This window comes from Streptomyces sp. NPDC056479, from assembly GCF_042795335.1.
Classification (GTDB): Bacteria; Actinomycetota; Actinomycetes; order Streptomycetales; family Streptomycetaceae; genus Streptomyces.
Genome location: NZ_JBHTRZ010000016.1, coordinates 1 through 56,456, shown reverse-complemented (window position 1 = coordinate 56,456; position 56,456 = coordinate 1). Strand labels below are relative to the sequence as shown.

The window sequence follows — 56,456 nt, the reverse complement described above, 5'->3', positions numbered from 1 at the left end:
CGGCTGGGCCGCCGGTCTGCTGATCCTGCTCGCCCTGCCGTGGTTCGAGCCGCTGATCGCCCGCTGCGAGACCCTGATCCTCGATCTGCGCGACCGCCGGCGCGCACGCCGGGCCATTTCCGTTCCGGTGGCACCCACCCCGGTCGAGGCCCCGGTGCTGCTCAAGCCGCTGGCCACGGCCGGTGACGAGGAGGCCGCAGCGCGCGAGGCGACCACCGCGGCCCGTTCCGCCCGGCCGACTACGTACCACCTGGGGCCCGGCTCGCACACGGCCCGCGTGGAGCGCGCACCGGTCACCCCGGCCGGCAAGCGCCGCCCGCCGCACACGGAGCGCGCCACCCGCGGAGGGGCCCCCACAGCCCGCCCCCTGACGGGCGGCTGACCACCACATACCGCGGGTCCGGTACACACGACCACCCGTATGGCGCAGGCCCCGGTCCCTTTCTGGGAACCGGGGCCTTCGTCGTGTGTCAGCCCTTCCAGGCCCTCGCCACCTGGCCGTCCTTCACCTCGAAGTTCAGGCGACCGCTGCGGTATTCCATGGTGATGATCGCCCCCGGCGGCAGTGAACGCACCGTCGACCACCCACGGTCACGGGCGAGTCGCTCGGCCCTGTCGGCGTCGAGACCGACATACGCGTCCGGGTTGTCCTGGGGTTCCGCGGGGGGTTTCGGAATGGGTGCCATGCGGCCAACGCTAGGGCCTCGCGCGGGGATCGGGCCAGAGCCGACCGGGATCCTTTATAGCGGCCATCCGGGTCACACATCCCTCTCCGGTCACGCTTTTGTCACAGAATCACGACACGCGTTTCGGTCACTTCGACATCGACGGACAGTCACACGGACGAGGGATTCTCTGAGCCTTCCGCAGGCATTCGATCGTAATTCCGCGTGTCGCGCCGACGGGCCCGACGGCCCGGCGCAAAAGTTCCCGAGAAACTGCCTCCGGACTCCTTTTCCCCTCGATTCCGCGCGGGCCACGGGAGCCGGTGCCACACAGGAAGTACATGGTTCCACCACAGAACCTCCGTACGCCCTCTGTCGGAGCGCCGCCGACGCGAGCATCATGGCGTGAGCTCGCGTCGGCGCGTGCGACGCGGGCTTCAGCGGGCCCGGGACGCGACGAGCGAAGGGGCGAGCGAGCGATGGGGACGCAGACCGCACAGGCGACGGCACGGCCCATGCGGAGCAAGCCGCCCGGCGGCCGCGTGGTCGTCGACTGGCTGACCACCACCGACCACAAGAAGATCGGCCATCTCTACCTGATCACGTCGTTCGGGTTCTTTCTGGCCGGCGGTGTCATGGCCCTGCTGATGCGGGCCGAGCTGGCCCGGCCCGGGATGCAGATCCTGAGCAACGAGCAGTTCAATCAGCTGTTCACCATGCACGGCACGATCATGCTGCTGCTGTTCGCGACCCCGACCTTCGCGGGCTTCGCCAACGAGCTGATGCCGCTGCAGATCGGCGCTCCGGACGTGGCCTTCCCACGGCTGAACATGTTCTCGTACTGGCTGTTCCTGTTCGGCGGGCTGATCGTGATGGGCTCGCTGATCGTGCCGGACGGGCCGGCCGCCTACGGCTGGTTCGCCTACGCGCCGCTCAACAGCCTGGAGCGCTCCCCCGGCGTCGGCCCCGACCTGTGGATCATGGGTCTGGCGCTGGCCGGGTTCGGCACGATCCTCGGCGCGGTCAACTTCATCACCACGATCATCGGGATGCGCGCCCCCGGCATGACGATGTTCCGGATGCCGATCTTCGTGTGGAACACCCTGTTCACGTCGATCCTGATCCTGATGGCGTTCCCGGTGCTGGCGGCCGCGCTGCTGGTGCTGGAGGCGGACCGCCGGTTCGGCTCGGTGGTGTTCGAGGCGGCCAACGGCGGGGCGTTGCTGTGGCAGCACCTGTTCTGGTTCTTCGGTCATCCCGAGGTCTACATCATCGCGCTGCCGTTCTTCGGCATCATCACGGAGATCATCCCGGTCTTCAGCCGCAAGCCGATCTTCGGCTATCTGACGCTGATCGGGGCGACGATGGCGATCACCGGTCTGTCGATCGTGGTGTGGGCGCACCACATGTTCGTCACGGGCGCGGTGCTGCTGCCCTTCTTCTCGTTCATGAGCTTCCTGATCGCGGTGCCGACGGGCGTGAAGTTCTTCAACTGGACCGGAACCATGATCAAGGGCTCGCTGTCCTTCGAGACGCCGATGCTGTGGGCGACGGGCTTCCTGGTGACGTTCCTGTTCGGCGGTCTGACCGGGGTGATCCTGGCCTCCCCGCCGATGGACTTCCATGTCTCCGACTCGTACTTCGTCGTGGCCCACTTCCACTACGTCGTCTTCGGCACGGTCGTCTTCGCGATCTTCGCCGGCTTCCACTTCTGGTGGCCCAAGTTCACCGGGAAGATGCTCGACGAACGGCTCGGCAAGATCCACTTCTGGACACTGTTCATCGGCTTCCACACCACGTTCCTGGTGCAGCACTGGCTGGGCGCGGAGGGCATGCCCCGCCGGTACGCCGACTATCTCGCCGCCGATGGCTTCACCGCGCTGAACACGGTCTCGACGATCGGCGCGTTCCTGCTCGGCCTGTCGACGCTGCCGTTCCTCTACAACGTCTGGAAGACCGCCAAGTACGGCAAGAAGGTCGAGGTCGACGACCCCTGGGGCTACGGCCGCTCCCTGGAGTGGGCGACCTCCTGCCCGCCCCCGCGGCACAACTTCACGACGCTGCCGAAGATCCGCTCCGAGTCCCCGGCGTTCGATCTGCACCACCCGGACCACGCTCTGGAGGCTCCGCAGCCCGAGCCAAAGAGCGAGCAAGCCGGCCGTGAGCCGTCCTGATCGCCTCCATGAGCTCGGCCGGCTCCAGGACCTCGAACTCGAAGCCCATCAGCATCACATGGATCACCATCACATCGAGGCTTCCGGCGCCCGTGCGCAGCAGGCAGCTGCCGGGCCCCTCCGCCTCCAGCTGCCCGGCCGAGGGCGAGACGCTCCCGGCCGCCACCTCCAGGGGCACCAGCAGCCGGATGACGGCCTGCGCGGCGTACGCGCGCGTGGAGACGCCCCTGGAGACGTACGCGGCGAGGTCCTCGGCGGGCGGCGTGCGCGGGGCGAAGCGAGGGCCGTGCGGCGGTTTGGGGGTGACGCGGTCGACGCGGAACGTCCGCCAGTCGTCGCGGTCGAGGTCCCAGGCGACCAGGTACCAGCGGCGCTCGCTGCACACCAGACGGTGCGGTTCGACGCTACGGCGGGTGGGGGCGCCCTCGTGGTCGCGGTACTCGAACCGCAGGCGCTCGGAGTCCCGGCAGAGGTTGGCGAGCTCGGTGAGGACGGCCGGGTCGACGGCTGAGGGCTCCGGGCCGCGCAGCATCGGCACGGTGAAGGCGTTCAGGGCGCCGACGCGGCGGCGCAGCCGGTTCGGCAGGACCTGCTCCAGCTTGGCGAGGGCCCGCACCGACGTCTCGCCGATGCCCTCGATGCCCTGGCCCGCGGCGGTGCGCAGACCGACGGCGACGGCGACCGCCTCGTCGTCGTCCAGCAGCAGGGGCGGCAACTCGGCGCCGGCGCCCAGTTGGTAGCCGCCGCCGGTACCGGGGCTGGCGTTGACCGGGTAGCCGAGTTCGCGCAGTCGGTCGACATCACGGCGCACGGTGCGCGGGGTCACGCCCAGGCGGTCGGCCAGTTCGGCGCCGGACCAGTCCCGGTGGGCCTGGAGCAGGGAGAGCAGCCGCAGCAACCGGGCGGATGTGTCCAACATGATCTGAGTCTGCCAGTCGCCTAAAGAGCCGGGTGTGCGGGCCTTGCGGGCGGGTGCGGGTCCGGCGGGGCCGATCGCGCGGTTCCCCGCGCCCCTAAGGGCGTCCCCCTGAAGGGGGTTTCCTCGTGGCGGCACTCGACGCTGAGGTTGCCGCCCCGGGTCTCGTACGGGACTCGGGACGCTGAGGGATGCACGTCCATGGCGCCCGGCACGAGGCGGTCCGGGTGCTCGTCCCTGACGCTGGCGTAAGCGTCCCAGTGGCCCTCGGGCAACGGGACGCTGCTGGGGAGGGCGGCGCGCAGGCGGCCGGCCGTGGCCGGGGTCAGGGGCAGGGTGACCTCCTCGTCGCCCTCGCGGTGGCGCAGCACGAGATTGGCCGCCAGGGCGGATCCGACGGCCGTGACGTCGAAGGTCAGCCCGCCGGCCGAATCCGCGATGCAGTCGGCGCGCAGGGGTGCGGTCTGCGGCACGGGCGTCATGCGCTGCGGTTCCTCCCTCGGCTCTCGGCTCTGTCGGTTGGACCGGCGATGCGGCCTTTTGGTTGCGCCTCAGGGCTGGTACGACAGCTGCGGCACCTCGAAGCACGTGTCGTTCATGTCCGTCTGGGAGACCCAGCCCCGGTCGTCCTCCCAGCGGGCCACCGACAGACAGGTCCGGCGGTTCTTCGGCGGCTCGGGCAGCCGCTCGAACGTGACGGGGAGCAGCAGGCCGTCGGCGGTGTACCCCCGGCTGCGGTTCATGTGGTCGTCGACGCACGCGCGCGTGACGCCCTGTCCGGCGCAGGCCTTCGCCGCGTCCGTGAACCACCCCGCCGCCGCCCAGCCCTCCAGCTGCCACTGGGAGTGCGTCGGGAGGCCCTGCGTGGCGTCCCTGAACTCCCGTACGGCGTCCTGGCCGGTGTCCTCGTAGTTGCGGGACGAGCCGGTCGCCCACAGGGCGTTGCGGCAGCGCGGGGAGTCCTTGTAGTCCTCAGCGACGGTGGACGTCCAGTTCTGTACGTTCGTGACCTTGGCGGTGACCTCGGCGCCGACGTCGTCCATCGCCGCGCACAGCCGGGCGTTGCCGTGGGTGTCGATGGCGTCGAAGACGAGGTCCGCGCCCTGCTCCTTCAGGTCGGCCGCCGCCGCGCGGAAGTTGGGCAGTACGAAGTCGACCTGCTCGGTGACCACCTTGTAGCCCTCGGCCTTCAGCCCCCGCTCGACGAGGCGGGCGTAGGCGGCGGACGCGGGCTGGTTGTACGAGACGACGGCGGCCGTGCGGGCACCGTGCTCGCGCTTGAAGTAGCGGTAGACCTCGGTGCCGCCGTACTGCCTGCCGCCCCAGCCGGTGGTGCCGTCGCGGGGCGCGAGGCTGCCGTAGATGCCGTACAGGTGCGGCCAGGTGTCGTAGGCGGCCCCGATCGGCTGGCCGCCGATGTCGGGCACGCGCGCGCGTGAGACGCGTGAGGCGCCCGCGTAGTCCAGGGCGGTGGTGGCGACCAGCGCGACGACCTTGTCCTCGTCGATCAGCTCGTGCACGCACTCGTTGTTGCCGACACCGCTGCCGCCGTCGTCGCACAGGCGCACCTCGACGCGGCGGCCGTCGATGCCGCCGCGCGCGTTGAGGCGGTCGAAGTACGCCTTGGCGCCGTCGCGCGGGCCGGTGAAGGCGTTGCCGCCGACGGGGCTGGTGGCGCTGGTGATGACGCCGACGCGGATCGGGGTGCGGTCCGCGGGCGGTTCGGCGGTCGTGCCCCGGTCGCGGTGCTCGAAGTCGCTCTCGGGCAACCGGCTGCCGCACGCCGTACTCAGAGCCAGTACCAGCACGGCTATCGCCGCCTCAGCACCCCGGGATCGGCGACCCATTGCCGCTCAACTGGACCAGCGCGCACAGGGTCTTGGCGGACACCTTCCAGGTGCCGTCCTGTTCGACGGCGGTTCCGGAGGCGTTCGGGAGGGCGGTCGCGCCCTTGAGGGTGAGGTCGTAGGTCACGTTCGCCTCGGTCGGCGAGGTGAACTCGATCTTGGAGACCTGCGCCTGGACCTGTCCGCCGCGCTCGTCACCGCTGAACCCCTCGAGGACGGGCGCCATCCGGTCGCCGTTCTCCAGGACGGTCTGCTTGTCCTCCAGGGCCGTCTTCGGGTCGAAGAACTTCTGCCAGTTCTGCTTGATCTCCGTCTCGGCCGCCCCGGCGTCCGCGGGAGCCGTCGCGGCCGGCGACTGCTCGGTCCGCTCGACGGTCGGGGTCGGCGGTGCCTCGTTGCCGCCGCCTCCCTCGTCGTCGCTGCAGGCCACGAGGGCCGGGGCGAGAACGAGGAGCAGGGCGGCCGCCAGCACCGTCCCCCGCCCCCTGTGCGTGACGTGCCGCCTGAGGTCGCTCCCGAGCACCATCTGGCTCACCACCGGGTGTCGATCCGGGCCGTGTGCGCCCGGTGCTTTCAGGGTCAGCTTGCAGGAGGCATAGTGCAAGCCATTGGCTGACATGGACAGGCACATGCGCAGAAAGCCGATGTGCGTGCGCGCGAACCCGACGTGTGGGAGCCGGCGATGCGGACAACCCGACTGCGGACCGTGCACCCCGTCCTGTGGGCCGGCTGGGCCGCGCTCGCCGCCGGCGCGGTGCTCTGCGTCATCGGGTGGTACGGCGTCTCCGGCGAGCGGTTCGCCGAGCGGCAGCTGCCGTATCTCGCGTCCTGCACGGTCCCCGGCGCCGCGCTGATCATCTCCGGGGCGGTGCTGCTGACCCATGGCAGGAGCGCGCTCGCCGCCGCGCGCGTGGAGGAGCTGTACGGCCTTCTGGTGGCCGCCGAGGCCGCCGACGCCGAGGACTCCGGGCAGCCGGCCGTGGCGCCCCTGGCGGTCAGCGGGGACCTGCTGATGGTGCCCGGCGGCACCCTCTGGCACCGGGCGGACTGCCCGCTGGTCTCCGGGAAGGTGGAGGCCGTCCCGGTCGACGCGAAGCTGGTGAGAAGCGGCGAGCTGGGCCCGTGCCCGATCTGTGAGCCCGCCCAGGCGGACGACTGATGTCCTCCCTGACGTACGACCTCACGCTGGCCGGCCTCTCGGTCGGCAGCGCGGCCGCGCTCACCGGGATCGGTCTGGTCGTGACATACCGCGCGACGGGCGTGCTGAACTTCGCGCACGGGGCGATCGCGATGGTGTGCGCGTATGTGCTGCGCCAGTGCGTGGTGGAGTGGGGCTGGCCGCTGTGGGCGGGCGCGACGGTGACCTTGCTGGTCCTCGCGCCGGCCGTCGGGATGGCGCTGGAACGGTTCGTCTTCCGGCCCCTGTCGGTCCTCGGCGGGGACCCGGCGCAGACCCTGGTGGCGTCCATCGGGGTGTTCGTGCTGCTGGTGGGCGGGGCGGCGCTGCTGTGGGGCCAGGGTGCGCGGGACGACGCGCCGGAGCTGGTGTCGGCGGACCCCTGGGGCCAGCTGGCGGTGGCGCTGCTGCTGGCGGCCGGGGTGGGCGCGGTGATCCGCTGGACCCGTTTCGGCCGGGAACTGCGTGCCGTGGTCGACGACCGGCGGCTGGCGGTCCTCGGGGGCATCGACGCGGACCGGGTCTCGGCGGCGGGCTGGGCGTTCGGCTCGTTCACGGCGGGTCTGACGGGCGTACTGCTGGCGCCGTACGTGCGCCTGGACCCGTACGGCATGCCGCTGCTGGTCATGGAGGTGGTCGCGGTCGCGGTGGCCGCCCGCATGCGCAGCCTTCCGATCGCGGTGCTGGCGGCGCTGACGATCGGGGTCGCCCAGAGCCAGCTGACGCGGCTGCACCCGTCGGGCTGGGGCGCGCCCCTGCTCCAGGCCGTCAGCACGAACCTCTTCGTCGTCGCCCTGCTGATCGCGGCCCTGGTCCTGCCCCGCGTCGGCACCCGGGACGCCCTCCCCCGCACGGCCACCGCGCGCGTGCCGACCCCTCCGGGCGCCTGGATCGTGGCGGTCGTCCTCTTTCTGCTGCCTTTGGGCTTCGCGGGCTCGGACCTGCATACGTCGGTGCAGGTGCCGGCGCTGGGCGTGGTGCTGCTCTCCCTGGTCGTCGTCACGGGCCGCGGCGGCCAGATCTCGCTCGGGCAGGCGGCGTACGCGGGCCTGGGCGCCCTGTTCACGGCCCTGCTGGCGGCGGGCCGCTTCCCGGGCCTGCCCCGGCTGCCGGAGCTCGCGGCACTGGCGTCGGCGGTCGTCCTGGTCGCTCCCTTGGGTCTCCTCACGGGCTGGCCGGCGATCGGCCGCCGCGGCCTGGCGCTCGCGCTGGCCACCTTCGCGGTCGGCGTCGGCGTGAGCCGCTTCGTCTTCGCCCAGCCGTACGCGATCTCGGGGCTGTCCCTGGGCCGCCCGGCGGGCTTCGAGGGCGACCGCGCGTATTACGTCCTGGAGCTCTGTCTGCTGGCGGCCGCCCTGCTGACGACCTGGCTGCTGCGCCGGGGCCGTACGGGCCGGGCCCTGGCCGCGATGCGGGACCACGAGTCCGGGGCGTCGGCGGCGGGCGTCCCGGTGCCCTCGCTCAAGCTCCTGGCCTTCGTCTCGGGCGCCGCCCTGGCCGCCCTCGGCGGCGGCATGCTCGGCATGGGCCTGCGCGCCTTCGACCCGGCCGCGTACGACCCGGTGCGCGGCCTCCTCTGGTTCGCCGCGGTGGTGGTCCTGGGCGCCGACAGCACCCTGGGCGCCCTCGCCGCCGCGGCCCTCCTGGTCGGCCTCGACGCGGGCGCCCGGGGTGGTGTGGCGGCGGCCCTGATCGGCGTGCTTGCGGTGCTGGTGGGGCGGTTCCCCGGGGGACCGTACGAGGCGGTGCGGGCGGCGACGGGGAGGCTGCGGCTGCGGGACGGGCCGGCGCTCACGGATCTGGGGGCGCGGGTGCGAAGGCGGCTTCGTCCGGCGGAGCGAGGCCCCGTGCCCCGGCCGGCTCCGGCGGGGGTGACCGCGTCGGGTCTCGCGGAGGGGGCCGGACGGGACGAGAAGGGCGAGGCCGGCAGGGCGCCCTCGCACCGCGACCACGATCGGGTACGCCCATGGTCGGTGGGCGAGGCCCTCGTCACGATGCACCACGTCCAGGCCCGCTACGGCAGTTTCACCGCCCTCGACGACGTCACCCTCACCGTCCCGCCCGGCCGGGTCACCGCGATCGTCGGCCCCAACGGGGCGGGAAAGAGCACCCTGTTCCACTGTCTGGCCGGCACCCACCGCCCCGCACAGGGGCAAGTCCGGCTCGGCGCCCGCGACATCACCCGCCTGCCCGCCCACGCCCGCACCCGTCTCGGCATCGCCCGCACCTTCCAGCAGCTGGCCGTCTTCCCCTCGTTGACCGTGGCCGAGAACGTCCGCGTGGGCGCCGAACAGGGCCGCCTGCAGGACCCGTCGGCGGTGGAGCGGTCCTTGCGGCTCCTGGGCCTGGACGGCCCCGTACGCTCCCTGCCCGCCGCCGGTCTCCCCACCGGCACGCTCCGGCGTGTCGAGTTGGCCCGGGCGCTCGCGGGCGGCCCCCGTGTCCTGCTGCTCGACGAACCGGCCGCGGGTCTCGACACGGCGGAAGTCATCGCCCTGGCCCGGGTCCTGAAGGCCCTGGCCGCGGACGGCATGGCGCTGCTCGTCGTCGAGCACGACCTCGACCTGGTGGCCGGCCTCGCCGACACCGTGCACGTCATGGCGGCGGGCCGCGTCGTCGCCTCCGGTCCACCCGAGCGCGTACTCGACGCGTCAGGCGCTCAGGAGACCCCGGCATGACCACGATCTCGCTGCGCCGCGCGCGCGTGCGCTACGGCCCGCTGGAAGCACTCCACGGCATCACGGTCGCGGCCCACGGCCCCGGCCTGACGGTACTGCTGGGCCGCAACGGGTCCGGCCGTACGACGGCCCTGCGCGCCCTGGCCGGAGCGGTGCGGCTGTCGGCCGGCGCGGTGGTGTGGGACGGCGCCGACGTGACCGCCGTGCCCGCCCACGAGCGGGCGCGGCGCGGGCTGTGCCTGGTCCCGGAGCGGCAGGCGGTGTTCGGCTCCCTCACCGTGCGCGAGAACCTCGAACTCGCGGCCCCGTCGTACGACGTCGCCCTCGACGCCTACCCGCGCCTGGGGGGTCTCCTGGCACGCCGGGCCGGCACGCTGTCCGGCGGTGAGCAGCGGATGCTCGCCCTCTCCCGTGCCCTGCTGGCACGCGCGCGTGTCGTGCTCGTGGACGAGCCCGCGCAGGGCATGTCGCCCGCTGTGGCGGCCCGTACGTACGAGTTGCTGAGCGGACTGGACGCGTGCGTGATCGTCGCCGAGCAACGACTGCCGCCCGTCCTGCGGGGCCGGGCGGCACTCGTTCACGAACTGCGGCGTGGCGCGGTCGTGTTCAGCGGAGAGGCGGGCGAGTACGAGCTCCGGACAGCGGCGGGGCCAACCGGGTCGTCTTCCTCGGCATGAGCAGCAGCGCGCCGTTCAGCCTGGGCTTGGTGGACTGGGGCCGCTTGGGCTTCTCCCACGTCATGCGGCCCTTGAGCCCGTAGCGCCTGGAGCAGTGCGGCCAGGCCCCCCAGCCCTGCACGGCCACCACCTTCCGGGCGATGTCGATCTGCTGCTTGCGGGTGGCGAGATCCGCGCGGGGGGCGTACTTCCGCCCGCCGAAGCCGACCCAGGTCGGCTGGGAGAACTGAAGCCCCCCAAAGTGCCCGTTGCCGGTGTTGATGCGCCAATTGCCGCCGCTCTCGCACTTGGCGACACAGCCCCAGGGCCAATGGTGTTTGGCACAGGACAGGGACGCCGGTTTGGGCGGCGGTCCGGACATATGTTCCACATGCGCCACCTGGGGCGCGTGCATGGCGTACGCGTGCGACGGGCCCGGGGCGACGGAGGTCAACAGGGCGGCGGCGACGGCGATCGTGAGCGGTGCGTATTTCATATGAGCACGCTAGGCAGCTCTTTGCCGTCGGCCTGCGCGGCGCGTCCGACGGCCGCGGGGGCCCCACCCGGTCGGCGGACCGGGCGGGGCTTCTGGAGCCGGCTTCAGAGTTCGAGGCGCAGCCCGGGGACGATCAGATCGGGATCGCCGCCGATGACGGACTTGTTGGCGGCGTAGAGCTGCCGCCAGGTGGTCCCGTGCCGGGCGGCGATGCCGCTCAGCGTGTCGCCCGCACGGACGGTGTAGTCACCACGGGACGAGTCGCGGGTCGTGTGCTCCGAGGAACGCTCCGGCGTCTGCGACGGAGTGGACGGAGCCGGGGCCGCCTTGGCGGTGGACGGAGCCGCCTTGACGGCGGGGGCCTTGGAACCGGTGGCGGGAGCGGCGGGTGCGCCGCCGTTCGCCCCGGCCCGGGCCGAACAGGTCGGCCACGCGCCCCATCCCTGGGCGCGCTGGACCTTGGTGGCCACAGCGATCTGCTGGGCCCTGGTGGCCTGGTCCGCCGTCGGCGCGTAGGCCGTACCGCCGTACGCGCGCCAGGTGGAGGCGGAGAACTGAAGTCCGCCGTAGTAGCCGTTGCCGGTGTTGATGTGCCAGTTGCCGCCGCTCTCGCACTGGGCGATGCGGTCCCACACTCCACTGTCCGCCGCTGCGGCGTTGCCGGTCGCGGCCAGCAGTCCGAGCGGGGCGAGCAGTGCCGCCCCGGCGAGGACCACCGTCGTACGGGTCTGGCTCCGGCTCGAAGCCTTCGCCGTCTTCCGAGCGTTGTCGTGAGTGTAATCGGCACATTCGGACATGTAGATCCCTCTCCAAGGACCCGGGGTCCCCCAAGGCGGAACGCGACTTGACACGCCATCGGGCGCCCAGATCGCGCTCGCCCCGTCCGCCGGAAGGTCGTTCTGCAAGCTGGCTGGTGCGGTCGGCGGACGTACCCGAGCGGTGCTCGTTGCACACGGCGGAGGAATGTAGGGACAGGGGCCGAGAGGTATCAACCAACTCCTTGTCATTCCAGGCCAGTTCGCCGTTACCGTCGGTATCGGCGATTTTCGGCCACCCACTTCATTCGCTGATTTCAGGATTTATCAGTCACAGGTCCTGACGATCTGTGATATACCCCACGCAACCAACTTCCTTGGGATTCCCACGACTTGACGGAGAGTGGGCGATTCCGCACGCGAGGTGACAGTGCGCGTCGGATGGTTCGATTCCGTTCGCCGTGGTGCGTGACTCCCGCCACAGATCGTCCGTTGTCTTCTTCATGAGCCCGGGACCCGCCCGGATCACGGGCCGGGAGCCACCCGGCCCCACCACGCACCACATCCCGAGGAGCCACCCGTGCCGCGCATGCTCGACGTCAGCGACGAGGTACGTGCCGAGATCGGCGACGAGGAAGCCGACCGGCTGCTCGCCGGAGACAACGCCCCCGGCAGTTACGACTGCACGTCCTGCCGCACCCCGGGCGACTCCGAACAGGAGCGCACCAGCACCGTCCTGTTCATCGGGGACGAGACCGCCGTCCTCGCCTTCGCCCACTCCACCTGTCTTCCCTCGCAGGTCGTCCAGGTCACCGAGGAGCAGCTGAAGGGCGCCGTGAAGTCCATCACCGGCGACACGGTCGACCTGGAGCCGGACAACATCGTGCCGGAGCAGGCCGTGCTCGGCGTGACCAGCGGACTGGTGCTGATCGCCGGGGAGTTGCACCCCGCCCTGGTCGTCGAGCCGACCGGGCCCATCGTGCGCCCCGGGGCGATCGGCGCCGGTGACGACTTCCTGCCGCTGCTCATCGAACAGGGGTTCATGCCGCGGACGGAGCTGGCCGATGTACCGCCGGTGCTGCACGGCTGGTCCGTGCTGCTGGCGATGGGCCAGCTGCACGCGGTTCTGCAGCCGGGCTCGAACGGCGGGCAGCCGGTCGCGTGGTGGCAGGCGCATCAACCGCTGCTGGTGACGGACGGGTGGCGGGCCGCGGCGAACAAGCACCAGCAGGTACTGATGTTCGCCGCACCGGTGGGTTCCATCGGACGCCAGCCCCGGGAGGACCTGCTGCGGGACGCGCTGGACAAGGCTGCGGCGAACGGCAAGTTGGTCGCCGCGGCGCTGCCGCTCGCGGGGACCTGACGGCGCCTGCTCCGCGGGGACTGCGCGTCGTGCGACGGCTGCGGGCGACGACTGCGGGTCAGGAACGGCCCCTCGCGCCCACGCCGCGGAGCCGCAGTTCAGGCAGCCCCGCGCCCCTTTGGGGCGTTACCCAGCCGCATCCCTTCCGGTGCCGGGTCGTTTGGACATACGTGCATGCATACGACGTTCCCCGCCATCAGGGCGGTCCCTCGCCCACGCCTATCTACGACGCGCTCTACGCCGAGTACGTCAAGTCCTTCCGTTCGCTGCCGGGTGATCGCAGCGGTGAGGAGGAGCTCGGGTTCGTCGCCTTCGGGAGCATCCAGCGCGGTACGGGCCCGTACGGCGGCCACCGTCCGGGGTCGTTCAGCAGCTCGTACAGCGCCTACAGCGCGGGGGCGCACAGCGCCCGCCACAACGGCTCTCAGCAGCCGCAGTGGCAGCGCGTCGGGCACATCGGCCCGCAGGGATCGGGCATGCACCATGTCCCCGCCGCGCTGCCACCGGCGCGCAGAGGCTGAACACCACGCGTGAGGGCGGCCCGTCATCGGGCCGCCCTCACGTCGTGCCTGCTACTTCCTCTTGCTGCTACTTCTTCTTGCTGCGCTTCTCGCGCACCCGCACCGAGATATGGATCGGCGTCCCCTCGAAGCCGAACTCCTCGCGCAGCCGGCGCTCGATGAAGCGCCGGTAGCCCGCCTCGATGAATCCGGACGCGAACAGCACGAACCGCGGGGGCTTGGTGCCCGCCTGGGTGCCGAACAGGATGCGCGGCTGCTTGCCTCCGCGGATCGGGTGCGGGTGGGAGGCGACCAGCTCGCCGAGGAACGCGTTCAGCCGGCCGGTCGGGACCCGGGTCTCCCAGCCCGCGAGGGCCGCCTCGATCGCCGGGACCAGCTTCTCCATGTGCCGCCCGGTGCGCGCCGAGACATTCACCCGGGGCGCCCACGCGACCTGGCCGAACTCGGTCTCGATCTCCCGCTCCAGGTAGTAGCGGCGCTCCTCGTCGAGGTTGTCCCACTTGTTGTAGGCGATCACCATCGCGCGGCCCGCCTCCACGGCCATGCTGACGATGCGCTGGTCCTGCACCGAGATGCTGTCGGCGGCGTCGATCAGGACGACGGCGACCTCGGCCTTCTCTACGGCGGCCGCGGTGCGCAGCGAGGCGTAGTAGTCGGCGCCCTGCTGGAGGTGGACGCGCTTGCGGATGCCCGCCGTGTCGACGAACTTCCAGGTCACGCCGCCCAGTTCGATGAGCTCGTCGACGGGGTCACGGGTGGTGCCGGCCATTTCGTTGACGACGACGCGTTCCTGACCGGCCACCTTGTTCAGCAGGGAGGACTTGCCGACGTTCGGGCGGCCGATCAGGGCGATACGGCGCGGTCCGCCGATGCCGCCCCCGCCGAAGGCCTCGCGCGGCGCCTCCGGCAGTGCCTCCAGGACGGCGTCCAGCATGTCGCCGGTGCCACGGCCGTGCAGGGCCGAGACCGGGTGCGGCTCGCCGAGGCCGAGGGACCACAGGTACGAGGCGTCCGCCTCGCCGCTGGGGCCGTCCACCTTGTTGGCGCACAGCACCACGGGCTTGCCGGCCTTGCGCAGCAGTCGTACGACGGCCTCGTCGGTGTCGGTCGCGCCGACCTTGGCGTCGACGACGAACACGACGGCGTCGGCGGCCTCGATCGCGAACTCGGCCTGCGCGGCCACGGAGGCGTCGATGCCGAAGACGTCCTGCTCCCAGCCGCCGGTGTCGACGACCTTGAAGCGGCGGCCCGCCCACTCGGCCTCGTAGGTCACGCGGTCACGGGTGACGCCGGGCTTGTCCTCGACGACGGCCTCGCGGCGGCGGATGATCCGGTTGACGAGAGTCGACTTGCCGACGTTCGGCCGCCCGACGACGGCGAGCACGGGCAGCGGGCCGTGGCCGGCCGCCTCGATGGCACCCTCGACGTCCTCGAGGTCGAAGCCCTCTTCCGCGGCGAGCTCCATGAACTCCGCGTACTCGGCATCGCCAAGCTCTCCGTGGTCGTGCTCTTCGCGCGAGCCCTCGGAGTGGATGTGGTCGTTCATGAAGTCCGTACCTCGTCGTTCATCGTGGTGATCGGTGGAACATCCGGGTTTCTCCCGGCTGATCCACTACTCAGTGTCGCCTAGCGGCCGGTCAGCCGCTTGGAGATTTCCAGGTGCTCGGTGAGCTGCTTCTGGATGTGCTCGGTCGCCTCGTCCAGCGCCGTGCGCGTACGCCGGCCGCTGCCGTCGCCCGCCTCGAAGGGGTCGCCGAAGACGACGTCGACGCGGTGTCGCAGCGGGGGCAGCGCCTTTATCAACCGTCCCGGCTTCTCGGAACTTCCCATCACGGCGACCGGGACGATCGGCGCGCCGCCGCGTACCGCGAAGTAGGCGAGCCCGGCCCGCAGCGAGGCGAAGTCGCCCTCGCCTCGGGTGCCCTCGGGGAATATCCCCAGCACACCGCCGTGCGACAGCACGTCGAGCGCCTGTGTGATGGCCGTGCGGTCGGCCGCGTGACGGTCCACCTTCAGCTGGCCGATGCGGGTCAGGAAGGGGTCGAGCGGGCCGACGAACGCTTCCTTCTTGATCAGGAAGTGCACGGGCCGGGGCGACACGCCCATCACCATCGGCCCGTCGATGTTGTGGCTGTGGTTCACGGCGTAGATGACCGGACCGGCCGCGGGCACCTTCCAGGCACCCAGGACCCGCGGGCGCCACAGCCCGTACATCAGGCCGACGCCGATGCGCCGCCCGACGTCGGCACCCCGCTCGGACGCATGGCTCACTTCGCTGCTCGCTTCTCCTCGACGAGGGTGACGACGCACTCGATGACCTGCTGCAGCGTGAGCGCGGTGGTGTCCACCTCGACCGCGTCGTCCGCCTTGGCGAGCGGCGAGGTCTTGCGGCTGGAGTCGGCCGCGTCGCGCTTGATCAGGGCCTCGCGGGTGGCGTTGACGTCGGCACCCTTCAGCTCACCGCTGCGACGGGCGGCGCGGGCCTCCGGCGAGGCGGTGAGGAAGATCTTCAGGTCGGCGTCGGGCAGCACGGTCGTACCGATGTCGCGGCCCTCGACGACGATGCCGTACTCGGCGGAGGTGGCCAGCGAGCGCTGCAGCTCGGTGATCCGCTCACGCACCTCCGGCACCGCGCTGACCGCGCTGACCTTGGAGGTGACCTCCTGAGTGCGGATCGGGGCGGACACGTCGGTGCCGTCGACGCTGATCGTCGGGTCGGCCGGGTCGGTGCCGGAGATGATGTCGGGCTTGCCGGCGACGGCGGCGATCGCGGTGGGGTCCTCGATGTCGATCCCGTTGCTCACCATCCACCAGGTGATCGCCCGGTACTGGGCGCCGGTGTCGAGGTAGCTCAGCCCGAGCTGCGCGGCGACGGCCTTCGACGTGCTCGACTTGCCCGTGCCGGAGGGGCCGTCGATGGCGACAATCACGGGCTTGGCGGCACCGTTTTCCACGGGAGGACACCTTCCTGGTGCGGTGTGTCGGGATGGGCGGGGCGCGAATGTGCCCCGCACAAGGTTACTGGGTGCGCGTCACTCGTCCGGCCGCCCGCTCCTCAGCGCCCTACTGCCGGATCGCCCAGCCCCGCTCCCGCAGCGACGCGGACAGAACCGGCGCCGCCTTGGGCTCCACCATCAGCTGGACCAGACCGGCCTGCTGTCCCGTCGCGTGCTCGATCCGCACGTCCTCGATGTTGACCCCGGCCCGGCCGGCGTCCGCGAAGATCCGCGCCAGCTGGCCGGGCTGGTCGTCGATGAGCACGGCGACGACCTCGTAGACCCGCGGGGCGGCCCCGTGCTTGCCGGGTACCCGCACCTGGCCGGCGTTGCCGCGCCGCAGCACGTCCTCGATCCCGGCCGTGCCCTCGACCCGCTTGGCCTCGTCGGACGACTGGAGCGCACGCAGCGCCCGCACCGTCTCCTCCAGATCGCCGGCGACGTCCGTGAGCAGGTCGGCGACCGGCCCCGGGTTCGCGGAGAGGATGTCGATCCACATCCCCGGATCCGAGGCGGCGATCCGGGTCACGTCCCGAATGCCCTGGCCGCACAGCCGTACGGCCGCCTCCTCGGCGCTCTGCAGGCGCGCGGCGACCATGCTGGACATCAGATGGGGCATGTGGGACACCAGGGCGACCGCGCGGTCGTGGGCGTCGGCGTCCATCACCACCGGCACGGCACGGCAGTGCGAGACCAGCTCCAGGGCGAGGTTCAGCACCTCGGTGTCCGTGTCGCGGGTGGGGGTGAGCACCCAGGGCCGGCCCTCGAAGAGGTCGCCGGTGGCGGCCAGCGGGCCGGACTTCTCGCGGCCCGACATGGGGTGCGTACCGATGTACGACGACAGGTCGAGCCCGAGCGCCTCCAGCTCACGGCGCGGCCCGCCCTTGACGCTGGCCACGTCGAGGTAGCCGCGGGCCACCCCCCGGCGCACGGCGTCGGCGAGCACCCCGGCCACATGCGCGGGCGGGGCGGCGACGATCGCGAGGTCGACGGGCCCGTCGGGGACCTCGTCGGTGCCGGCGCCGAGCGCGGCCGCCGTACGGGCCTGCCCGGGGTCGTGGTCGGCGAGGTGCACGACGACGCCACGCTGGGACAGGGCGAGCGCGGCGGACGTACCGATGAGGCCGGTGCCGATGACGAGTGCGGTTCTCACTGGGCGATGTCCTTGCGCAGGGCGGCCGCGGCACCGAGATAGACGTGCGCGATGTCGGCGCGGGGCCGGTCGGACTCGATGTGCGCGAGGACACGTACCACGCGCGGCATGGCGCCCGCGATGTCGAGTTCCTGGGCGCAGATCAGCGGTACGTCGACGATGCCGAGCTTGCGGGCCGCGGCCGCCGGGAAGTCGCTGTGCAGATCGGGCGTGGCCGTGAACCAGATGCTGATCAGGTCGTCCGCGGTGAGGTCGTTGCGCTCCAGGATCGCGGTGAGCAGGGCTACGACCTGCTCGTCCATGTGGCCGGCTTCGTCCCGCTCCAGTTGGACGGCCCCCCGGACCGCTCGTACCGCCACGGCGCTGCTCCTTGCTGATGTACGGATCGGCTCTTGGACGGTCCAGCCTAGTCAGCCGGTGTGCGGCGGACGCACGTCGCCCGCACGCTGAGACGGCCGGACCCCGCGCGGTCGGCTTCGGGCCCGCGCTGGGCTACCAGGCGTACGAAATGCACGTTTTCCCGCACTCTGTCCTGAGTTGCTTCTTCTTTGATGGTTTCAGTGCAAAGATGCTGTTGCTCCGCTCGGAGCGCATTCCCGGCTGGCTGGTGCCGATCGTCGGAGGGCCGGTTCTCACCGCTCTCACGATCATCTGGCTGACCTCCGCCCCCTGGTTCTTCCGCACTTTCGGAGTCACGACATGACCAATGGTCCGACGCGGCGCACGATCCTCATCGCCACGGGCGCGGCGGGCGCGGCGGCGCTCGTCGCGGGCTGCGGCGATTCCGACGGCGACGGCGACTCGACCTCGACCCCCGCCACCTCCCCCGGCAAGGACGGCCAGACCGGCGAGGAGGGCAAGGAGCTGGCCACCACGTCCGACATCCCGGTGGGCGGCGGCACGATCTTCAAGGACGAGAAGGTGGTGGTGACCCAGCCGCAGCAGGGCGAGTTCAAGGCCTTCTCCGCCATCTGCACGCATCAGCAGTGCACGGTCGGCAGTGTCTCGGACGGGACGATCAACTGCCCCTGTCACGGCAGCAAGTTCAACATCACGGACGGCGCGGTGGAGAACCCTCCGGCCACCCGGCCGCTGCCCGCGAAGCAGATCACCGTGGAGGGAAATTCGATCCGCCTGGTGTGATCGGCCGCGTACGCTCCGGGGCATGCACGCCGAGACCCTGGTACGCGACCACATGATCTACGCCTGTGTGATGGGCTCGCGCGCCTTCGGTCTGGCGACGGACGGCAGCGACACCGACCGCCGGGGCGTGTTCCTCGCCCCCACGCCCCTCTTCTGGCGCTTCGACAAGCCGCCGACGCATGTCGACGGCCCGCTTCCGGAGCAGTTCAGCTGGGAGCTGGAGCGCTTCTGCGAGCTGGCCCTGCGCGCCAACCCGAACATCCTGGAGTGCCTGCACTCCCCGCTCGTGGAGCACATCGACACCACCGGCCGCGAGCTGGTCGCCCTGCGCGAGGCGTTCCTGTCCCGCCGGGCCCACGAGACGTTCACCCGCTACGCGCTGGGCCAGCGCAAGAAGCTGGAGGCCGACATCCGCCTCCACGGCGCCCCGCGCTGGAAGCACGCGATGCACCTCCTGCGCCTCCTCGCGAGCGCCCGGGACCTGCTGCGCACCGGTCGCCTGACCATCGACGTGGGCGACCGGCGCGAGTCGCTGCTGGAGGTCAAGCGGGGCGAGGTGCCGTGGCCGGAGGTGGAGTCCTGGATGACCCGTCTGGCGAGCGAGGCGGAGGAGGCCGTCGACCGCGGCCCGCTTCCCGCCGAGCCGGACCGCCGCCGGGTCGAGGACTTCCTGATCCGGGTCCGCCGCGCCTCAGCTCTCCAGCCGGATCCGTACGACGAAGGCGTGCAGGGCGTCATGGACGGCCGGGGCGTCGGGCAGCGCTGAGGCCGCCTGCGCCTCGTCCAGCACGGCGTGCAGCCGCTCCACGTCCGCCGCCACGCGCGCGTGCCCGACGTCGGCGTCCCCGTGCTCCCGCTCCGCCTTCGCCGCGATCAGCTCCGGCAGATAGCGCGGGGCGTCGACCTCCCCGATCAACGTCGGCAGATGCGGCTGCACCTCACCGCTGCGCATGAGGTGGATGCCGGTGAGCAGGACCCGGAAGGTGTAGAGCAGCGGCTTGAGCTCCCCGGTCTTCTCGAACAGCCGCCACTGCGTGGTCGCGAACCCCCGGTAGTGGTGGGCGTGGTGAGCGGTGAGCACGCCGGGCGCCAGCTCGGCCAGCTCCCGGTGCGCGTCCGTGGTGTGCACGACGAGCGGCGACAGCAGCTGCTCCAGCACATAGCCGTTGCGGCGCAGCATCAGCCGTACGAACTTGCGCAGGTCGTGCGTGACCAGGTCCATCTCGACGCCGTCCCGTACCCACATCCGCGACCGGGTCTCCTGCGGCTCCCGCAGCCCGACGAGGTCGGCGGCCGGCAGCAGGTGGACGCCGCGCAGGTCCACGTCCGAGTCCCGCGACGGGAAGCCGTACAGGTGCGCGCCGGAGACGGTCGCGAACAGAACCGGGTCGGGCTGCTCGGCGACGACGGGCGCGAGGTCGATGTCCAGGGCGTCGATCATCGGTCAAGCGTCCCAGAGCGCTCCGAGCGTCAGCAGGTCCCCCCGGTACTCGATGCGGTCCGCCCACTCGGTCGGCCAGGCGTCCGCGCCCAGGTACGCGCCCGCGAACGCCCCGGTCAGACAGGCGATCGAGTCCGAGTCGCCGGCCGTGCAGGCGGCCCGCCGCAGGGCCGTCAGCGGCTCGTCGACGAACCACAGGAAGCACAGCAGCCCGGTCGCCATCGCCTCTTCCGCGATCCAGCCCTCGCCCGTCGACAGGCAGGGGTCGGTCTCGGGCGAGACGGCGCCCACGGCCTGCTGGAGGCGGTCCAGGATCTCCAGGCACTCGTCCCAGCCGCGCGCGATGAAGTGCTCGGCGGAAGGATCCTGGCTCCGGGTCCACAGATCGCCCAGCCAGCGCTCGTGGTAGCGGGTGCGGTTCTCATAGGCGTACGACCGCAGCAGCCCGACCAGTCCGGTCGGTTCGGCGCCCTGCGCAAGCAGCCGTACGGCGTGCGCGGTCAGGTCGGACGCGGCGAGTGCCGTCGGGTGCCCGTGGGTGAGCGCGGACTGCAACTGGGCGGCACCCGCGCGCTGTTCGTCGCTGAGGCCGGGGACGAGCCCGACCGGTGCGACGCGCATGTTGGCGCCGCAGCCCTTGGAGCCGATCTGACTCGCGTCCTGCCAGAGCCTGCTCTCGTCCTTCAGCAGATCGCAGGCGACCAGGCAGGTACGGCCCGGCGCGCGGTTGTTCTCCGGTGACCGGTACCAGTCCACGAACTCCTCGCGCACCGGCCGCTCCAGCCGCTTCGGTCCGAGCAGGCCCCGGTCCATCGCCGTCCGCAGTCCCTTCCCCAACGCCAGCGTCATCTGCGTGTCGTCGGTGACGATCGCCGGCGTCGGCAGTTCCATCTCGCGCCACGGGCCGCACTTGGCCAGGATCGACGGCACATCGTTGAACTCGGTCGGAAAGCCGAGCGCGTCGCCGAGGGCGATGCCGAGCAGGGAGCCGGTGGCGGCGCGCTTGCGGACGGTGGTCGTGGTCATGCGGGGCGTCCTTCCGGGGTGGGCCGCAGCAGGGGCGGGTGGAGGGCGGCGGCGGTGCCGGCGCGGTACAGCGCGGCCGGTTTGCCGCGGCCGCCGGTGAGCCGGGCGGCGCCGGGGGCGGGCTCGACGAAGCCCGGCGTGGCGAGCACCTTGCGGCGGAAGTTGGGCCGGTCGAGGGCGGTGCCCCATACCGTCTCGTAGACCTGCTGGAGCTCGCCGAGCGTGAACTCGGACGGGCAGAAGGCCGTGGCGAGACAGGTGTACTCGAGCTTGGCGCCGACGCGGTCATGGGCGTCGGCCAGGATCCGGTCGTGGTCGAAGGCGAGCGGGCCCGCCTTGTCGTACGGCACCCAGCGCGCCTGCGCGGCGTCGCTGCCGCCGTGCGGTTCGGGCGGGTGGGGCAGCAGCGCGGTGAAGGCGACCGTCACGACCCGCATCCGGGGGTCGCGGTCGGGCTCGCTGTAGGTCCGCAACTGCTCCAGGTGCAGCCCTGACACGTCCGACAGGCCGGTCTCCTCGGCGAGTTCGCGCCGGGCGGCCGTCTCCGCCGACTCGTCGGGCTGCACGAAGCCGCCGGGCAGCGCCCAGTGCCCCTGGTACGGCTGCTGTCCGCGCTCGACGAGCAGGACGTGCAGGACGCCGTCGAGGATCGTGAGGACGGCGAGGTCGGCGGTGACGGCGAAGGGTTCATGGGCGTACTTGTCGTAGTCCACGCGAACCCACCCCCTTAATAGTCAGTACGACTATAAAGAGGGCGAGCGGTCACCGCAACCCCCTGCCTACGTACGACCGCGGGAGGGCGCGTACGCCGCCACCGCAGCCCCCACGGCCGCCGCGCCCGCGCTCACCCACAGCGCCGCGCCGGCTCCGTCGATGAATGCCTCCGGCGAGCCGTAGCCGCCGTACGTCGTGAACACGGCCGCGGCGACGGCCACCCCGAAGACCCCGCCCAGTTCGCGCAGCGCGTTGTTGACGCCGGCCGCGACGCCCGCGTCGCCCAGCGGTACGGACGAGGTCACGGCGTTGGCCACGCTCGGGAACACCATGGAGATGCCGACGCCCGCGACGATCAGCGGGACGATGAGCCGGCCGTATCCGACGCCGGGTTCGAGCTGCCAGGCCAGCAGGGCGAGACCCGTCGCCTGGAGCACCAGGCCGCCCAGCATGAACGGCCGGTTGCCGAACCGGTCGGCGAGCGCCCCGGCGATCGGAGCGACCAGCAGTGGCGTCGCGTTCCAGACCAGGATCCGCACGCCCGCCTCCAGCGGGGAGTAGCCGAGGCCGAGCTGGAAGAGCTGCGTGATCATGAACAGGGCGCCGAGCAGGGAGGCGAACAGGAGGAAGGCGCAGGCGTTGGCGGTCGAGAAGCCGCGCCGCCGGAAGTGGGACAGCGGCAGCATCGGGTGGCGGGCACCGTTGCGCTCCCAGCCCAGGAAGGCCGCGACGAACGCGATCCCGACCGCCAGCGCGGTCAGCACCTCGGCGCTTGCCCACCCGGCCTCGGGCGCCCGCACCGGCGCCCAGGCCAGACCCGTCAGGCCCACGGCCGCCAACACCAGCCCGACGAGGTCGAGTTGGGGGCGGGTGCCGTAGCTCTCGTGCAGCTTGCGGGCGGCGAGGGGGATCATGGCGAGCCCGATGGGCACGTTCAGCCAGAAGATCCACTGCCAGGACAGCCCTTCGGTGACGGCGCCGCCCAGCACCGGCCCGGCGGCCACGCCGAGTCCGGTGACCCCGCCCCACATCCCGATGGCGACGCCCCGCTTCTCGGCCGGGAACGCCTCGCTGATCAGGGTCAGCGTGAGCGGCAGCAGTACGGCGGCCCCGGCGCCCTGGATCACCCGCGCGCCGATGAGCTGTCCCGGGCCCTGGGCGAGGGCGGCGGCGGCCGAGGCGAGCGTGAAGACGGCGAGGCCCACGACGTACATCCGCCGCCGTCCGAACCGGTCGCCGAGCGCGGCGCCGGTCAGGGTGAGACAGGCGAAGACGAGGTTGTAGGCGTTGATCGTCCACTCGAGCTCGGACAGGCTCGCCCCGAAGTCGGCCCGGAGTGCCGGAAGCGCGGTGGCGACGACCACGACGTCGAGGGAGCACAGCAGCGCGCCGAGCCCGGCCAGGGCGACGGTCCACCCGCGGCGTGTCGGCGCCTGTTCGGGTGGTGGTGTGCGGAGGGGGGCCTTCAGGGTCTCGGTCATGACGATGCCTTCCGTGAGATCACGACGGGTCACTCACGGAAGGCAGACCGGGCTCACTCCGGAAAGGAATCGCGCCGGCCCAGGAAGGCCAGCAGCCGGACGTCGGCACGCGCGCGTGGCGGCACGAGGACCGGTGTGCCGAACCGCACCCCGCGGTCCTCGTCGGCGACCACACAGCGGGCGACGCTCAGCAGCTCGGCCGCGAGCGCGGCCGGGATGGGCCGGGGCCGGCCGCAGGCCTGGGCGACATCCCATCCGTGCACGGCGATCTCCACCGCCCCCACGGCTCCCATCACCCGAACGTCCAGCGGCCGTTCGCCCACGGACACCGACCGAGGCGGCCCGGCGGCCCAGGCGCCGAGCAGCGCGCACGCGCGCGTGCGGAAGCCACAGGCCCGGTCGGCACGCGGGAGCAACCCGATCCGCCCGCCCGTCAGCCCCTCGTACAGCGCGTCCAGCGAGTCGTCGAGATGCGCGAGCAGCTCCCCGAGGTCCCACTCGGCGCAGGGCGTCCGCCGGCCCATGCTCGCGGCCCGGACCTCGGCGACGCTGCCCAGCGCATAGGCGAGCGAACGCTCCAGCAGTTCCCCGGAGTTCACGGCAACTCCTTCGGCAGCCCGAACCGGCCCAGCACGTCCGGATCGAGGAAGGCGGTGATCCGGGCCACCGAGCCCGCCGCCACGGTCAGCACCTGCAGGGAGTGCCCGCGGAAGACCCCGTCCGCCCCGCGTACGTACATCGCGACGGCCGGCTGCCCGTTCGCGCGCGTGCGCAGCATCCGCAGGGTGCCCTTCTCGTGCACCCGCGCGTGCAGGAACCGCAGCACGTCCTTCTTGCCGCTGTACCACTCCAGGTAGGGCGGCATCTCCAGCTCGACGCCGTCCTGGAGGAGGCCGATCAGCGCGTCCAGGTCGGCGTTCTCGAACGCGGCGACGTACCGGTCGAGCACCTCACGGTCGGCGGCACCCGCCGGCTCCTCGACGAGGTCCTCGTCCGGCGCCACCTCGTCGAGGCGGGCACGCGCGCGTTGCAGGCTGCTTTTCACGGCCGCCGTGGAGGTGCCGAGCAGCGCGGCCACCTCCGGCGCCCGCCACGCCAGCACGTCCCGCAGGATCAGCACGGCACGCTGTCGCGCGGACAGCTGCTGGAGGGCCGCGACCAGCGCGAGGCGCAGACTCCCCCGGGCGGCGACGACGCTCGCCGGGTCGACCAGTGCGTCTGGCAGCGGCTGGAGCCACGGGACGTCGCCCGCAGAGGCCCTCAGCGGCTCCTCAGGCGCCTCTGCGGGCCCGCCGAGCCCCGAGGGCAGCGGACGGCGCGCACGGCCCTCCAGCGCCGTCAGACACGTGTTGGTGGCGATCCGGTGCAGCCAGGTCCGCAGGGACGCCCGGCCCTCGTACCCGTCGTAGGACCGCCAGGCCCGCAGATACGTCTCCTGCACCAGATCCTCGGCCTCGTCGACCGACCCCAGCATCCGGTAGCAGTGCGCGAGCAGCTCGCGCCGGTACGGATCGGTCAGCCGTACGAACTCGTCGCGGTCCACAGTGGTCGCACTCATCCCCGCTCCCTCCGTCAGCAGTACAGACCGGCGGAGCGGCGAAAACGAATCGGCCGGCCCCGGAGCAATCCAGGACCGGCCGGCGCAGGAGGCGACCTACAGATCGACGACCTACAGATCGACTTCCTTCATCAGCATCCCGACCTCGGTGTTCGACAGCCGTCGCAGCCAGCCCGACTTCTGGTCGCCGAGCGTGATCGGACCGAAGGCGACCCGCACCAGCTTGTCGACCGGGAAGCCCGCCTCGGCGAGCATGCGGCGGACGATGTGCTTGCGGCCCTCGTGGAGGGTCACCTCGACCAGGTAGTTCTTGCCGGTCTGCTCGACGACCCGGAAGTGGTCCGCGCGCGCGTAGCCGTCCTCCAGCTGGATGCCGTCCTTGAGCTGCTTGCCCAGGTCCCGCGGGATCGGGCCGACGATGTGCGCGAGGTAGACCTTCTTCACGCCGTACTTGGGGTGGGTCAGCCGGTGCGCCAGCTCGCCGTGGTTGGTGAGCAGGATGACGCCCTCGGTCTCGGTGTCGAGCCGGCCGACGTGGAAGAGCCGGGTCTCACGGTTGGTGACGTAGTCCCCGAGGCACTGGCGGCCCTCGGTGTCCTCCATGGTGGACACCACGCCCGCCGGCTTGTTGAGCGAGAAGAACTGGTACGACTGCGTCGCGACCGTCAGGCCGTCGACCCTGACCTCGTCCTTCTCCGGGTCGACGCGCTTGCCCTGCTCCAGGACGATCTCGCCGTTGACCTCGACCCGCGCCTGCTCGATCAGCTCCTCGCACGCCCGCCGGGAGCCGTAGCCCGCCCGCGCGAGGACCTTCTGCAGCCGCTCGCCCTCCTGCTCGGCGCCCGGGAAGGTCTTGGGCAGCTTGACGTCCTTCTTGCCCGCGTACCGCTCCCGGTTGCGCTCCTCGGCCCGCGCGTCGTACTCGCGGGAGCTCGCCGGAGCCGTGCGGCCGCGCCCGGTGCCCTGGCCCTGCTTGGGGCCGCCCTTGGCGCCGCCCCGCGCCGAGGCGCCGCGCCCCGACTTCGGGCCGTCCTGGGTGCCGCCGGGGCCCACGTCGTAGCGCCGCTCCTCCGGGCGCGGCCTCTTCGGCCGGCCGCCCTGCTTGTCGTCGCGGTTGTTACCGGCGCCACGGTAGTTACCGCGGCCCCCGCTGCTTCCGCCGCGGCCGCCGCTGTTGCCACCACGGCTCCCGCCGTTGTTTCCGCTGCTGTTCCTGCCGCTGCTGCTTCGCATCAAAATTCCGTCTGGTCGTCTGCGTCGTCGATGCCCCGTGGTACCGGGGCGCCCGGACCGTCATCGGGAGCGTCCGGGTCGAACGACGGAACCCCTTCCTGGGTCTCGGCCTCGATCGCCTCCGCCTCCGGGAGGAAGGGCGCGAGCTCCGGGAGCTCGTCCAGACCGCGCAGGCCCATCCGCTCCAGGAAGTAGTTCGTCGTCCTGTACAGGATCGCACCTGTTTCGGGTTCCGTGCCCGCCTCCTCGATGAGCCCGCGCTGGAGGAGGGTGCGCATGACGCCGTCGCAGTTCACTCCGCGCACGGCGGAGACCCGGCTGCGGCTGACCGGCTGGCGGTACGCGACCACGGCCAGCGTCTCCAGGGCGGCCTGGGTGAGGCGGGCGGTCTGGCCGTCCAGGACGAGGCGCTCCACGGCGGCCGCGTACTCGGGGCGGGTGTAGAAACGCCAGCCGCCCGCGACGAACCGCAGCTCGAAGCCGCGCCCCTGCATGACGTAGTCGTCGGCCAGCTCCCGCAGGGCAGCGGCGATCTGCCGGCGCGGCCGCTCCAGGAGCTTGGCGAGGTGCGCCTCGGTCGCCGGCTCGTCCACGACCATGAGCATCGCCTCCAGGGCGGGCTTGAGGTCGAGGTCCGCGACGCCGCGCAGCCCGGCCGGAAGCTCGGTGGTCTCCTCACTCACGTCTTCTTCTCCTCCTTGGGCGGCTCGGGCGGCCGGTCGAACTCGTCGGTCACCGTCGGCGTCTCGTCCCCGTCCCCGCCGGTCCAGCGCACGAGCAGCTCCCCGAGCGCGGTCTCCTGGTCGAGGGCCACGGCCTTCTCCCGGTACAGCTCCAGCAGTGCCAGGAAGCGCGCCACGACGGTGAGTGTGTCGTCGGTGTCCTCGATGAGGGAGCGGAAGCTGGCCTCGCCGAGTTCCCTCAGCCGCGCGACGACGATCCCGGCCTGCTCCTGCACGCTCACCAGCGGCGCGTGGATGTGATCGACGTAGACCTGCGGTTTGGGTTTGGGCTGCATCGCCTTGACCGCGAGCTTGGCGAATCCTTCCGCCCCGATGCTGATGACGACCTCGGGCAGCAGATCGGCGTGGTGCGGTTCGAGCCCGACGGTCCGCGGATAGCGCCGGGCCTCGTCGTCGAGCCGCCGGCTGAAGATGTCGGCGATCTGCTTGTACGCCCGGTACTGCAGCAACCGCGCGAACAGCAGGTCCCGCGCCTCCAGCAACGCGAGGTCGGCCTCGTCCTCCACCTCGGCGGAGGGCAGCAGCCGGGCCGCCTTGAGGTCGAGCAGGGTCGCCGCGACCACCAGGAACTCGGTCGTCTCGTCGAGATCCCAGTCCGGCCCCATCGCCCGGATGTGCGCCATGAACTCGTCGGTCACCTTGGACAGGGCGACCTCGGTGACGTCGAGCTTGTGCTTGGAGATCAGCTGGAGGAGCAGATCGAAGGGACCCTCGAAGTTGGAGAGACGAACCTTGAAGACACCGTCGCCGGGTCCTTCGGCCACGGATACGCCGGGCGCGGGCTCGGCGGCGAGGGCTTCGGGTACCGGATCCGGTGCGAGGGCAGCGACTTCGAGCGCCGGGTCGGGCTCGGTGACGAGGACATGGGCTGCCGGCTCGGACTCGGCGACGGGGGCTTCGACCGCCGGATCCGGTGCGGGGGCAGCCACTTCGAGCGCCGGGTCGGGCTCGGTGACGACGACATGGCCTCCCGGCCCGGGCTCGTGACCGGGGACCTTGAAGTCTGGATCCGGCTCGGCCACAGGGAGTTCGGGTACCGGGGCAGGCCTAGCCGCGGGGACCTCATGTGCCGGGGCAGGCCTAGCGGCGGGGACCTCATGTGCCGGGACGAGCTCGCTCGCGGCGGCTTCGGGAGCCGGGGCCAGCCCGGCCGCCCGGACCTCGCGCGCCCGCTCAAGCTCGCCCGCAGGGGCTCCAGGCGCCGTAGCAGGCTGAGCCGCGTGGAGCTCGCCAGCCGGCTCAAGCTCGGCTGCGGGAGTTTCAGGAGCCGGGGCCAGCCCGGCCGTCCGGACCTCATGCACCGGCTCAGGCTCCCCCGCGAGTCCCTCATGGGCCCGCTCAAGCTCGGCCGCAGGTGCTTGGGGAACCCTCTCGGCCTCGGGGACCTGGTACATCGGCTCAAGCCCGGCCGCATGGACCTCGTATGCCGGCTCGGCCTCGGCCGCACGCACCTCGCGGCCCGGCTCAGGCCCGATGTCCCCATGTTCCGGCTCCGAGGCGGCGATCTCCCGCTCCACCGGATCCGGAGCCGCCGCAGGAACCGGCGCGGCGCCCGGACCGCGTCCCAGCGCACGCCGACGGCCGCCGGAGGCACCGGCGCGGGGGGCTGGAACGTCGTTCGAGGTCATAGCCCCCGCAGGCTACCGTTACCGCCCGCGAAGCCGTCGTACCAGGATGCTGGCGTCTCCGCGGCTCTCCAGATCCGCGAGGACCACGGCCACCGCCTCGCGGACGATCCGCCCGCGGTCGACGGCCAGCCCGTGTTCACCGCGGAGCACCAGACGGGCGTGCTCCAGGTCCATGAGCTCCTCGGCGGAGACGTACACGGTGATCTTCTCGTCGTGCCGTTCGCGACCGCTGGGCCGGCGCGAGGGCGACCGTCCGCGCTTGCGCGGCGCTGCGGCGGCAGCGTCCGCACCGGCGGCAGAACCTTCCTGCGCCCCCTGACGTCGCGAGGAGCGCTCCGCGGCAGCGGACCGGCTGCGCGACTCGCCCGCGTCGGCGGACTCGGCGTCGGCCGCCACATGCTCCGCGCCGTCGCCGTCACCGCCCTGCGCAGGCACCGACTGCGGCGCGTCCTCCGCGGCTGCGGCCGCGTCGCTCTCTCCCGCGGGAGCCGGCACCCGGGCCTCGCCGTTGACCGGGCGCCGGGGAGTGGACGGCTGGAGCGCCGTACCCCCTGTCGTGCGGAACAGTTCGTCGGCCCCCGGCAGACTCACTCGGCGTGACACCGGGCGAGCACCTCCCTGGCGAGCTGGCGATAGGCGGCGGCACCGACGGAGTTGGAGGCGTAGGTGGTGATCGGCTCACCGGCGACCGTGGTCTCCGGGAAGCGGACCGTGCGCCCGATGACCGTGTGGTAGACGTGGTCGTCGAACGCCTCGACCACACGGGCCAGGACCTCACGGCTGTGGACCGTACGCGAGTCGTACATCGTGGCCAGGATCCCGTCGAGCTCCAGCTCCGGGTTGAGCCGCTCCTGGACCTTCTCGATGGTCTCGGTCAGCAGCGCCACACCACGCAGCGCGAAGAACTCGCACTCCAGCGGCACGATCACCTTGTGCGCGGCCGTCAGCGCGTTGACCGTGAGCAGGCCGAGCGAGGGCTGACAGTCGATCACGATGAAGTCGTAGTCGGGCAGCAGCGGCTTCAGGGCGCGCTGCAGCGTCGACTCGCGCGCGACCTCGCTCACCAACTGGACCTCGGCGGCGGACAGGTCGATGTTGCTCGGGAGCAGGTCCATGTTGGGGACCGCTGTCTTCAGGAGCACCTCGTCGGCCGACATGCCCCGCTCCATGAGCAGGTTGTAGACGGTGAGGTCGAGCTCCATCGGGTTGACGCCGAGACCGACCGAGAGCGCGCCCTGGGGGTCGAAGTCGACGAGCAGGACCCGGCGCCCGTATTCCGCGAGCGCGGCACCCAGGTTGATGGTCGACGTCGTCTTGCCGACGCCGCCCTTCTGGTTGCACATCGCGATGATCTTCGCGGGGCCGTGGTCGGTCAGCGGACCCGGGATCGGGAAGTACGGCAGCGGGCGCCCGGTCGGGCCGATGCGCTCACGGCGCTGCCGGGCAGCGTCGGGCGCGAGCGTGGCCGCGTACTCGGGGTCGGGCTCGTACTCCGCGTCGGGGTCGTAGAAGTGCCCGTCGGGCAGTTCGTCGTAGGCGGCGAGTTGGTTGTGGGGCGCGCCACTTCCGTCGCCGGCCATGGCGTTCACGTGATGGCCATCCATGCTCTGGTGTGCTGTCTGAGTCACCCCGGTGATCTGGTGACCCTGATGGGCTGCGAAGGTGCGCACCGCGACGGAGCCGACAGCCTCGAATCCCGCGGGACCCTGGCCCCGTACCGGCATTCCTGGTTGACCACCCCCGGGAGAAAATGTCGACTCATTCACAAGTCGTCTTACCTCCTTGGTGACCAGGAAACTTCTAGACAGGTCAGCGTTGCACCATGCTGACGGTTGGCGACTCTATGGCGTGTCGGTGGTCCGCAGCAACACAATCCGCCGGACCGAGCAGATGTGTCGACAATGAAACATCCCGCTGTCAAGGGCGTACGGCCGTCGCACAGCAGGTTTCAGGGGTGTGCGAATCGGTCGAAGGGTTGCGTTCGAGGCGAGTTGGCCGAGAGTCGCAAAGTGACCATACACACATCCGGCCGGACCTTTTCGGGCAAGGTCCGGCCGGGTGCGTACGGTTGACGACTCGTGTTGACGTATCGCCTTTACCAGAAAGTGACTTAGTCGAGCGGCTCAGCCGAGCAGCGCCGCGAGCTCCACGTGCTCCAGGCCGTGCGCCTCCGCGACCTCCCGGTAAACCACCTTGCCGTCATGCGTGTTGAGGCCCTTGGCCAGCGCGGCGTCACGGCGCAGCGCCTCGGCCCAGCCCTTGTTCGCGAGCTCGACGATGTACGGCAGCGTGGCGTTGGTGAGCGCGTAGGTCGAGGTGTTGGGCACCGCGCCGGGCATGTTGGCGACGCAGTAGAAGACCGAGTTGTGGACCGGGAAGGTCGGCTCGGCGTGGGTCGTCGGACGGGAGTCCTCGAAGCAGCCGCCCTGGTCGATCGCGATGTCGACAAGGACACTCCCCGGCTTCATCCGGGAGACCAGCTCGTTGGTGACCAGCTTCGGGGCCTTGGCGCCCGGGATGAGCACGGCACCGATGACGAGGTCGGCCTCCAGGCAGGCCTTCGTCAGCTCCAGGGTGTTGGAGACGACGGTCTGGATCTTCGTGCCGAAGATCTTGTCCGCCTCCTTGAGCTTGTTGATGTCCTTGTCGAGCAGGGTCACGTGGAAGCCCATGCCGATGGCGATCTGCGCGGCGTTCCAGCCGGAGACGCCGCCGCCGATGACCACGGCCCGGCCGGCGAGCACGCCGGGGACACCGCCGGGCAGCACGCCGCGCCCGCCGTTGGCGCGCATCAGGTGGTAGGCGCCGACCTGCGGGGCGAGGCGGCCCGCGACCTCGGACATGGGGGCCAGCAGCGGCAGGGCGCGGGAGGGCAGCTCGACCGTCTCGTAGGCGATCGCCGTGGTGCCGGACTCGATGAGCGCGTCCGTGCACTCCTTGGAGGCGGCCAGGTGCAGATAGGTGAAGAGCGTCTGGTCCTTGCGGAGGCGGTGGTACTCCTCGGCGATGGGCTCCTTGACCTTCAGCAGCAGGTCGGCCGTGGCCCACACCTCATCGGCGGTCTGCAGGATCTGGGCGCCTGCGGCGATGTACTCGCTGTCCGGGATCGACGAGCCGACACCGGCGTTCTGCTCGATGACGACCTGGTGGCCGTGGCGCACCAGCTCGAGCACGCCGGCGGGGGTGATGGCCACCCGGAACTCGTTGTTCTTGACCTCGCGGGGGATGCCGACCTTCACGTCGATCACGGTCCTTGGCTCAGAGGGTGTGGGTCATTACAAGACATACCCAGGCATGCAGGGCACACCAGGAGACACCGCAGGAGAAGGTGCGGCAGAGCCAGTCTAATGAAGGCGTTCTCGCTGTCTAGCCTTTCATTGCATCAATCTTCGACGGATGCACTACGGATTTCGCAGGCGTTAGGCCGTTCTTCCAGCTGGAATGCCTCCTGCAGGGGCTCCGACTCGGCCGCATCGGACTCCTCGGGCTCCTCTCCCAGCATCCGCTCGGCCGCGCCCCGGTGCAGCTGCGCCGCCGCGGGATCGCCCAGGTGGTCCAGGGTGTCGGCGAGCCGCAGATACAGGGCGCCCTGGAGCCGCGGGTCCTCGGCACGCCGCGCCCAGTCCACCGCCTCCTGGCAGGTGCGCAGCGACTCCTCGGGCCGCCCGGCGTACTCCTGGACCCGGGCCAGCTCGCTCAACGCCCGCGCGTGACCCGCGACATCGCCGTTCTTGCGGTGCCCGGCGACCGAGGCCCGCCAGTTCCGCAGTGCCTCGCCGTACCGGCCCGCATAGGTGTGCGCCTCGGCGATACGGCCGTACAGCCGGGCGGCGTCCTCCCGCTCGGCCCGGGCCAGCCGCTGGGCGAGCGCGCGGCCGAACCAGTCGGCGGCCCGGTCGTAGTCCCCGAGCTCCAGATGGGCACCACCTACGGATTCCATCGCGCGGCCGGTCGCATACGGGTCGTTTCCTTCCCGTCCGGCGTCCAGCGCGGCCCGAAAACGCACCAGCGCCTCGCGCGCACGCCCGGTCCGTGCGTCGAGATCGCCCAGGTTCAGCAGGGCCGCGGCCTTCTCGCGGGGCAGGTTCCGGCGGTCGGCCACATCGAGGACCAGACCGTGGATGTCGTACAGCTCGGGGGCGGCTGCCTGGGTGCCGAAGTGCGCGACCATCGCCCTGACCAGCTGGGACATCAGACGTCTGGCGAGGGTGTCCAGCTCCCCGTCGTCGACCGCGGCACGGGCCGAGGCCAGCAGGGCGGGCCTGCGGATGCTCAGCCAGTCGGCGGCCGCGCGGGGGTTGGGGAAGCGCAGGGCGCGGGGCATGCCGAGGAGCTTCTGCCGGGTCTCGGGGCTGTCGGTCTCGGTGATCGCCCGGCAGGACTGCAGCAGCCGTACCGTCCGCTCCAGCATCCGCGCGCGGGCGAGCTGGAGCTCGCCGGGGCGGTCCTGGGTCTCGGTGAGGGCCTTGAGGTACGGGTGCAGACAGGCCGGGACCACGTACTGCGGCAGCGGTGAGTCGACGGGGTGCAGCAGTCCGAGCGCGACGAAGTCGTCCAGGGTGGTGTGGGCGCTGTCCACCGAGGAGCCGGCGAGCGCGGAGGCGGTGTGCGGGTCGACGAGGCCGCCGGGGGCGAGGGAGAGCAGCCGCAGTATGCGGGCGGCCGGGGTCGGCAGGCCGGAGTGGACGAGGTGGAAGACGCGGCTGAGCGGTGTGCCCTCCTCGCCCTCGGCACGCAGGTGCTTGGCCAGGTCGGCGACGGCGGCCTTGGGCCGGGCCGCGAGCCAGCCGCCGGCCAGCGTCAGCGCGGCGGGCTGGCCCTGGCACACCTCGACGAGGCCCTCGGCGGCGCGTGGATCGACGGTGATGCGGACCGAGCCGGCGTGCCGGGACAGCAGCTCCACGGCCGACTTGGTGTCCAGGCCGCCGAGGGTGCAGGGCCGCACGTCCGAGATCCCGGTCAGCGGACCGCCGGAGACGGCGACCGCCAGGCACTCGGGCGCATCCGGCAGCAGGGCGTCGACCTGCTCGGCCTCGGCCGCGTCATCGAGCAGCAGCAGGACCCGGCGGTCGGCGAGGGCCTCGCGCAGGGCCGCCGTGAGATCGTCCGCGGCGGCGCCGGGCGGGGTCGGCCGGTCCAGGGCGGTGAGCAGTTCACGGGCGGCGCGTTCGACGGGGACGGGGGTGCCGTCGGGTTCGCTCAGGCGGGCACGCAGCACGCCGTCGGCGTAACGGTCCGCCACCTGCCGTACCAGCTCCTCGGCCAGCGCCGTGCGCCCCGAGCCGGGGCGGCCCGCGATGAGCAGTACGCGCGCGCGTGGCGCCTTGCGGCCGGAGAGGGTGTCCAGGCCCGCGCGCTCGATGTCGGCGCGCAGCTCCTTCAACTCGCGGGTGCGGCCCAGGAATTGGCTCCCGGCGGACTTCCGTGCCGACACCTGCACGCCGCCTGTGTCCACCACCTGATCCGTCACGGGCCACGCTCCCGTCCCACGCACGCGCAAGCCCGCCGGGACTCCGGTTCGGGCGTATTCAGAGCCTAGTTCACGCTCTGCTACGTTCCGGGTGGAGCGTGGCGGGCACGGCGAGGACGTCCCTCGATCGGATCAGCCGATCTTCACACCACGAACGGACCGCGTCCGCCCGGATCCCGATGCCGGAATCGCTCAGGTCTCGAAGGGCCGTGCGGCCCACGGCGCGTCGGCCGGACGGAGCGCGTCGAGGCCGTCGCCGCCCCGCGCCGCGACCAGCGACAGCACGCCCACGACAAGGCAGTTGTTGTGCACCTCGCCCGCGAGCACCCCGCGGACCAACTCGTCGACCGGCACCCGCGCGTGCTCCATGTCGGCCTCCTCGTCCTCCACCTCGAAGCGGTCGCCCTCTGCCTCGGACAGATCGCGGGCGAGAAAGATCCGCACGGCCTCGTCGCAGCCGCCGGGGGTGGTGTAGACGTCGGTCAGCACCCGCCAGTCCTCGGCCTTGACGTGGGCCTCCTCGTACAGCTCGCGCTGCGCGGCGTGCAGCGGGTTCTCGCCGGGGATGTCGAGCAGGCCGGCCGGGATCTCCCACAGCTTCTGCCGCACGGGGTGGCGGTACTGCTTGATGAGCAGGACACGGTCCTCACCGTCGAGGGCGAGGACGGCCACGGAGCCGGGGTGGACCTGGTAGTCGCGTCGCACCACCGAGCCGCCGGGCATGACCACGTCGTCCGTGCGGACGGAGGTCTTGTTGCCCACGAAGGGAGTGTCCGTCGCCCGGATCTCCCACTCCTCGGGGGTGTCCTTGATCGTCATGCCCTGCCCTTCCACACGCTTTCAAAAAGACCCGCCAAAAAAAACCGGGGTGCCAACCTTTGAAGGTTTGCACCCCGGCCACCGTACAACTCTCGTGTTACTTCGAATTCTTCCGTTCGACCGAGGCCTTCACCAGGCCGGCGAACAGCGGGTGCGGGCGCGTCGGGCGCGAGCGCAGCTCGGGGTGCGCCTGCGTGGCCACCAGGTAGGGGTGGATCTCGCGGGGGTACTCCACGTACTCGACGAGCTTGCCGTCGGGGGAGGTGCCGGAGAACTGGATGCCCGCCTTCTTCTCCAGCTCCGCCCGGTAGGCGTTGTTGACCTCGTAGCGGTGACGGTGCCGCTCCTCGACGTACTCCTTGCCGTCGTACACCTCGCGCACGATGGAGCCCTCGGCCAGCTTGGCCGGGTACATGCCGAGGCGCATGGTGCCGCCCATGTCACCCTCACCGGCGACGATGTCGAGCTGCTCGGCCATCGTCGAGATGACCGGGTGGGAGGTGGCCGGGTCGAACTCGGTGGAGTTGGCGTCGCCGATGTCGGCGAGGTTGCGGGCCGCCTCGACCACGATGCACTGCAGGCCCAGGCACAGGCCGAGCAGCGGGATCTTGTTCTCGCGGGCGTACTTGATCGCGCCGACCTTGCCGAGCACGCCGCGGTCGCCGAAGCCGCCGGGGATGCAGATGCCGTCGACGTCGGCGAGCTGCTGCTTGGCGCCGGCCGGGGTCTTGCAGTCGTCGGAGGTGACCCACTTGATCTTCACGCGGGCCTTGTTGGCGAAGCCGCCGGCGCGCAGCGCCTCGGTGACCGAGAGGTAGGCGTCGGGCAGGTCGATGTACTTGCCGACCAGCGCGAGGGTGATCTCGTGGTCGGGGTTGTGGACGCGGTCGAGCAGATCGTCCCAGGTCGTCCAGTCCACGTCGCGGAACGGCAGGTCCAGCTTTCGGACGACATAGGCGTCCAGGCCCTCGCCGTGCACGGTCTTCGGGATGTCGTAGATCGAGCGCGCGTCGGGACAGGCGACCACGGCCGCCTCGTCGACGTCGCACATCAGCGAGATCTTCCGCTTGATCGCGGTCGGCACCTCGCGGTCGCAGCGCAGCACGATCGCGTCCGGCTGGATACCGATGTTGCGCAGTGCCGCAACCGAGTGCTGGGTCGGCTTCGTCTTCAGCTCTCCCGAGGGGCCGATGTACGGCAGGAGCGAGATGTGGACGACGAAGACGTTGTCACGACCGACCTCGTGACGGACCTGGCGGACGGTCTCCAGGAACGGCAGCGACTCGATGTCGCCGACCGTGCCGCCGACCTCCGTGATCACGACGTCGACCTCGTCCGTCGCCATGCGGCGGATGCGGTGCTTGATCTCGTTGGTGATGTGCGGGATGACCTGCACGGTGTCGCCCAGGTACTCGCCGCGCCGCTCCTTGGCGATCACGGTCGAGTACACCTGGCCGGTGGTGACGTTCGCCGAGCCGTCCAGGTCGCGGTCGAGGAACCGCTCGTAGTGGCCGATGTCCAGGTCGGTCTCGGCGCCGTCGTTGGTGACGAACACCTCGCCGTGCTGGAAGGGGTTCATCGTGCCAGGGTCGACATTGAGGTACGGGTCCAGCTTCTGCATCACCACACGCAGACCCCGGGCCTTGAGCAGCATGCCGAGGCTGGAGGCCGTCAGGCCCTTGCCGAGCGAGGAGGCGACACCCCCGGTGACGAAGATGTGCTTGGTCGTCGTGGATTTTGGCGTCATGGCCAAGAGGGGGCTCCCGTGGTCGCGATCTGTCATGCGGTGCGGCTGCCTGACCGGAGATTCCGGGGTTGCCGTCGCTGCGGTTCGGGGGTTTCTCGCCCACCGGTCCACGGGCTACCAGGGTATCAGCGCGAGGAACCGATGGCTTCCGGCCACGCTCCGCACACGTCTCACCACGAACCTGCACAGGCGTTTCGGTTTCTCACTCGTTGCTCACCCGTTCGGCGGACCCGGGTTGCCCGGAGCGGCACGCAGATCATCTACGTGCGTCGTATCCTGCTCGGACATTCGCTGCCGAGCCCGGCCGGCAACACGGCACCACCCCTCGCCCGTAACGACCGGAACAACGAGAGCTCGTCAGTTCGTTGAGCGGAGATTGTCGAGAACAGACAGTCGTTTTGCATCACGGCGCGGACGACTGCTTTGCTTCACCGCTCGACGCATTACAACCACCCCTTGACCGCACTAGCGAGAGCCCCCTTGCCATAGAGGGGGTGACGTGGCCGTTCGACTGGAGTTGCACGTGGCCGGGCGCATCGAAGACTACGCACTCATCGGAGACATGCAGACCGCTGCCCTGGTCTGCCGGGACGGCACAGTCGACTGGCTGTGCCTGCCCCGCTTCGACTCGCATGCCATCTTCGCCGGCCTGCTGGGCACCGAGGAGCACGGTTTCTGGCGGCTCGGCCCCGCGCACGCCTCGGACTCCCCGCCGCCCACCGCGGCCCGGCGCACCTACCGCGGCGACTCCCTGATCCTGGAGTCCGAGTGGGACACGCCGCGCGGCACGGTCCGGGTGATCGACTTCATGCCCCCGCGTGACGGCGCGCCCCAGCTGATCCGGATCGTGGAGGGCGTCTCCGGCCGGGTGCCGATGCGCTCGACGCTGCGGATGCGTTTCTCGTACGGCCGGGTCGTGCCGTGGGTGCACCGGCACGAGGGCCGTACGGTCGCCGTCGCCGGTCCGGACTCGGTGTGGTTCGACACCGAGGCCGAGACCTACGGCAAGTCGTTGACCACGTACTCCGACTTCACGGTCGCCCCGGGTGAGCGGATCGCGTTCACCATCTCCTGGGAGCCCTCGCACAAGGAACCGCCGGCGCTGCCGGAGCCGGAGCAGTCGCTGGTGGCCACGGAGGACTTCTGGCGGGACTGGGTCGATCACTGCACCTACCACGGCCCGTACCGCGAGGCGGTGGTCCGCTCGCTGATCACGCTGAAGGCGCTGACGTACGCCCCGACCGGCGGCATCGTCGCGGCGCCCACCACCTCGCTGCCGGAGGACATCGGCGGCGTCCGCAACTGGGACTACCGCTACACCTGGCTGCGCGACGCGGCGATCACCCTGTCCTCGCTGCTGCGCACCGGCTACCGCGAGGAGGCCCGCTCCTGGCGGGAGTGGCTGCTCCGGGCGGTCGCGGGAGACCCCGAGAACCTGCAGATCATGTACGGCATCGCCGGCGAGCGCGAGCTGGGCGAGGCCGAACTGGACTGGCTGCCCGGCTATGAGAACTCCGCCCCGGTGAGGGTCGGCAACGGCGCCGCGCACCAGCTCCAGCTGGATGTGTACGGCGAGGTCACCGAGGCCCTGCACCTGGCCCATATGACCGGCCTGGCCCGCAACGACTACGCCTCCCTGCTCCAGCTCAAGCTGATCCGCTACCTGGAGGACCACTGGCAGGAGCCGGACGAGGGCATCTGGGAGGTGCGCGGCCCGCGCCGCCACTTCGTGCACTCCAAGGTGATGGCCTGGGTCGCCGTCGACCGCACGATCAAGCTCATCGAATCCGGCGACGCCGACGGCCCGCTGGAGCGCTGGCGCGAGCTGCGCGACGACATCCACCGGGACGTGTGTGAGAAGGGTTACGACAAGGAGCGCAACACCTTCACGCAGTCGTACGGCTCGAAGGAGCTGGACGCCTCCCTGCTGCTGATCCCGCAGATGGGCTTCCTGCCGCCGGACGACAAGCGCGTCATCGGCACCATCGAGGCGATCCAGCGCGAGCTGTCCACCTCGGACGGCTTCATCCTGCGCTACCCGACGCAGGGCAAGCACGAGGGCGTCGACGGCCTTCCCGGTGACGAGGGCGCCTTCCTCGCCTGCTCGTTCTGGATGGCGGACGACCTGGCGATGATCGGCCGCGTGGACGAGGCCCGCAAGCTGTTCGAGAAGCTGCTGTCGCTGCGCAACGACCTCGGTCTGCTGGCCGAGGAGTGGGACCCGGTCCACCAGCGCCAGGTCGGCAACTTCCCGCAGGCCTTCAGCCACGTTCCGCTGATCGACACGGCGCTGCGTCTGACGGCGTCGGGGGCCTACGGCGGCTGAACAGGACCGCCGGCCGCAGCCTGCCTACGCTGGGATCCATCAGCCCCTGCACGGAAGGGGGCGCCCCATGGCCTCCCCATCGAAGGCGGGCGCGGCCCTCGCCGCGCTGCGCGAGGATCTGGTCGGCGACGTGTTCGCCCCTGGGGACGCGGGCTACGACGAGGCCCGGAGCGTCTTCAACGTCATGATCGACCGCCGGCCCGCGGTCATCGCCCAGTGCGTGGACGAGGACGACGTCGTCCGGGCGGTGCGGTTCGGCAGGGATCTCGACCTGAACATCGCGGTGCGCGGCGGCGGGCACAGCGTGGCGGGCATGGCCGTCAACGACGGCGGTCTGGTCGTCGACCTGCGGCACATGCGCGCGGTCAGCGTCGATCCCGCGTCCGAGGCCGTGCGGGTCGCGGGCGGCGCCACGATCAGCGACCTGGATCGCGCCTGCCAGCCGCACGGTCTCGCCACGACCGGTGGGCGGGCCTCCACCACGGGCGTCGGAGGTTTCGTCCTCGGCGGCGGCTCCGGTTGGCTGGACCGCTGGTGCGGGCTGGCCGTCGACAATCTGCTCGGTGTCGAACTCGTCACATCCGACGGCGAGCGGGTGCACGCGAGCGCCGACGAGAATCCTGAGCTGTTCTGGGGGCTGCACGGCGGTGGCGGCAACTTCGGCGTCGCGACCGCGCTCACCCTGAAACTGCACGAGATGCCCGAGTTCTCCATCGCGCTGGTGCTGTACCTCCCGGAGTTCGGCCCCGAGGTCACCCGCACCTTCCGCGAGCTGATCTCCGTGGCCCCGGACGAGGCCAGCGGCGGCGTGCTGTATCTCACAGGCCCGCCCGAGGAGTTCGTACCGCCGCACCTCGTCGGCACGCTCCTGTGCGGGGCCCTGCTGACGTATGCCGGACCCGAGGCGGACATGCGCAAGCTGGCCGAGCCCCTGCTGGCGCTGCCGCACGAGTCGGAGGTCGTCGGGGCGATGCCGTACGCCGATGTCCAGTGCATGCTCGACGATCCGCCGGGGATGCGGAACTACTGGTCGGCGGAGTACCTGACCAGTGCGCCCGACAGCTATCTGGACGCCTTCTGCGCCCGGGCCCAGGCCATGCCCTCACCGACCGGCACCCTCCATGTGCTGTTCCCGCTGGGCGGGGCGATCGCCGCGGGCCCGCGCGAATACCCCGTCCCCTACCGGGACGCGTCCTGGGCCGTCCACCCCTTCGCGATCTGGGAGGACCCCGCGGACGACGAGCGGTGCGTCCAGTGGGTCCGGGACGTCCGCGCCGACGCGCGGCCGTGGAGCACGGGCGCGGTCTACCTCAACTTCATCGGCGACGAGGGCGCCGAGCGGGTCGTGGCAGGACTGGGCCCCGAGAACACCCGCCGGCTGGCCGGGCTGAAGCGCCGCTACGACCCCGACAACGTGTTCCGCTTCAACCACAACGTCAGGCCGGCCTGACTCGCCTCGCCCAGTGCAAGGCCGAGGTACGGCGGTCCGCTCAGGCCCGCGCGAGCGCCGTCAAGGTCCGCTCCCCGCCCGGATCGCCCGCCGTGGCCGGGACGAGGGCGATCTCGTCCAGTCCGGCCTCGGCGTACTCCTGGGCACGCGCGCGCACGGCGTCCAGGTCGCCCACCAGACCGACCATGCCGGCCGCCGCGACGGGCAGCGCCCGGACCAGCGCGTCGGCGTCGGCTCCGGTCCGGGCCAGCTCGACCGCCTCCCCGAAACCGGCCGCCTCGAACATGTCGCTGTAGCCGGGCACCGTGAGATACCCGGCGATGCTCCGCAGGACCTGTGCGAGGCAGGCGGGGTCGGGATCGACGGCTACCGGCAGCCAGGCGGCGAGGGTCGGTGACGACGTACGGCCCGCGCGCTCGGCCGCCGCTTCGAGCTTGGCCCGCAGGGTGCGGACCTGTGCCGGCGAGACGATGTCGAGCAGCATCCGGTCGGCGTGTGCCGCCGCCGTGGCGATGGCACGGTCGCCGAACGCCGCCACGGTGAGCGGTCCGCCGGGCGGCCGGTGGCGGCGCCGAAAGGTGCTGCCGGGGACGACCGGTTCGCCGGGCGCACCGTGCAGGAAGCGGCGTACGGCCGCCGCGGAGGCCTCCATCGCCGCTGCGGGCCGCACCCGCGGCACCCCGTGCACGCCCTCGACGACCCGCTTGCTGGACGTCCCCAGAGCCACCCCGACCGGCCGCCCGACGACGGCCGCGACCGACGCGGCGCCCCGCGCGATGCCGAACGCGTCCCGCACCGACACGGCGACCGGACCTGCCGTCAGCGCGACCCGCTCGGTGGCCCGCCCGATCGTGGTGGCGAGGACGAAGGAGTCCCAGGTCGGCCCCTCCCCCGCCCACACCTCGCGATACCCGAGCCGGTCGGCGACCGCCGCCACCCGCAACGGCTCCTCGATCGCACTGTCGTCCTCCCGCGCCACGGCAACCACGCTGTAGTCCATGCCGACGCGGCTACCCCGGCCCCCGCTTCCATGAACGCGTTCGGAGATGTCGGGGAAGCCCGCGCACCGGTAGCGTCCGGCTCATGGACAGCGGCATGAACAGCGGATTCGACACCCACGGCGCCGGGATCACCGTCCGGCGGGCGCTGGAGCTGCCCGGCCTGCGCAGCGGGCTGCCCGAGATCCTCGCGGGCGCCGAACGGCTGGGCCGGACCGTGCGCTGGGTGCATGCGGGCGAGGTGCCCAACATCGCGTCCCTGCTGAAGGGCGGGGAACTGCTGCTGACCACGGGATACGGCCTCGGCAACCGCCCGGCGGACCAGCGCGCGTTCGTGCGCACCCTGGCCGAGCGCGGCATCGCGGCCCTGGTCATCGAGCTCGGCACCCGCTTCACGCGGCTGCCCGCGGCGCTGGTCGACACGGCACGCTCGGCCGGGCTGCCGCTGGTCCAGCTGCATCGACAGGTCCCGTTCGTGACGGTCACCGAGGAGATCCACACCGAGATCGTCAACGGCCACTACGCGCTGCTGCAACGGGCGGAGGAGGTGCACCGCCGCTGCACCGAGGCCCTGCTCGGCGGCGGCGGAGTCCCCCAGGTGCTGGGCATCCTGGCGGACTTCAGCGACAACCCGGTCTTCCTGGAGACGACGGACGGCAGGCTGCTGTACGCCGCCGGGGCGGGCCCCGAGGGCACGGACCCGTTGCAGGTGTGGGAGGGGCTGCGGGGGCCGCACAAGGACGCGCCGCCGCCCGCGGGGTCGGTGCTGGTGGACGTGCCGGGCGGCGGCCGGGGAACCGCCTCGGTCCGGGCCCGGCTCGTCCTGCTGCCGGTGCTGGGCCCGCTCGCGCCCGTGCACCGGATCGCCGCCGAACGGGCCGCGGGCATCCTCGCGGTGGTGCTGATGCAGGCACGCCAGGAGGAGGAGCTGGCGGCACGCGGCCGCGGTGACTTCCTGACCGATCTCGCGGAGGGCCGTATCGCGGCCGAGGACGCCCCCGCGCAGGCGCGCGTACTGGGCTTCAAGCCGGGTGAAGGCCCGCTGCTGCCGGTCGTGATGCGGCTCGGAGACGGGCCGGCCCCGGGCGGCTGGGCGGTGCTGGCGCGCGCCGTCGGGGAGGAGCTCGCCTCGATGGGGGTGCCGGTGCTGTTGGGCGTACGACCCGTGGAGGGCCGGGTCCCGGTGCTGCTGGGCCTGCGTGCGGAGGCGGAGCGTTCGACGGTCGCGGACAAGGTCGCGGCGGCACTGCGGGCGGGCGTGGAGCGGGCCGGGATCCAGCGGCCCGGGGCGCGGCCGCCGGTGGTGGTCGTCGGGGTCGCGGGCGGCTGGGCGGCGGCCTCGGCGAGCCTCAGGCACGCGGCGGAGACGGCCACGGCGGCACAGGGCCTGACCGACCGCCCCTGGTACGACGCCCGCCGCCTGGACATCGACCTCCTGCTGTGGCGGCTGCGCGACCACCCCGACCTCGCGGCCTTCGTGGACCGCGCGATCGGCCCCCTGCGCGAGCACGACGACCGCTCCAGGCCACCCCTGCTGCCCACGCTGGAGACCTACTTGGCGCACGCCGGCCGCAAGGCGGAGACGGCACGCGAGCTGCACCTCAACCGGCAGACGCTCTACAACCGCCTCGCCCGCATCGGCGAGTTGCTCGGCACCGACCTCGACGACCCGCAGACGGTACTGGCGTTGAGCCTGGCGCTGCGGGCGCGCAGGCATGTCGCCTAGCCGGCCCGCCGGCACCCATTCGTCTAGATCATGGGCCGGGGCTGCGTCAACTCGTCGTAGACGCTCAGCACTTGGGCCACGGTCTCGTCCTCGCTCGGCCACGTGGCCGCCTGCCGTACGCCCCGCTCCCTGAGCACGTCCTGCCGCTCGGGATCGGCGAGCAGTCCCACGACGGCGTCGGCGAGGGCGTCCGGGTCGCCGTACGGGACGAGCTCGGCCGCGTCGCCGACGAGTTCCTGCATGCCGCCGACGTCGGTGGCGATGAGCGGCACACGCGCGTGGAGGGCCTCCTGGGCCAGGACGGACCGCGACTCCCAACTGCTGGGCAGCAGGGCGATGTCGGCGGCGGCGAGCAGCTCGGCGACGTCGTCGCGCCGTCCGATGAGCCGCACGGGCAGCTCTTCGTCCTCGATACGGCGCTGCAGTTCGGCCCGCATCGCGCCCTCGCCCGCGATCACGACCAACGGCGCGGGATCGAGCCGCCGCCACGCGCGCGAGGCGTCCAGCAGTATGTCGTAGCCGCGATGCCGCTCCAGCGAGCCGACGGCGATCAGCAACGACCGCCCGGTGGCCCCGAGTTCGGCGCGCACCTTGGGCCGCCGCCGGTCGGGGTCGTCCTTCTCGACGGGGCGGCGCCGGCCGGGCAACGCCACGGCGGCGAGCCGCGCGTCCCGTGCGCCGGTGCGGCGGGCCCGGTCGACCAGGGCCGAGGTGGTCCCGAGGACGACGGCGGCGGCCTTGACGACCCGTCGCTCCAACAGCCGTACCAGATGGGCGCGGGCGCCCTCGGCGTGCGCCCGGTCGTGCCACGTCACCACAAGCGGGGTGCGCCGCCCGCTCAGCGCGAGCACCGCGCGGAAGGAGGCGTGCAGTCCGTGCGCGTGCACCAGGTCGGCGTCCGCGCACACGGCTCGCAGGGCGGCCACGGAGGCGGGATCGCTACTGCGCGGCACGTGTACGTGCTCGGCGCCGGCTCCGCTGAAGTCGTAGGTTCGATCGGCCTCGACAGGAGCGCACACCGTGACCCGCACACCCCGCGCGACCAGCCCCGAGGCCAGCGATCGCACATGCGCGCTGCTGCCGGCGTTGCCGCCGCCCAGCACCTGCACGGTGCGCAGCGACGACTGGCCGTGCGGTGAGTGGCTGCTCACGGGGGTCACGTGGCCGGGGCTCCTGGTGGTGGGTGGGGCGGTCACGAAGAAAGTACAGAAGGATCGGGCGGAGGGGGTGTACCGCGAGGATCCCTACGCGTACGACGTGCTTACGCCAAGGATGCCAGGACGCACGGGCGTTCCGGGACCGACGGGATCGCGGAGGCCGGGCAACGCGGCGGCCCGAGTCACCTGCACGAGTGATTCGCGGTGACGGTGGTGCACGAACACGCGCACGTGGCGGACACCCGGCCGGCCCCGACACGTCACCCGAACGCACAACTCCCCGCCCCGCCCGCCCGAGTTCCACCGCCCCCGACACCCCCGGAGGCCCCGGCGCCGACTACACGTCCGCCCGAGCCGTCGCCAGCAGTTCCTCCGCGTGCGCCCGCGCGGTCTCCGAGTCCTCCTGGCCGGCAAGCATCCGGGACAGCTCCCGGATCCGTTCCTCGCCCTCCAGGACCTTGACGCCGGAGCGGGTGACCGAGCCGTCGTTGGTCTTCTCGACGAGCAACTGCCGGTCGGCGAAGGCGGCGACCTGCGGCAGGTGGGTCACCACGACGACCTGGGCGGACTTGGCCAGCCGGGCCAGCCGCCGCCCGATCTCCACGGCCGCCTTGCCGCCGACGCCGGCGTCGACCTCGTCGAAGAGATAGGTCGGCACAGGGTCGGTCCCGGCGAACACGACCTCGACGGCGAGCATCACGCGCGAGAGCTCACCGCCCGACGCGCCCTTGGCGATCGGCCGGGGCGGCGCACCCGGGTGCGGGGCGAGCAGCAGCTCGACCTCGTCCACACCCGACGGTCCGTAGGCGACCGGGCGACCGCCCACCTCCACACCGTCCGGGTCCTCGGTCTGCCGGATGGCGAAGGACACGCGCGCGTGCGGCATCGCCAGCGACGCCAGCTCCGCGGTCACCGCCGCCGCGAACCTCTCCGCGGCCTCCGCGCGCGCGTCGGTCAACGCCTGCGCCAGCCCGCCCAGCTCGGTCCGCAGCGCGTCCCGCTCGGCGGTCAGCTCGTCGATCCGGTCGTCGTCGCTGTCCAGCTCGGTCAGCCGCGCGCTGCCCTCTTCGGCCCAGGCGAGCACGGCGGCGACGTCCTCGCCGTACTTCCGGGTGAGCGCGTTCAGCGCGGCCCGCCGCTCCTCGACGGCCGCGAGCCGCAGCGGATCGGCGTCCAGGTCGTCGGCGTACCCCGCCAACTCCCCGGCGACATCGCCCAGCAGGATCCCGATCTCCCCGATCCGGTCGGCCAGCGCGGCCAGTGCCGGGTCGTAGGAGCGCACAGCGTCCAGGGCCCGCTGCCCGCCCGCGACGAGCGTGGCCGCGTCGATGCCCTCGGGGTCCTCCGGGTTGCCGGCGAGGGCGGCGTGAGCGGCCGTGGCAGCGGACGACAGCGCCTCGGCGTGCCCCAGCCGCTCGGCCTCCTCCGCGAGTTCCACGTCCTCACCGGAGCGCGGCTCGACCCCCGCGATCTCGTCGAGCCCGAAGCGCAGCATGTCGGCTTCCTGAGCCCGCTCACGCGCGCGCGTGACGATCTCCTCCAGCTCCACGGAGGCCGCCCGCAGCCGCCGGTACGCCTCGCCGTACTTGGCGAGCGGCACGGCGACGGCGTCACCGGCGTACCGGTCGAGCGCCTGCCGCTGCCGGGACAGCTTCAGCAACCCCTGCTGATCGGTCTGCCCGTGCACGGCCACCAGCTCGTCGGCGAGCTCGGCCAGCATCCCCACGGGCACGCTGCGCCCGCCCAGATGCGCCCGCGACCGTCCCTCGGCGGAAACGGTACGGCTGATCAGCAACGCCCCGTCGTCGAGCTCGGCCCCGGCCTCCTCGGCCCGTACAACGGCCGAGGTGCCCGCGGGAACGGTGATCCGCCCCTCCACGACCGCCTTCTCGGCCCCGATCCGCACGAGTGCCGGGTCCGCCCGCCCACCGAGCAACAGCCCGAGGCTGGTGACCACCATGGTCTTGCCCGCACCCGTCTCACCCGTGACGGCGGTGAACCCCGGCGACAGTTCGACGACCGCGTCGTCGATGACTCCGAGCGACCGTATCCGCATCTCCTCCAACACGGACACGACCTTACGAGGTCGGGTACCGGGGATGCGACGCCCCCCGGTCCCAGTCATGTGAAGGTCCAGGTGACGAATGTGGATCGACCGCACATTGTCACTCGGGCGAGTGGAGATACCCAGGGGCGCGGGGAACCGCGCGACCAGCCACAACGGACCCGCAGCCGCCGTGAGTCCCCCACAATCCCCTACGAACCGCTAATGAGGCGCTCCTCGCCACCCGGAAACCGGCAACGCGAACTTCGCCACGAGCCGGTCAGTGAACGACGCATGATGCAGCCGAGCCAACCGCACCGGCACAGCCCCCCGCCGAACCTCCACCCGCGCCCCCGGCGGCAACTCGACGGTCCGCCGCCCGTCACACCACAGAACCCCCGGCGGGACATGCGGCAGAACCTCCACCGCGAGCACGGAGTCCGGCGACGTCACCAACGGCTTCGCGAACAGCGCGTGCGCACTGATCGGCACCATCAGCAGCGCCTCGACCTCGGGCCACACCACAGGCCCACCCGCGGAGAAGGCGTAGGCCGTGGACCCGGTGGGCGTGGACAGCACGATGCCGTCGCACCCGAATCCGGTCACCGGCCGCCCGTCGATCTCCAGCACGACCTCGAGGAGCTTCTCCGCCCCGGCCTTCTGCACGGCCGCCTCGTTCAGCGCCCAGTCCGTGTGCACGATGTCGCCGTTCTGATGCACGACGACATCGACGGTCATCCGCTCCTCGACCTCGTACGCCTTGGTCACGACCCGGTCGACAACCTTGTCGAGGTCGTCCCGCTCGGCCTCCGCCAGGAACCCGACCCGCCCGAGGTTGACACCCAGCATCGGCACTCCGGACGCCCGCGCGAACTCGGCGCCCCGCAGCAGCGTCCCGTCACCGCCGAGCACGATGAGCAGCTCGCACCCGTCGAGGCACTGCGGAGTCGCCTCCTTGACCAGGTCGACCTCGTCCGGCAGCGGCAGGTCGGCGGCCTCGTACTCCAGGACGCGCACCCCGATGCCCTCCCGCAGCAGCCCCTTCACCACGAGCTCGGCGCTGCGAATGGCCGCGGGCCGGCCCGTGTGGGCGAGGAGAAAAACAGTACGAGTCAGGTTCTGCATCAACGCGGCCCCTCCGCCACTGCACGATCAACGTCGGCCGGGTCCAGGGCGGGCGCCCCGGCACGCAGCCACAGAAAGTACTCGACATTCCCCGAGGGTCCGGGCAACGGACTCGCCGTGACCCCGTTCACCCCGAGCCCGAGTTCCCACGCCTTCTCGGCAACTCCGCGCACGGCCTCCGCCCGCAGCTGCGAACTCCGTACGACTCCCCCGCTGCCCAGCCGTTCCTTCCCCACCTCGAACTGCGGCTTGACCATCATCACCAGATCGGCGTCCGGTTTCACGCACCGCACCAGGGCGGGCAGCACCAGTCCGAGCGGGATGAAGGACAGATCCCCCACGACAAGATCCACAGGTTCCCCATCGATCGCTTCGAGCGTCAACTCGCGTACGTTCGTACGGTCCTTGACGGTGACGCGTTCATCGCTTTGGAGAGTCCAGGCGAGTTGTCCGTATCCGACGTCGACGGCGACGACCTGCGCGGCCCCCGCCCGCAGCAGAACGTCGGTGAAGCCGCCCGTGGACGCCCCGGCGTCCAGCGCCCGCCGCCCTTCCACCGCCAGGCCCTGGGGCACGAAGACCTCCAGCGCACCCGCGAGCTTGTGCCCGCCGCGCGAGACGTATGCGGGATCGCTGCCGTCGGTCTGGACCACGATCGCCGCCGCGGTCTCCACCTGGGTGGCCGGCTTGGTCGCGACGGTCTTGCCCACGGTCACCCGCCCGGCGGCGATCAGCTGGCTGGCGTGCTCACGCGAACGCGCGAGCTTCCGGCGGACCAGCTCCGCGTCGAGACGGCGGCGTGCGACTCCTGCCACGTTCGGTTCAGCTCCTGTTCCCGTACTGACTAGAAAGGTGGCCCGAAGGGCCTCGTTGAGGGGTGGTGGTCGGGTGACGGGCGGGCGGGGGCGCCGGAGGTCCCGGGCGGGCGTCGAGCGCGGTGAGCGCTTCGCGCAGCCCCCGGTGTACATCCTCGTACACCTCGAGGTGCCCGTCCGTGGCGAGGTGGTCGGCGTCGCCGAGCCGCTCCAGCTGGGCGTCGACGTCGGCGTTGCCGGTGGGGGTGCGGGGGACGTTCAGCGGGGCGGGGGCGGCGGGATCGTGCTCGGGTTCGGCCGCTTCGACCGCGTACTCGTCCGCGGTCTCCTCCACCGGGATCTCCGTCTCCGGAACCGTGTCGCTCATGCCCAGACGCTACCCCGAACCGCTGGGGTACCGTCGATCGCGATGGCCACGATTGAGGAGTGCCGCGCCGCACTCGAAAAGCTCTCGGACAACATGCAGCGCGCCGAAGGGGACACCCGGGCGGCCGCGGCCCTGGACCGCTCGGTGAGCTGTCACATCACCGACCTGGACGTCACGTTCGCCGGCCGCATGGCGGGCGGCCGGATCCACGTGCACGACACGTTCCAGGGCCCACCGCGCGAGAAGGCCCAGATCAGACTGAGCATGACCGGCGCCGACCTGGTCTCCCTGGTCGGCGGCGAGCTGAGCTTCGCCAAGGCGTGGGGTTCCGGCCGGGTGAAGCTGCACGCGGGCGTGCGCGACCTGCTGCTCCTCAGGAAGCTTCTGTAGCCGCCACCTGCTTGGCATCGTCCCTGTCCCCGACGCGCGCCTTCCGCGCCGCCGGCACCACCAGCGGGGTGCCCGTCTCCGGGTCGTCGATGACCTGGCAGCGCAGCCCGAAGACTTCTTCGACGAGGCCGGCCGTGACGATGTCGTTGGGCGCGCCCTCGGCGATCACCGCACCGCCGCGCAGGGCGATCAGATGGGTGGCGTACCGGGCGGCGTGGTTCAGGTCGTGCAGCACCGCGACCAGGGTGCGCCCCTGCTCCTCGTGCAGTTGGGCGCACAGGTCGAGGACGTCGATCTGGTGCTGGATGTCGAGGTAGGTCGTCGGTTCGTCGAGCAGCAGCAGCGGTGTCTGCTGGGCGAGCGCCATCGCGATCCACACCCGCTGACGCTGGCCGCCGGACAGTTCGTCGACATAGCGATCCGCCAGCTCGGCGACCCCGGTCTGCTGCATCGACTCCTGTACGACCCGCTCGTCCTCGGTCGACCACTGGCGCAGGATCCCCTGGTGCGGGTACCGGCCACGGCCGACCAGGTCGGCGACGGTGATCCCGTCGGGCGCGATCGACGACTGCGGCAGCAGCCCCAGCGTGCGCGCGACCTTCTTGGCCGGCATCGACTGGATGACCTGCCCGTCCAGCAGAACCCGGCCCTGGCTGGGCTTGAGCATCCGCGAGAGCGCCCGCAGCAGTGTGGACTTGCCGCACGCGTTCGGGCCGACGATCACGGTGAAGGAGTTGTCGGGTATCTCCACCGACAGCTGCTCTGCGATCACCCGCTGGTCGTAGGCGAGGGTGACGTTGTCGGCGGACAGGCGGTTCACAGTGCTCCTTCGGTTGTTCAGCCCGTTGTTCTTGCTGCCGGCGGCGCTCATATCCGGCCCGCCTTGCGCTCGGTGACCAGCAGCCACAGCAGATATACGCCGCCGAGCACGCCCGTGACCACACCGACGGGCATCTGGTCGGCGCCGAAGACCCGCTGGGAGATCCAGTCGGCGGCGACGAGGAGGGCGGCGCCCATGCACAGCGAGGGCAGCAGGTTCGGGCCGGGCGAGCGGGTCAGGCGCCGGGCGAGCTGCGGGGCGGTGAGCGCCACGAAACTGACCGGACCGGCGGCCGCGGTGGCGGCCGCGGTGAGCAGCACGGCGGCCAGCATCAGCAGCAGCCGTACGCGTTCGACGCGCACCCCCAGGGCGTACGAGACGTCGTCGCCCATCTCCATCATCCTGAGCCCGCGCGCGTTGGCGAGGACGAGCGGCACGAGGACGGCGCACAGCGCGAGCAGCGGCCAGACCTGTTCCCAGTCGCGGCCGCTGAGCGAGCCGGTCATCCACACGACCGCGCGGGCCGCGTCGACCAGGTCGGCCTTGGTCAGCAGATAGCCGTTGACCGCCGTCATGATCGCGGACATGCCGATGCCGACCAGGACCAGTCGATATCCGTGCACGCCCCGCTTCCAAGCGAGCAGATAGATGGCGAGACCGGTCGCGAGCCCGCCCACGAGCGCGCCTGCGGTGACCTCGCGGGCGTTCCCGGAGAACAGCACGATCACCACGAGCGCGCCGGCCGTGGCTCCCTGTCCGAGGCCGAGGATGTCCGGGCTGCCCAGCGGGTTGCGGGACAGCGCCTGGAACAGCGCCCCGCCCAGGCCGAGCGAGGCACCGACGAGGAGTCCGACCAGGACCCGCGGCAGCCGCAGGTCGTTGACGATGAACTCCTGACCGGCGTTGCCCTCGCCGAACAGCGTCTTGAGTACGTCGCCCGCACTGATCGGGAAGTCGCCGGTGCCGATCAGCAGCACGCTCGCGCCGAGCCCGGCGAGCAGCAACAGCAGGACGACGGTCAGCGCCCGGACGTCGAGGCGGACGGAGAGCCCGCCCGGGGTCCGCACGGCACGGTTGGAGCGGTTCGGCGCGCTCGGCGCCGCGGTCTTCGCTTCGCTCTTCACTGCGGTCCTCACAGCTGGGCCGTCCTCCGCCGTCGTACGAGAAAGATGAAGACCGGTCCGCCGAGGATCGCCGTGACGATGCCGACCTGGAGCTCGGAGGGCCGGGCGACCATCCGGCCGAGGACGTCGGCACCGAGCAGCAGCACCGGCGACAGGACGGCCGCGTACGGCAGGATCCAGCGCAGATCGGGGCCGGTGAACGAGCGCACGACGTGCGGGACCATGAGGCCGACGAACACGATCGGGCCGCAGGCGGCGGTGGCGGCACCGCACAGCACGGTGGCCGCGAGCATCGACAGCACCCGGGTGCGGTTCAGGTTGGCGCCGAGGGCCTTGGCGGTGTCGTCGCCCATCTCCATGGCGTTCAACGGCCGGGCGAGCGCGAGGGCGAGGACCATGCCGGCGACGAGGAACGGCAGCACCTGCTTGATGGTGGAGTCCGTCGCCGAGGTCAGCGAACCGACCGTCCAGAAGCGCATCTTGTTCAGCGCCGCGTCGTCCATGATCATCACGGCCTGGAGATAGCCGTAGAGCGCGGCACTGATCGCCGTACCGGCCAGCGCGAGCCGGACCGGTGTGGCGCCCCGGCTGCCACCGAGGAACCAGACCATCGCCCCGACCGCGGCCGCGCCGAGGAAGGCGAACCAGACGTAGACGTTCAGGCTGGTGACGCCGAAGAACGTGATGGCGGTGACGACCGCGGCGGACGCGCCCGCGTTGATGCCGAGCAGCCCGGGATCGGCGAGCGGATTGCGGGTGAGCGCCTGGAGCACGGCTCCGGCGAGACCGAGCGCGGCGCCGGCGAGCAGTCCGAGGACGGTACGCGAGATCCGGTCGTCGACCACGACATCGCCGTAGGTCCCGGAACTCTCGAACAGCCCGTGCCAGACCTCCCCCAGGGACAGCTGTTTCGCCCCTATCGCGATACTGGCCAACACCACGACCAGCAGGATCAGGACAGAGACGAGCAGCCCAACGGCACGTATCGCCCGTCGGGTTGGCGGCGCGGACTGGGACTCCGCGCGCTGTTCGGGAGGACTGTCGACCAACACCCAGTTAGGTTAGCCTACCCTCCCATTCAGCCACGATCCCGCTGCACGCCCACCCTCGCTCCGCGGCCGTGCGACTGCTCACAGACCCAGCCGCGCCAGCGCCTTTCCCGAGTCCAGGGCACATGAACCGTCCCCGGCCGCCGTCCAGGCCGCCGCGCACAGCGCCCGCAGTCCGTCCAAAGCCGCCCCCTCACCGTCGAGTTCCAGCCGCTCTCCCCGCGCGGTCGCCGTCCAGCCACCGCACCGGAAGCCCTGCCCTTCCCCGGTGACCTCCGGCTGCCCGGTGAGCAGCCCCCGCAGATCGGCATCGACGTAGGTCGGCCGGTGCTGCGGCGGCGCGGCCAGCAACTGGGCGCCGTCGGTCACACCGGTCAGGACGAGCAGCGAGTCGACCTCCCCGTTGAACGCGCCCTCGATGTCGGTGTCCAGCCGGTCCCCGACCACCAACGGCCGCTGGGCACCGGTCCGCAGGATCGTCTCCCGGTGCATGGGAGGCAACGGCTTGCCCGCCACCTGCGGCTCGGCACCGGTGGCGATCCTTACGACCTCCACCGCCGCCCCGTTGCCCGGCGCGATGCCCCGCGCGCTGGGAATCGTCAGGTCGGTGTTGGACGCGAACCACGGCACCCCGCGCGCGATGGCGTAGCACGCCTCCGCGAACCGTCCCCACACCAGCTCCGGCCCGCCGTAGCCCTGCACGACCGCCGCCGGATCGTCGTCCGCCGACTCCACGGGCTCCAGCCCGCGCTCCCGCAGCGCGACCCGCAGCCCCTCCCCGCCGATCACCAGCACCCGGGAGCCCTCCGGCACGTGCTCACTGATCAGCCGGGCGGCCGCCTGTGCCGAGGTGATCACGTCGTCCGCGCCCGTGGGTATCCCCAGCGCCGTCAGATGCGCCGCCACGACATCCGGAGTCCGCAGAGCGTTGTTCGTGACGTACGCGAGATGCATCCCGCCCGCGCGCGCGGACGCGAGAGAATCGACGGCGTGCGCGATCGCCTTGCCGCCCGCGTAGACCACACCGTCGAGGTCGAGCAGCGCCGTGTCGTACGCCTCGCTCAGGGCCTGGCCACTGCCCGCGGGCCTCCTCCTGACGCTCTGGCTCATTTGGCATCGCTCCTCGTTCGACGGCTTTCCCCCGATCATCCCTCATGCCACTGACACCCGTACGATGCCTGGATGAACACAGCAGGTCACCCGGAAGCAACGGCGCGCCGAGGCCTCGAACTCACCCCGTTCCGAGGACTTCGCTACGACCCCGACCGGGTCGGCAGCCTGGCCGCCGTGACATCCCCTCCGTACGACGTCGTCGTCCGCCCCGACGGCCTGCACCAGCTCCAGGACGCGGACCCGCACAACATCGTCCGCCTGATCCTCCCCCAGGCCGACACGCCCGCCGCCCGCAACGAACAGGCGGCGAAGACCCTGCGCCAGTGGCTGTCCGAAGGCGTACTGACCACGGACCCCGAGCCCGGTCTGTACGTCTACGAGCAGAGTGACGGCGTGGGCATGCTCCAGCGCGGCGTCATCGGCGCCCTGCGCCTGTCGGAGCCGTCGGAGGGCCTGGTCCTGCCGCACGAGGACGTCATGCCGCACGTGGTCGCCGACAGAGCGGCCCTGATGAGCGCCACGTCCGCGAACCTCGAACCCCTGCTCCTGACCTACCGCGGCAACGGAACGGCGGCCGACTCGACCTCCGTGATCGAGCGCACGATCGAAGGGCCACCGCTCTTCTCGACCACCACGGAGGACGGCTTCAGCCACCGGCTGTGGGCGATCACCGACCGCGCCGACCTGGCCCGCATCCAGTCGGACCTGACCCACCACCAGGCGCTGATCGCCGACGGCCACCATCGGTGGGCGACGTATCGCCGTCTACGCGCGGAGCACAGCTCGCCCAGCCCCTGGGACTACGGCCTGGTCCTCCTGGTCGACACGGCCCGCTACCCCCTGCGCGTGCGCGCCATCCACCGCCTCCTGCACACGTTGCCGGTACCGGACGCCGTGGCCGCCCTCGACGGCCTGTTCCGCGTGAGCCGCCTCGAAGTCCCGCTGGCACAGGCCCTGGAGGCGCTGGCCGACGCGGCCTGCGAGGGCAACGCCTACCTCCTCGCCGGAGACGGCGCCTTCCACCTCGTCGACCGCCCGGACCCGGACCTCCTCGCCCGCACGGTCCCCGCCGACCGCCCCGAGGCATGGCGCACCCTGGACGCGACGGTCCTGCACTCCACCCTCCTCGCCCACGTCTGGCACATCCCCGAGGACGACCCCGCCCGCATCGCCTACATCCACGACACGGCCGCGACCGTCGGAAAGGCGGAACGCGACGGCGGTACGGCCGTCCTGATGCACCCAGTCCGCGAGGACGTCGTACGCGACCTCGCCCGCCAGGGCATCACGATGCCCCGCAAGTCGACGTCGTTCGGCCCGAAGCCGGCGTCGGGCCTGGTCCTTCGCACACTGGACGTCTGAACGCCGAAGGGGCGGGACCCCGGCCCGGGATCCCGCCCCTCACTTCACGCGCGGCTCACTCCTTGTCGCCCTCTTCGGGGTCGGCCTGAGCCCGCTCAGCGCTGCTGTCACCGTCCTCGTCCTCGTCCGCGCCGAGGGCGTCGACGAAGTCGACACCGTCCAGCTCGGCGAGCCGGTCGGAGGCGTCCGTGCTGCCGTCCTTGTCGGCCTCGACGGCCTTCGCGAACCACTCCCGCGCCTCACCCTGCCGCCCGGCGGCGAGCAGCGCGTCGGCGTAGGCGTACCGCAACCGCGCGGTCCACGGCTGTACGGAGTTGGAGGCCAGCTCGGGGCTCTGCAGCGTTACGATGGCCGCTTCCAGCTGCCCCATGTCACGCCGGGCGCCGGCCGCGACCAGCCGCATCTCCACCTGCCCGGCCTTGTCGAGCTTGTGCACGTCGGGCGCCCCGGCCATGTCGAGCGCCTTCTCGGGCCGCCCGAGCCCACGCTCGCAGTCCGCCATCAGCGGCCACAGCTCCACGGTCCCGGTCATCCGCCGCGCGGCGCGGAACTCGCCGAGCGCCTCGGCGTACTTCTGGTTCGCGTACGCCGCGAACCCGGCCGCCTCGCGTACGGCGGCGACACGCGACGCCAGCCGCAGGGCCACCTTGGCGTAGCCGTAGGCGCCCTCGGGGTCCTCGTCGATGAGCCGCGCGACCATCACCAGGTTCCTGGCGACGTCCTCCGCGAGCGTCTTCGGCAGACTCTGCAGCTCCTGCCGTACGTCCTTGTCGACCTCTTCGCCCGTGACGTCCTCGGGGATCGGCAGTCGCTTGATCGGCTCGCGGTCACCACGGTCCCGATCCCGCTCATCACGGAACCGGCCACCGCCGCGCCGGTCGTCGCCACCGCGCCGGTCATCCCGCCCACGGAAGCCGCCGGGCCGTCCACCGCGGTCGTCCCTGCGCGGCCCGCGCCCGCCACGGTCGTCCCGTCGGTCGTCGCGCCCACGGAACCCACCGCGCTCGCCACGGCTGTCATCACGGCGGAAGCCGCCACGGTCACCACGGCTGTCGTCACGACGCTCGTAGCTGCCACGGTTGTCGTCACGGCGGAACCCGCCACGGTCGTCGCTGCGGCGGTCATCACGCCGGTCATCACGCCGGTCGTCACGGCGCTCGTAGCTGCCACGGTTGTCGTCACGACGGAACCCGCCACGGTCGTCGCTGCGGCGGTCATCACGCCGATCATCACGGCGCTCGTAGCTGCCACGGTTGTCGTCGCGACGGAACCCGCCACGGTCACCGCGATCGTCACGACGGAAGCCACGGTCACGGTCGTCACGCCGGACGTACCCAGCACGGTCGCCACGGTCCCCGCCATCGCGGCGGTCGTCACGCCGGGCGTGACCACGGTCATCGCCCCGATGGTCGTCACGCCGGGCGTGACCACGGTCATCGCCCCGACGGTCGTCACGGCGGTCGTCACGGCGGTCATCGCGGCGGCCGTAACCACTGCGGCTGTCGTCGCGACGGAAGCCACCGCGGTCGTCGCCCCGACGCTCCCCGCGCTCGCCTCGGTCGTCCCGGCGGAAGGCAGGACGGTCACCGTCGCGCCGGAAACCTCGGTCCCGATCGTCGCGCCGGGGGCCGGCAGGCCGGTCGTCGCGCCGGAAGGGCGGCCGAGACCCTCGGTCGTCGCCGCCCCGTCGGTCATCGCGACGGTCGTCACGGCGGTCATCGCGGCGGTCGTCACGTCGATCGTCGCGGCGGCCGTAACCACCACGGTTGTCATCACGACGGACGCCACCGCGGTCGCCCCGGTCACCACGGTCATCGCCGCGGCGGTCGTCACGACGGTCATCACGCCGGGGGTACCCACCACGGCCTGCGCCGCTGCCACCGCGGTCGTTGTCGCGACGGAACCCGCCGCGGTCGCCCCGGTTGCCACGATCGCCGCGGTCACCACTGTCCCGTCGACGCTCGTCGCGCTCCGGTCGGTCGTCGGGAGAGTTGGTGGACATCGGTGACTCCTGTCTTCGGTACACAAGCATTGTAAAAACGAAAGGACCCCTGGTCCCAGCTGAACGCTGGTGACCAGGGGTCCTTCCCAAAGATTGTTCGGCGGTGTCCTACTCTCCCACAGGGTCCCCCCTGCAGTACCATCGGCGCTGTAAGGCTTAGCTTCCGGGTTCGGAATGTAACCGGGCGT

At 71.7% G+C, this 56,456-nt stretch carries 51 protein-coding genes, 1 rRNA gene and 2 pseudogenes (1 of these 54 running past the window's edge); 15 read left to right on the top strand and 39 right to left on the bottom strand.

Annotated elements, in window-relative coordinates:
• A protein-coding gene (locus tag ACFQ6S_RS42505) for a phosphatase PAP2 family protein (RefSeq protein ID WP_383421618.1) crosses the window boundary here: on the top strand, positions 1–382 show its end. It extends 647 nt beyond the left edge of the window; the window shows 382 of its 1,029 coding nt (coding positions 648–1,029); the start codon falls outside the window, past its left edge; the stop codon is at positions 380–382.
• 88 nt (positions 383–470) lie between these two features.
• Here ACFQ6S_RS42505 and ACFQ6S_RS42500 read toward each other — a convergent pair whose 3' ends face one another.
• Positions 471–686, bottom strand: a complete 216-nt coding sequence (locus ACFQ6S_RS42500; RefSeq protein WP_383421615.1) for an I78 family peptidase inhibitor — start codon at positions 684–686, stop codon at positions 471–473.
• Between the two features lie 320 nt (positions 687–1,006).
• On the opposite strand from ACFQ6S_RS42500, the pseudogene ctaD reads away from it, so the two are divergent.
• Positions 1,007–2,677 (top strand): annotated as a pseudogene (ctaD, locus tag ACFQ6S_RS42495) (cytochrome c oxidase subunit I); the annotation flags it as partial.
• Positions 2,678–2,717: 40 nt separating this feature from the next.
• Here ctaD and ACFQ6S_RS42490 read toward each other — a convergent pair.
• From ACFQ6S_RS42490 to ACFQ6S_RS42475, 4 genes are all read right to left on the bottom strand, one after another.
• The gene (locus ACFQ6S_RS42490; RefSeq protein ID WP_383421612.1) at positions 2,718–3,758 is read right to left on the bottom strand and encodes a helix-turn-helix transcriptional regulator; all 1,041 of its coding nucleotides are present in this window, start codon (positions 3,756–3,758) and stop codon (positions 2,718–2,720) included.
• Between the two features lie 20 nt (positions 3,759–3,778).
• Positions 3,779–4,237, bottom strand: coding sequence for a hypothetical protein (locus ACFQ6S_RS42485; protein WP_383421609.1), 459 nt, complete (start codon positions 4,235–4,237; stop codon positions 3,779–3,781).
• Between the two features lie 69 nt (positions 4,238–4,306).
• On the bottom strand, positions 4,307–5,602 hold the full coding sequence (locus tag ACFQ6S_RS42480) for an ABC transporter substrate-binding protein (RefSeq protein WP_383421607.1): 1,296 nt from the start codon (positions 5,600–5,602) through the stop codon (positions 4,307–4,309).
• Entirely contained in the window at positions 5,577–6,128 is a 552-nt protein-coding gene (locus ACFQ6S_RS42475) for a hypothetical protein (protein WP_383421606.1), read from the bottom strand. Before ACFQ6S_RS42475 ends, ACFQ6S_RS42480 begins: the two co-directional genes overlap by 26 nt.
• A gap of 156 nt (positions 6,129–6,284) precedes the next feature.
• On the opposite strand from ACFQ6S_RS42475, the gene ACFQ6S_RS42470 reads away from it, so the two are divergent.
• Genes ACFQ6S_RS42470 through ACFQ6S_RS42460 form a run of 3 tightly spaced genes read left to right on the top strand, consistent with a single transcriptional unit; the run spans position 6,285 to position 10,134 of the window.
• A complete protein-coding gene (locus tag ACFQ6S_RS42470) occupies positions 6,285–6,761 on the top strand; it encodes a hypothetical protein (protein ID WP_383421605.1) in 477 nt (158 codons plus the stop codon).
• Complete coding sequence (locus ACFQ6S_RS42465) at positions 6,761–9,457, top strand: branched-chain amino acid ABC transporter permease/ATP-binding protein (protein ID WP_383421603.1); 2,697 nt, start codon at positions 6,761–6,763, stop codon at positions 9,455–9,457. The genes ACFQ6S_RS42470 and ACFQ6S_RS42465 overlap by 1 nt, the downstream gene beginning before the upstream one ends.
• Positions 9,454–10,134: an ATP-binding cassette domain-containing protein gene (locus ACFQ6S_RS42460; protein WP_383421599.1), complete on the top strand. Its 681-nt coding sequence runs from the start codon at positions 9,454–9,456 to the stop codon at positions 10,132–10,134. The genes ACFQ6S_RS42465 and ACFQ6S_RS42460 overlap by 4 nt, the downstream gene beginning before the upstream one ends.
• On the opposite strand, the gene ACFQ6S_RS42455 is transcribed toward ACFQ6S_RS42460, so the two are convergent.
• On the bottom strand, positions 10,064–10,609 hold the full coding sequence (locus ACFQ6S_RS42455; RefSeq protein ID WP_383421596.1) for a transglycosylase family protein: 546 nt from the start codon (positions 10,607–10,609) through the stop codon (positions 10,064–10,066). The two genes, ACFQ6S_RS42460 and ACFQ6S_RS42455, sit on opposite strands and share 71 nt — an antisense overlap.
• A 104-nt stretch (positions 10,610–10,713) precedes the next feature.
• Complete coding sequence (locus ACFQ6S_RS42450) at positions 10,714–11,406, bottom strand: transglycosylase family protein (RefSeq protein ID WP_383421594.1); 693 nt, start codon at positions 11,404–11,406, stop codon at positions 10,714–10,716.
• Positions 11,407–11,944: 538 nt separating this feature from the next.
• Between ACFQ6S_RS42450 and ACFQ6S_RS42445 the strand changes: the two genes are divergently transcribed.
• A complete protein-coding gene (locus tag ACFQ6S_RS42445; RefSeq protein ID WP_383421591.1) occupies positions 11,945–12,727 on the top strand; it encodes a hypothetical protein in 783 nt (260 codons plus the stop codon).
• A gap of 170 nt (positions 12,728–12,897) precedes the next feature.
• Complete coding sequence (locus ACFQ6S_RS42440) at positions 12,898–13,248, top strand: hypothetical protein (protein ID WP_383421590.1); 351 nt, start codon at positions 12,898–12,900, stop codon at positions 13,246–13,248.
• A 67-nt stretch (positions 13,249–13,315) separates the two neighbouring features.
• Here ACFQ6S_RS42440 and der read toward each other — a convergent pair whose 3' ends face one another.
• The 5 genes from der to aroH all read right to left on the bottom strand — a co-directional run bounded on the left by der (position 13,316) and on the right by aroH (position 17,756).
• The gene (gene der, locus ACFQ6S_RS42435; RefSeq protein ID WP_383421587.1) at positions 13,316–14,794 is read right to left on the bottom strand and encodes a ribosome biogenesis GTPase Der; all 1,479 of its coding nucleotides are present in this window, start codon (positions 14,792–14,794) and stop codon (positions 13,316–13,318) included.
• Positions 14,795–14,874: 80 nt separating this feature from the next.
• Positions 14,875–15,462, bottom strand: a complete 588-nt coding sequence (locus tag ACFQ6S_RS42430; RefSeq protein WP_383421655.1) for a lysophospholipid acyltransferase family protein — start codon at positions 15,460–15,462, stop codon at positions 14,875–14,877.
• Between the two features lie 53 nt (positions 15,463–15,515).
• A complete protein-coding gene (cmk, locus tag ACFQ6S_RS42425; RefSeq protein ID WP_383421584.1) occupies positions 15,516–16,202 on the bottom strand; it encodes a (d)CMP kinase in 687 nt (228 codons plus the stop codon).
• A 109-nt stretch (positions 16,203–16,311) separates the two neighbouring features.
• The gene (locus ACFQ6S_RS42420) at positions 16,312–17,397 is read right to left on the bottom strand and encodes a prephenate dehydrogenase (RefSeq protein WP_383421581.1); all 1,086 of its coding nucleotides are present in this window, start codon (positions 17,395–17,397) and stop codon (positions 16,312–16,314) included.
• Positions 17,394–17,756 (bottom strand): chorismate mutase, encoded by a 363-nt coding sequence (gene aroH, locus ACFQ6S_RS42415; RefSeq protein WP_383421578.1) that lies wholly within the window; start codon positions 17,754–17,756, stop codon positions 17,394–17,396. Before aroH ends, ACFQ6S_RS42420 begins: the two co-directional genes overlap by 4 nt.
• A gap of 8 nt (positions 17,757–17,764) precedes the next feature.
• Here aroH and ACFQ6S_RS42410 point away from each other — a divergent pair.
• The 3 genes and pseudogenes from ACFQ6S_RS42410 to ACFQ6S_RS42400 form a co-directional block, all read left to right on the top strand.
• A pseudogene (locus ACFQ6S_RS42410) lies at positions 17,765–18,100 on the top strand (DUF6529 family protein); the annotation flags it as partial.
• Positions 18,097–18,540, top strand: a complete 444-nt coding sequence (locus ACFQ6S_RS42405) for a Rieske (2Fe-2S) protein (RefSeq protein WP_383421575.1) — start codon at positions 18,097–18,099, stop codon at positions 18,538–18,540. The pseudogene ACFQ6S_RS42410 and the gene ACFQ6S_RS42405, both read left to right, overlap by 4 nt.
• A gap of 22 nt (positions 18,541–18,562) precedes the next feature.
• Positions 18,563–19,306, top strand: coding sequence for a DNA polymerase beta superfamily protein (locus ACFQ6S_RS42400; RefSeq protein WP_383421572.1), 744 nt, complete (start codon positions 18,563–18,565; stop codon positions 19,304–19,306).
• Here the strand turns inward: ACFQ6S_RS42400 and ACFQ6S_RS42395 are convergent.
• The 15 genes from ACFQ6S_RS42395 to ACFQ6S_RS42325 all read right to left on the bottom strand — a co-directional run bounded on the left by ACFQ6S_RS42395 (position 19,232) and on the right by ACFQ6S_RS42325 (position 36,400).
• A complete protein-coding gene (locus tag ACFQ6S_RS42395; protein WP_383421569.1) occupies positions 19,232–19,981 on the bottom strand; it encodes a DNA polymerase beta superfamily protein in 750 nt (249 codons plus the stop codon). The genes ACFQ6S_RS42400 and ACFQ6S_RS42395 overlap by 75 nt on opposite strands.
• 3 nt (positions 19,982–19,984) lie before the next feature.
• Positions 19,985–21,007 (bottom strand): ADP-ribosylglycohydrolase family protein, encoded by a 1,023-nt coding sequence (locus ACFQ6S_RS42390; protein WP_383421566.1) that lies wholly within the window; start codon positions 21,005–21,007, stop codon positions 19,985–19,987.
• Positions 21,004–21,720, bottom strand: a complete 717-nt coding sequence (locus tag ACFQ6S_RS42385; protein WP_383421563.1) for an NUDIX domain-containing protein — start codon at positions 21,718–21,720, stop codon at positions 21,004–21,006. The genes ACFQ6S_RS42390 and ACFQ6S_RS42385 overlap by 4 nt, the downstream gene beginning before the upstream one ends.
• A gap of 66 nt (positions 21,721–21,786) precedes the next feature.
• The gene (locus ACFQ6S_RS42380; RefSeq protein WP_383421560.1) at positions 21,787–23,202 is read right to left on the bottom strand and encodes an MFS transporter; all 1,416 of its coding nucleotides are present in this window, start codon (positions 23,200–23,202) and stop codon (positions 21,787–21,789) included.
• Positions 23,203–23,255: 53 nt separating this feature from the next.
• Positions 23,256–23,801: a TIGR03086 family metal-binding protein gene (locus tag ACFQ6S_RS42375; protein WP_383421557.1), complete on the bottom strand. Its 546-nt coding sequence runs from the start codon at positions 23,799–23,801 to the stop codon at positions 23,256–23,258.
• Positions 23,798–24,760 (bottom strand): sigma-70 family RNA polymerase sigma factor, encoded by a 963-nt coding sequence (locus ACFQ6S_RS42370; RefSeq protein WP_383421554.1) that lies wholly within the window; start codon positions 24,758–24,760, stop codon positions 23,798–23,800. The genes ACFQ6S_RS42375 and ACFQ6S_RS42370 overlap by 4 nt, the downstream gene beginning before the upstream one ends.
• Positions 24,761–24,871: 111 nt before the next feature.
• Positions 24,872–25,993, bottom strand: a complete 1,122-nt coding sequence (locus ACFQ6S_RS42365; RefSeq protein WP_383421551.1) for a pseudouridine synthase — start codon at positions 25,991–25,993, stop codon at positions 24,872–24,874.
• Positions 25,993–26,676, bottom strand: coding sequence for an SMC-Scp complex subunit ScpB (gene scpB / locus ACFQ6S_RS42360; protein ID WP_383421548.1), 684 nt, complete (start codon positions 26,674–26,676; stop codon positions 25,993–25,995). Before scpB ends, ACFQ6S_RS42365 begins: the two co-directional genes overlap by 1 nt.
• The gene (locus tag ACFQ6S_RS42355; RefSeq protein ID WP_383421652.1) at positions 26,673–27,665 is read right to left on the bottom strand and encodes a segregation and condensation protein A; all 993 of its coding nucleotides are present in this window, start codon (positions 27,663–27,665) and stop codon (positions 26,673–26,675) included. The genes scpB and ACFQ6S_RS42355 overlap by 4 nt, the downstream gene beginning before the upstream one ends.
• 717 nt (positions 27,666–28,382) lie before the next feature.
• Positions 28,383–28,967 (bottom strand): hypothetical protein, encoded by a 585-nt coding sequence (locus ACFQ6S_RS42350; protein WP_383421545.1) that lies wholly within the window; start codon positions 28,965–28,967, stop codon positions 28,383–28,385.
• Positions 28,952–30,088, bottom strand: a complete 1,137-nt coding sequence (locus ACFQ6S_RS42345) for a ParA family protein (protein ID WP_383421542.1) — start codon at positions 30,086–30,088, stop codon at positions 28,952–28,954. The genes ACFQ6S_RS42350 and ACFQ6S_RS42345 overlap by 16 nt, the downstream gene beginning before the upstream one ends.
• A 399-nt stretch (positions 30,089–30,487) precedes the next feature.
• Positions 30,488–31,612: an alanine dehydrogenase gene (gene ald, locus ACFQ6S_RS42340; protein ID WP_383421538.1), complete on the bottom strand. Its 1,125-nt coding sequence runs from the start codon at positions 31,610–31,612 to the stop codon at positions 30,488–30,490.
• Between the two features lie 134 nt (positions 31,613–31,746).
• Complete coding sequence (locus ACFQ6S_RS42335; protein WP_383421536.1) at positions 31,747–33,834, bottom strand: tetratricopeptide repeat protein; 2,088 nt, start codon at positions 33,832–33,834, stop codon at positions 31,747–31,749.
• Between the two features lie 192 nt (positions 33,835–34,026).
• Positions 34,027–34,653 carry an NUDIX domain-containing protein gene (locus ACFQ6S_RS42330; protein ID WP_383421533.1) on the bottom strand — a complete coding sequence of 209 codons (627 nt, stop codon included), beginning with the start codon at positions 34,651–34,653 and terminating at the stop codon, positions 34,027–34,029.
• 97 nt (positions 34,654–34,750) lie between these two features.
• Positions 34,751–36,400, bottom strand: a complete 1,650-nt coding sequence (locus tag ACFQ6S_RS42325) for a CTP synthase (protein WP_383421530.1) — start codon at positions 36,398–36,400, stop codon at positions 34,751–34,753.
• Positions 36,401–36,923: 523 nt separating this feature from the next.
• Here ACFQ6S_RS42325 and ACFQ6S_RS42320 point away from each other — a divergent pair.
• Together ACFQ6S_RS42320 and ACFQ6S_RS42315 are read left to right on the top strand one after the other, a co-directional pair.
• Positions 36,924–38,726: a glycoside hydrolase family 15 protein gene (locus tag ACFQ6S_RS42320; RefSeq protein WP_383421649.1), complete on the top strand. Its 1,803-nt coding sequence runs from the start codon at positions 36,924–36,926 to the stop codon at positions 38,724–38,726.
• A gap of 67 nt (positions 38,727–38,793) precedes the next feature.
• Entirely contained in the window at positions 38,794–40,176 is a 1,383-nt protein-coding gene (locus ACFQ6S_RS42315; protein WP_383421527.1) for an FAD-binding oxidoreductase, read from the top strand.
• Positions 40,177–40,216: 40 nt separating this feature from the next.
• On the opposite strand, the gene ACFQ6S_RS42310 is transcribed toward ACFQ6S_RS42315, so the two are convergent.
• Positions 40,217–41,176: an LLM class F420-dependent oxidoreductase gene (locus ACFQ6S_RS42310; protein ID WP_383421524.1), complete on the bottom strand. Its 960-nt coding sequence runs from the start codon at positions 41,174–41,176 to the stop codon at positions 40,217–40,219.
• A gap of 83 nt (positions 41,177–41,259) precedes the next feature.
• Here ACFQ6S_RS42310 and ACFQ6S_RS42305 point away from each other — a divergent pair, with 83 nt between their 5' ends.
• Positions 41,260–42,900: a PucR family transcriptional regulator gene (locus ACFQ6S_RS42305; protein ID WP_383421521.1), complete on the top strand. Its 1,641-nt coding sequence runs from the start codon at positions 41,260–41,262 to the stop codon at positions 42,898–42,900.
• Positions 42,901–42,923: 23 nt separating this feature from the next.
• Here the strand turns inward: ACFQ6S_RS42305 and ACFQ6S_RS42300 are convergent, their stop codons facing one another.
• From ACFQ6S_RS42300 to ACFQ6S_RS42280, 5 genes are all read right to left on the bottom strand, one after another.
• Positions 42,924–44,060 carry a glycosyltransferase family 4 protein gene (locus tag ACFQ6S_RS42300; RefSeq protein ID WP_383421517.1) on the bottom strand — a complete coding sequence of 379 codons (1,137 nt, stop codon included), beginning with the start codon at positions 44,058–44,060 and terminating at the stop codon, positions 42,924–42,926.
• A 334-nt stretch (positions 44,061–44,394) separates the two neighbouring features.
• A complete protein-coding gene (recN, locus tag ACFQ6S_RS42295; protein WP_383421647.1) occupies positions 44,395–46,113 on the bottom strand; it encodes a DNA repair protein RecN in 1,719 nt (572 codons plus the stop codon).
• A 210-nt stretch (positions 46,114–46,323) separates the two neighbouring features.
• Entirely contained in the window at positions 46,324–47,229 is a 906-nt protein-coding gene (locus ACFQ6S_RS42290; protein ID WP_383421514.1) for an NAD kinase, read from the bottom strand.
• Positions 47,226–48,041 carry a TlyA family RNA methyltransferase gene (locus ACFQ6S_RS42285; RefSeq protein ID WP_383421511.1) on the bottom strand — a complete coding sequence of 272 codons (816 nt, stop codon included), beginning with the start codon at positions 48,039–48,041 and terminating at the stop codon, positions 47,226–47,228. The genes ACFQ6S_RS42290 and ACFQ6S_RS42285 overlap by 4 nt, the downstream gene beginning before the upstream one ends.
• Positions 48,042–48,048: 7 nt before the next feature.
• Complete coding sequence (locus ACFQ6S_RS42280) at positions 48,049–48,408, bottom strand: hypothetical protein (protein ID WP_383421508.1); 360 nt, start codon at positions 48,406–48,408, stop codon at positions 48,049–48,051.
• Positions 48,409–48,450: 42 nt separating this feature from the next.
• Here ACFQ6S_RS42280 and ACFQ6S_RS42275 point away from each other — a divergent pair, with 42 nt between their 5' ends.
• Positions 48,451–48,798 carry a sterol-binding protein gene (locus ACFQ6S_RS42275; RefSeq protein WP_383421505.1) on the top strand — a complete coding sequence of 116 codons (348 nt, stop codon included), beginning with the start codon at positions 48,451–48,453 and terminating at the stop codon, positions 48,796–48,798.
• Here ACFQ6S_RS42275 and ACFQ6S_RS42270 read toward each other — a convergent pair.
• The 4 genes from ACFQ6S_RS42270 to ACFQ6S_RS42255 form a co-directional block, all read right to left on the bottom strand.
• On the bottom strand, positions 48,782–49,669 hold the full coding sequence (locus ACFQ6S_RS42270) for an ABC transporter ATP-binding protein (protein WP_383421501.1): 888 nt from the start codon (positions 49,667–49,669) through the stop codon (positions 48,782–48,784). The genes ACFQ6S_RS42275 and ACFQ6S_RS42270 overlap by 17 nt on opposite strands.
• Complete coding sequence (locus tag ACFQ6S_RS42265) at positions 49,666–50,742, bottom strand: FecCD family ABC transporter permease (protein WP_383421644.1); 1,077 nt, start codon at positions 50,740–50,742, stop codon at positions 49,666–49,668. The genes ACFQ6S_RS42270 and ACFQ6S_RS42265 overlap by 4 nt, the downstream gene beginning before the upstream one ends.
• A gap of 8 nt (positions 50,743–50,750) precedes the next feature.
• Complete coding sequence (locus ACFQ6S_RS42260; protein ID WP_383421499.1) at positions 50,751–51,794, bottom strand: FecCD family ABC transporter permease; 1,044 nt, start codon at positions 51,792–51,794, stop codon at positions 50,751–50,753.
• A 78-nt stretch (positions 51,795–51,872) separates the two neighbouring features.
• Entirely contained in the window at positions 51,873–52,901 is a 1,029-nt protein-coding gene (locus tag ACFQ6S_RS42255) for an HAD hydrolase-like protein (protein ID WP_383421496.1), read from the bottom strand.
• 72 nt (positions 52,902–52,973) lie between these two features.
• Here ACFQ6S_RS42255 and ACFQ6S_RS42250 point away from each other — a divergent pair, with 72 nt between their 5' ends.
• A complete protein-coding gene (locus ACFQ6S_RS42250; protein WP_383421493.1) occupies positions 52,974–54,266 on the top strand; it encodes a DUF1015 domain-containing protein in 1,293 nt (430 codons plus the stop codon).
• A 55-nt stretch (positions 54,267–54,321) separates the two neighbouring features.
• Here ACFQ6S_RS42250 and ACFQ6S_RS42245 read toward each other — a convergent pair whose 3' ends face one another.
• Together ACFQ6S_RS42245 and rrf are read right to left on the bottom strand one after the other, a co-directional pair.
• Positions 54,322–55,074, bottom strand: coding sequence for a hypothetical protein (locus ACFQ6S_RS42245; protein WP_383421641.1), 753 nt, complete (start codon positions 55,072–55,074; stop codon positions 54,322–54,324).
• Between the two features lie 1,289 nt (positions 55,075–56,363).
• Positions 56,364–56,456: ribosomal RNA gene (rrf, locus tag ACFQ6S_RS42240) — 5S ribosomal RNA — on the bottom strand; the annotation flags it as partial.

What these genes read in the sequence shown, in the direction of transcription:
- ACFQ6S_RS42500 (WP_383421615.1), bottom strand. Translation starts at nt 686, where the DNA reads ATGGCACCCATTCCGAAACCCCCCGCGGAACCCCAGGACAACCCGGAC.
- ACFQ6S_RS42490 (WP_383421612.1), bottom strand. Translation starts at nt 3,758, where the DNA reads ATGTTGGACACATCCGCCCGGTTGCTGCGGCTGCTCTCCCTGCTCCAG.
- ACFQ6S_RS42485 (WP_383421609.1), bottom strand. Translation starts at nt 4,237, where the DNA reads ATGACGCCCGTGCCGCAGACCGCACCCCTGCGCGCCGACTGCATCGCG.
- ACFQ6S_RS42480 (WP_383421607.1), bottom strand. Translation starts at nt 5,602, where the DNA reads ATGGGTCGCCGATCCCGGGGTGCTGAGGCGGCGATAGCCGTGCTGGTA.
- ACFQ6S_RS42475 (WP_383421606.1), bottom strand. Translation starts at nt 6,128, where the DNA reads ATGGTGCTCGGGAGCGACCTCAGGCGGCACGTCACGCACAGGGGGCGG.
- ACFQ6S_RS42470 (WP_383421605.1), top strand. Translation starts at nt 6,285, where the DNA reads ATGCGGACAACCCGACTGCGGACCGTGCACCCCGTCCTGTGGGCCGGC.
- ACFQ6S_RS42465 (WP_383421603.1), top strand. Translation starts at nt 6,761, where the DNA reads ATGTCCTCCCTGACGTACGACCTCACGCTGGCCGGCCTCTCGGTCGGC.
- ACFQ6S_RS42460 (WP_383421599.1), top strand. Translation starts at nt 9,454, where the DNA reads ATGACCACGATCTCGCTGCGCCGCGCGCGCGTGCGCTACGGCCCGCTG.
- ACFQ6S_RS42455 (WP_383421596.1), bottom strand. Translation starts at nt 10,609, where the DNA reads ATGAAATACGCACCGCTCACGATCGCCGTCGCCGCCGCCCTGTTGACC.
- ACFQ6S_RS42450 (WP_383421594.1), bottom strand. Translation starts at nt 11,406, where the DNA reads ATGTCCGAATGTGCCGATTACACTCACGACAACGCTCGGAAGACGGCG.
- der (WP_383421587.1), bottom strand. Translation starts at nt 14,794, where the DNA reads ATGAACGACCACATCCACTCCGAGGGCTCGCGCGAAGAGCACGACCAC.
- ACFQ6S_RS42430 (WP_383421655.1), bottom strand. Translation starts at nt 15,462, where the DNA reads ATGTACGGGCTGTGGCGCCCGCGGGTCCTGGGTGCCTGGAAGGTGCCC.
- ACFQ6S_RS42405 (WP_383421575.1), top strand. Translation starts at nt 18,097, where the DNA reads ATGACCAATGGTCCGACGCGGCGCACGATCCTCATCGCCACGGGCGCG.
- ACFQ6S_RS42400 (WP_383421572.1), top strand. Translation starts at nt 18,563, where the DNA reads ATGCACGCCGAGACCCTGGTACGCGACCACATGATCTACGCCTGTGTG.
- ACFQ6S_RS42395 (WP_383421569.1), bottom strand. Translation starts at nt 19,981, where the DNA reads ATGATCGACGCCCTGGACATCGACCTCGCGCCCGTCGTCGCCGAGCAG.
- ACFQ6S_RS42390 (WP_383421566.1), bottom strand. Translation starts at nt 21,007, where the DNA reads ATGACCACGACCACCGTCCGCAAGCGCGCCGCCACCGGCTCCCTGCTC.
- ACFQ6S_RS42380 (WP_383421560.1), bottom strand. Translation starts at nt 23,202, where the DNA reads ATGACCGAGACCCTGAAGGCCCCCCTCCGCACACCACCACCCGAACAG.
- ACFQ6S_RS42370 (WP_383421554.1), bottom strand. Translation starts at nt 24,760, where the DNA reads ATGAGTGCGACCACTGTGGACCGCGACGAGTTCGTACGGCTGACCGAT.
- ACFQ6S_RS42365 (WP_383421551.1), bottom strand. Translation starts at nt 25,993, where the DNA reads ATGCGAAGCAGCAGCGGCAGGAACAGCAGCGGAAACAACGGCGGGAGC.
- ACFQ6S_RS42345 (WP_383421542.1), bottom strand. Translation starts at nt 30,088, where the DNA reads ATGCCGGTACGGGGCCAGGGTCCCGCGGGATTCGAGGCTGTCGGCTCC.
- ACFQ6S_RS42330 (WP_383421533.1), bottom strand. Translation starts at nt 34,653, where the DNA reads ATGACGATCAAGGACACCCCCGAGGAGTGGGAGATCCGGGCGACGGAC.
- ACFQ6S_RS42325 (WP_383421530.1), bottom strand. Translation starts at nt 36,400, where the DNA reads ATGACGCCAAAATCCACGACGACCAAGCACATCTTCGTCACCGGGGGT.
- ACFQ6S_RS42315 (WP_383421527.1), top strand. Translation starts at nt 38,794, where the DNA reads ATGGCCTCCCCATCGAAGGCGGGCGCGGCCCTCGCCGCGCTGCGCGAG.
- ACFQ6S_RS42310 (WP_383421524.1), bottom strand. Translation starts at nt 41,176, where the DNA reads ATGGACTACAGCGTGGTTGCCGTGGCGCGGGAGGACGACAGTGCGATC.
- ACFQ6S_RS42305 (WP_383421521.1), top strand. Translation starts at nt 41,260, where the DNA reads ATGGACAGCGGCATGAACAGCGGATTCGACACCCACGGCGCCGGGATC.
- recN (WP_383421647.1), bottom strand. Translation starts at nt 46,113, where the DNA reads ATGCGGATACGGTCGCTCGGAGTCATCGACGACGCGGTCGTCGAACTG.
- ACFQ6S_RS42280 (WP_383421508.1), bottom strand. Translation starts at nt 48,408, where the DNA reads ATGAGCGACACGGTTCCGGAGACGGAGATCCCGGTGGAGGAGACCGCG.
- ACFQ6S_RS42275 (WP_383421505.1), top strand. Translation starts at nt 48,451, where the DNA reads ATGGCCACGATTGAGGAGTGCCGCGCCGCACTCGAAAAGCTCTCGGAC.
- ACFQ6S_RS42270 (WP_383421501.1), bottom strand. Translation starts at nt 49,669, where the DNA reads ATGAGCGCCGCCGGCAGCAAGAACAACGGGCTGAACAACCGAAGGAGC.
- ACFQ6S_RS42255 (WP_383421496.1), bottom strand. Translation starts at nt 52,901, where the DNA reads ATGAGCCAGAGCGTCAGGAGGAGGCCCGCGGGCAGTGGCCAGGCCCTG.
- ACFQ6S_RS42250 (WP_383421493.1), top strand. Translation starts at nt 52,974, where the DNA reads ATGAACACAGCAGGTCACCCGGAAGCAACGGCGCGCCGAGGCCTCGAA.